This is a genomic window from Devosia sp. CAU 1758, from assembly GCF_054482695.1.
The window spans coordinates 115,344-172,117 of sequence record NZ_JBTLRJ010000002.1; the positions used below are offsets into that span (position 1 = coordinate 115,344).

Consider the following 56,774-nt stretch of genomic DNA (forward strand, 5'->3'; position numbering starts at 1 on the left):
TCCACTTCACCATGAGCGAAGGCAAAAAGCCGAGTCCGCAGAGTCAGTTCGACCGAATTGCTGCCATGGGCCTGTTCGACCTGCACGCTCTCCTGGCGGGCCAGGCGCGACTTGCGCAGGCTCATCGTGCCATAGACGCCGATGGGCATGAGGCAGATGCCCCAGTCCCAGCCGGCGTGGCAGGCCGCCTTGCGGATGAAGTTCATGTGGATGCCCTTCAACCCATTGGTCTGGTAATTGTAGGTGAAGGGGATCGGGAAAGGATGGGCCTCGGCGCGGGCCTTGGCGACGTTCGGAGCAATGCCAAAATCGATGCGCAGGCTATTTTCGCCTGCATGCACCTTGCCCGTGACGTCGATATCGTTGCGCACAAAGCTGTTGTCGGTGCGGGCCACTTCTTCGCCATTGAGGACAATCGTGGCAATGCAGTCGACCTCGGAGAGGGTCAGGGTCAGGTAACCATCTATGTCGGCGGCAGACGCATCGAACCGCCGCTCGACCGACCAAGCGGTCTCGTTGACCCACATCACCACCTTCTCGTTTTCGCCGAAATAGGGGTCTGGGATCAGGTTTGCGGCCAGAAGGGCGTGATGGACATCGCCCGGCAGGGCCATGGTCGTAGCGATGTCGCGCGCTGGCGCGGACAGACTGAATTTGCCGCCCAGATCGAGAGCAGAATTATGGGTGACGATGGCCATGAACATATCTCCGGGAACGGCATCGGCCGATGCAGGCAGGCCAATATCAGCACCTGCAATCGATTTCAATGCAACGTTACAACGCCGGTGCGGCGAGTGCAGCCGAGGCAGAACCCACTTTTGCACCAAAATGGGCGCCGTCAGGTGTTTTGCAATGAACACAAGGTGTTTGCGAGGACCTCTTTTCCAATAAATTAGTATTTGCGCGGATAGGTTTACTGGACGAGGGGCCGGTACCATGTCCGTTCTGCGGCGCATCGCTGAAAACTTTTCGGAGCCGCCCGACGCACCTGAACTTGCGCTTGCGCAATGGCGTGCACTTAGCCGCCAGGTTCCACTCCTATATGCGATGCTGGTGGCCAACTCGATCATCGTGGCATGGACCCACTATGACGTCGCACCGGTCGAGTTGACCGTCTATATACCAGCCGTTTTGACCCTGATCTGCCTTATCCGAACCACGATGTGGTGGCGCTCTCGCCACCGGATGGTGACAGTCGACAGGGCCAGGACCAGTCTGCGGGCTATCATATGGATGGGAGCTGCACTCGCCCTCGGATTCACGGCCTGGAGCTTTGCGCTCTTTCCCTATGGGGACCCCTTTCTGCAATCGCAGATCGCGTTCTACATGGGCATCACCACCATTGGCTGCATGTTCTGTCTCATGCATGTTCGGGCGGCGGCTCTGGCGGTCGGCATCTGCGTATTGGGCCCGTTCACCGCATTCTTTGCCGCGTCCGGCCAGGAAACACTGATCGCAATTGCCATCAACATGGTGCTTGCCGTTGCCGTGCTGCTGATTATCCTTTTGGGCAACAACCGGTCCTTTGCGGACCTGGTGGCATCGCGCAATGCGATGGCGCAGAGGCAGGCCGAGACCCAGCGACTGTTCGACGAAAACCATCGCCTCGCCAATATGGACAGCATGACCGGCCTGCCGAACCGGCGCAGCTTCGATCGGCGCCTGAACCAGGCCCTGCAGGAGGCGGAAGAAGCAGGCCGAACCATCGCTGTGGCACGGCTGGACCTGGACCGCTTCAAGTCGATCAATGAAATCTTCGGCCAACTGGCGGGGGATCGGGTACTGATCGAGGCGGCCCGCCGCATCGACGCCTTACGCCGGCCGGACACGTTCGTTGCGCGGCTGGAAAGCAATACATTCGGCTTGATCCTGCAAGGGCCGGTGGACGAGCAGACCATGGCTCATGCCGGCGACGTGCTGTGCGGCGCGATGCGCCTGTCATTCGACCAGCCCGAGGGGGTCATCCGCCTGTCCGCCTCGGCGGGCTTTGCCGCCTCCCGGTCCAACGACACGGCCGACAGCCTGTTCGACCGGGCAGACTATGCGACATCGGGCGCCAAGCGCGACGCACGTGGCAAGGCCGTGGTGTTTTCCGAGCAGCATGCGAGCGAAATCAGCCAGGTCCGCCGCATGGAACACTTGCTGCATACGGCCGATCTCGACAGTGAAGTCTACGTGCTGCTACAGCCCCAGTTCGATGTATCGATGGGCGAAACCACCGGTTTCGAAGTGCTGGCGCGCTGGTGCAGCCCGGTTCTGGGCGAAGTGTCGCCTGCCGATTTCATCCCGATGGCAGAGCGCACTGGGCAGATCAACAAGATCACCCAGATCGTGCTGCGCAAGGCTCTCGCGGCAAGCATCGAACTCCCTCGCGCCATTCGTCTGTCGGTCAATCTGTCGGCCAATGATATCGGCTCGACCACCGCCATCGAGCAGATCGTGGCCATCTTCGGGCACTGCCGGGGGCCCAGCCGGATCGATTTCGAGATCACCGAGACCGCAGTGATGCGCGATCTCAAGCAAGCCAACCAATCGCTGCTGATGCTGCTGGGGCTAGGCGCGCGCATCGCGCTGGATGACTTCGGGACGGGGCATTCGAGCCTTACCCATGTGCAGAAGCTGCCCCTGCACCGGATCAAGATCGATCGCAGCTTCGTGGCGGAAGTAACCAATGACCCGGCTAGCCGCGCCATCGTCAAGACGATGATCGACCTGTGCCGGAACCTGGGCATTTCCTGCGTGTTCGAGGGTATCGAGACTGAAGAGCAGCTCCAGGCGCTGGTGGCGCTGGGTGGCACGGTGATGCAGGGCTATCTTTTCGGCCGGCCCATGGCCCTCGACCAATTGCCCGATTATTTCAAGCGCGAACGTTCCTTGCGCCATATTGAGGGACGTGCCGCAGGCTAGGGGCGGAACCGCGGTCCCGCCCCTGCTCCAGCGTCAACTCGTCACGGCCCCATCGAGATCGAGGAACCCACCCGATTGCCGCCCCCAGAGCATGGCGTAGTGCCCGCCCGAGGCCAGAAGCTGGGCATGGGTGCCTTCCTCGACGATACGCCCCTGCTCCAGCACCACCAGCCGGTCCATGGCCGCGATGGTGGAGAGGCGATGGGCAATGGCGATCACCGTCTTGCCCGCCATCAGATGCGTCAGCTGCTCCTGGATGGCCGCCTCGACTTCGGAGTCCAGCGCCGAAGTGGCCTCGTCCAGCACCAGGATCGGCGCGTTCTTGAGCAGCACCCGGGCAATGGCGACGCGCTGGCGCTGCCCGCCCGAGAGCTTGACGCCGCGCTCGCCCACGTGAGCGTCATAGCCGGTACGTCCCTGCGGATCGGCCAGGCCCATGATGACATCATGGACATTGGCCTGTTCGGCGGCCCGGATCATGGCCTCGTCGGTCGCATCGTGGCGACCATATTTGAGGTTCTCGCGCACCGAGCGATGCAGCAGGGACGTGTCCTGGCTGACAAGGCCAATGGCGCCCCTGAGGCTTTCCTGAGTGACCGAGCGCACATCCTGCCCGTCGATGCGGATGGTCCCTTCCTGCACGTCGAACATGCGCAGGGCCAGGTTTACCAATGTCGACTTGCCGGACCCCGAGCGCCCGACCAAGCCGATCTTTTCGCCCGGCGCGACCTTGAGGCTGAACCCGTCGATCACCGAGCCCTGCTTGCCGCGCCAGTAGTTGAAGCTGACCTGATCATAGACCAGTTCCCCGGCCTTGACCTCGAGCGGCCTGGCCCCCGGGGCGTCAAGCATGGTCAGTGGCTGGGCGATTGTGTCCATCGAATCCCGCGTGGTGCCAACCTGTCGGAAGATGGTGGAGCCGATCTCGAGGATCCAGCCGCTCATGTTCATGATCTGAAGGGCAAAGGGGATCGCCGTCGCAACCGCGGCGGCGGTCAGCGTGCCATTGTTCCAGCCGGTCAGTGCCAGCCAGGTCACCGAAACTACGAGCCCTGCATTCAGCAAGAACAACACTGACCACATATAGGTGAAGACACGCATCAGTTTGCGGAACTCCACGGCATGATCCATCACGCTGTCGGAGACATAACGGTCCTCATAGTCGCCGGTGGCGAAGGTCTTGAGCGTCTGGATATTAGTGTAGCTGTCGACAATCCGACCAGTCATCACCGACTTGGCTTCCGAAAGCGTTTCGGAATAGCGGGCGATGAGCGGCATGGCGATGGTGAAGAGCACGGCGTATAGCAGCAGCCACACACCGATAGGCACCAGCAGCAACGGGTCGAGCTGGGCCAGAACGATAATAGCCACCACGACAAAGACCAGGGCATACCAGGCAGCATCGATGGTCAGGTTCACCCCAATTTCGATGGCCTCGCCGGCCTGAATGATCTTGTTGGCGATGCGCCCGGCAAAGTCGTTCTGGAAGAAGGTCCAGCTCTGCCGGATGACGTGCCAGTGGCTTTGCCAGCGAATGAGGTCGACCAGGTTCGGGACAATGCCGTGATTGCGGATCAGAGTGTCCAGAAGGAAGGTCAGGGGCCGCACCAGCACCACGACGAACACCATCCAGAGCAGGGTCTGACTGTGCAGGTCGAAGATTTCACCAGGATTGGTGGTGGCCAGCATGCCCACGACCAGCCCGACAAAGACCGGCATCAGCGCATCGGCCACCGAGCCGATGGAGACGAGGATGATGCGCAGGATGAAGGCCGTGCGGAACTGGGCGATGAAATAGCCAACGAAGGCATTGAAACCCATGGGCGGCTGGCGGTTCTCGGCCAGGGCTACGGGGGAATAGAGATTGTCGAAATAGGCGACGACGCGGTTGAACATTTGTTCTGCTCTTTATTGAGCCGCGCCTGACGGGGAGATTGGCTCGCGGTCAGGTTCGGTATCGGTCCGATTGCTTGGGTTTGCTGGTGCCAATGGCAGTGGGATTGGCGGTATTTCGGATCGTGATGATGTCACCCATCTTGGGTCTCCTTTGGTTTTGGTTCTGTCTTCACCGCTCCCTTGGGGGGGAGCGGTCGGTTCGCTCTTGCGAGCCGGTAAGGGCCTTCCAGAAGGCTAGGCCCCTTCACCCGACGCTTCGCGTCGAGCGCCTCGAAAGAGGAAGAGGTACGCAAGACTACTGCGCAGCGTCCTCGATGGCATCCACATCGATGAAACCACCGGACTGGCGCTGCCAGAGCTGGCTGTAGATGCCGCCGCTGTCGAGGAGTTGGGCGTGAGTGCCCTGCTCCACGATGCGCCCCTTGTCGAGCACCACCAGCCTGTCCATCATGGCAATGGTGGAGAGCCGGTGGGCAATGGCGATCACCGTCTTGCCTTGCATGAGCATCTGCAACTGGCTCTGGATGGCGGCTTCAACTTCCGAGTCCAGCGCCGAGGTGGCTTCGTCGAGCACCAGGATCGGCGCGTTCTTGAGCAGAACGCGCGCGATGGCGATGCGCTGGCGCTGGCCACCGGAGAGCTTGACGCCGCGCTCGCCCACATGGGCGTCGTAGCCCTTGCGGTTCTTGGGGTCGGTCAGACCTGGAATGAAGTCGGCGGCCTCGGCCTGCTCGGCGGCGGCGATCATCATCTCCTCGGTCGCGTCGGGGCGGCCGTAGAGAATGTTCTCGCGCACCGATCGGTGCAGGAGCGAAGTGTCCTGGGTGACGACACCGATATTGGCGCGCAGGCTATCCTGGGTCACCAGCGCAATGTCCTGCCCGTCGATGAGGATGCGGCCCTCCTGGCGGTCATAGAAGCGCAGCAGCAGGTTGACGATGGTCGACTTGCCCGCGCCGGAGCGTCCGACCAAGCCGATCTTCTCGCCAGGCTGGATATGGAGATTCAGGCCCCCGATGACGCCCTCGGACTTGCCATAGTGGAACGAGATGTTCTCGAACCTGATGTCGCCCTTGACCGGGCCGATCGGCTTTGCTCCCGGCTCATCGGCGACGACGCGCGGCAGCGAGATGGACGAGATGCCATCGCGCACGACACCGATATTCTCGAACAGCGCCGACATCTCCCACATGACCCATTGGCTCATGCCTTGGAAGCGCAGCACCAGGGCCGCGGCCACGGCAATAGCGCCGGGCGTCATATTGCCGTCCAGCCATTGCCAGATGCCGACGCCGAACACGGCGAACAGCAAGGTGCAGTTCATCACCGTGATCGAGACCTGCAGGAGCGTGACCAGGCGCATCTGCTTATAGACAGTGCCCAGGAACCCATCCATGGCCTCGCGGGCATAGCTCTCCTCACGTTTGGAATGGGAGAAGAGCTTGACCGTGGCTATGTTGGTGTAGCTATCGACAATGCGGCCGGTCATCAGCGAGCGGGCATCAGCCTGCGCCTCGGAAATCTTGCCCAGGCGCGGGATGAAATAGCGTAGCAGCCCGAGATAGAGCGCCAGCCAGACGATGAAGGGCAGTGCCAGCCAGGGGTCGCTCATGAAGGCGAGGACCACTGCGCCGGTGAAATAGACGATCACATAGACGGTGACATCGAGCACCTTCATGACCACTTCTCGGACGGCGAGCGCGGTCTGCATCAACTTGGCGCCGATGCGGCCGGCGAACTCGTCCTGGAAGTAGCTCATGGACTGGCGAATAAGGTAACGATGCGCCATCCAGCGGATGCGCTGGGGGAAATTGCCCAGAAGTCCTTGGTGGATGATCAGGGAGTCGGTCACCTGCAAGAGCGGAATGACCACCAGCAGCAAGAACCCCATGCCAGCGAGCTTCCAGCCCTCTTCGGCGAGGAACGTATCGGGATTGGCCGAACCCAGCCAGTCGACAATGGACCCCATGAACCCGAACAGCATGATTTCGAGCGCAGCGATGGCCGCGCCCAGAATGGTCATGGCGGCGAGCCAGCGCTTTGCGCCGTCGCTATAGTGCAGGCAAAAGGCCAGCAGGCCCTTGGGGGGCTCGACCGGTTCGGCCTGGGGATAGGGGTCGACGCGCTTCTCAAACCAACGCAACATTGTTCTGGACCATCTCGTTATCATTCACGGCATCAAGGCGATGGCCCACACCTTTGCGACCTCAAGCATAGTTGAGGTCAAGGCATATCTGGCCGACGGCAAGAATCCGTGCGGAAATTTCGGAACCGGCGCTCGTGGGACCAAGAGGCGCAGAGGAGCGACGTGCAGGCGGCTGCAGAGCGCCTCCTCCCCAATGCCGTCTCAATTGACGCCATAAGAGACATGCTATGCAGCCGAGAGCCGCATAGGATACACGAGAACGCAGAGTCGGCTGTCACCGGACGGCCACACCCATAGCCAGAACACCAAGACAATTGGACCGCTTCATGCGCACCGAAAGCGAACAGACCATCTACCTCAAGGACTATGCCCCGACCCCCTACCGGATCGTGTCAGTAGAGCTCGACTTCAAGATTGGCGAGGACAGCACAAGGGTGCGGGCGCAACTGACCATCGAGCCGCGCGAGCAGACCGCGCCGGGCACGCCACTGGTGCTGGATGGCGATGAACTCAAGCTCGACTCCATTGCCGTGGATGGTGCGCCGCTGGTACTGTCGGCCTATGCGAGCGACGCCAACAGCCTGACGCTGGTGGAGCCGCCGCATCGCCGCTTCGTGCTCGAAACCGAAGTCACGCTGAACCCGGCTTCCAATACCAAGCTGATGGGCCTCTACCGCTCCAGCGGCACTTGGTGCACCCAGTGTGAGCCGGAGGGCTTCCGTCGTATCACCTATTATCTCGACCGCCCCGATGTGCTGGCGCCGTTCAAGGTGCGCATGAGCGCGCCGCGCGCTGTGGCGCCGGTGCTGCTGGCCAATGGCAATCTCGTCGACCAGGGTGATGCAGGCGAGGGCATACACTACGCCGTATGGGAAGACCCGTTTCTCAAGCCCGCCTATCTCTTCGCGCTTGTGGCCGGCGACCTGGGCTCGATCACCGACAGCTTCACCACCATGAGCGGCCGCAAAGTGGACCTCGGCATCTATTGCACCCACGGCAAGGAGAGCGAATGCCTCTATGCCATGGACAGCCTCAAGCGCTCCATGGCCTGGGACGAGCGCCGCTTCGGCCGCGAATATGACCTGGACGTTTTCAATATCGTCGCCGTCTCCGATTTCAATTTCGGAGCGATGGAGAACAAGGGGCTCAACATCTTCAATGACCGACTGGTCTTCGCCAAGCCAGAGGCCGCGACCGATGCTAATTACCACGGCATCGAGCGGGTCATTGCCCACGAATATTTCCACAACTGGAGCGGCAATCGCGTCACCTGCCGCGACTGGTTCCAGCTCTGCCTCAAGGAAGGCCTGACCGTCTTCCGCGACCAGGAATTCACCTCGGACGAGCGCAGCCGCCCGGTGCAGCGTATCCATGACGTGCAGAATCTGAGGACCAGCCAGTTCCCCGAGGATGGCGGCCCGCTGGCTCATCCGCCCCGCCCGGACAGCTTCCGCGAGATCAACAATTTCTATACGACAACGGTCTATGAGAAGGGCGCCGAAATCGTGCGCATGCTGGCAACGCTTCTCGGCGAAGACGGATTCCGCAAGGCCATGGACCTCTATTTCGAGCGCCATGACGGTGACGCAACGACCATCGAGGCCTTCATCAAGGTGTTCGAGGATGCCAGCGGCCGCGACCTCAGCCAGTTCGCCACCTGGTATCTGCAGGCCGGCACGCCGCAGGTCAGCGTTTCCGATAGCTACGACGCCAAGAACCAGACCTATACGCTGACCTTGAGCCAGAAGGTCGACCCGACCCCGGGCGAAGCGACCAAGAAGCCGCTGCTGATCCCCGTCCGCTTCGGGCTGATTGGCCCCAATGGCAGCCCAATGGGCTGGAGCGGTGTTTCCGGTGGTACGATCAACGATGACCTGATCGTGCTCGACAGCGATAGCGTCACCCTGACCTTTACGGGTGTTGCCAACAAGCCGGTCCCGTCGCTATTCCGCGGTTTCTCGGCGCCGGTCAAGGTTTCGTCTGGCCTCGGGCAGGAGGACCTGCTGTTCCTCGCCCGCCATGACAGCGATCCGTTCAATCGCTGGGACGCCTTGCAGACGGCATCGACAACGCTGATCGCCAATGCGGCGCTAGGCACCAAATGGTCGGGCGACGAAGTCGACGCGCTGCGGCAGGCCCTGCTGGACGCGCTCGAAAATCCCGATCTCGACGATGCCTTCAAGGCCCAGGTCATCGATATTCCCGCCGACACGGTCGTTGGTCGCCATATCGGCCGGGATGTGAACCCCGATGCGGTCGCTGCCGCCCGCAAGGAATTGCTGACGGCGCTGGTGGCACCGGTGGCCGAAAAGCTGGCGGCCATCTACCAGTCCCTGGCGGTTTCCGAGCCTTATAGCCCCGACGCCGCCCAGTCCGGTAGCCGCTCGCTGCGGAATGGATTGCTGGGACTGCTCACGGCCGGCTCGGATCGCGGTGCGGCCCTCGCCGCCAGCCAATATAACAGCGCCACCAACATGACCGACCGCTATGCGGCCATGGCCATTTCGGCGCGCAACTGGACCGACGAGGCCCCTGCTCTGCTGGGTGACTTCCGCACCCGCTTTGCCGGCGATCCATTGGTGTTCGACAAGTGGCTCACCGCCTCGGCCCAGGCCAGTGACGAGGGCGTCATCGAGCGGATGCGCGCGACGCTAGCGGCGCCGGACTTCCCCAAGACCAACCCCAATCGTCTGCGCTCGCTATTGGGCAGCTTCGTCATGACCAACCCGGTGCAGTTCACCCGCACCGACGGGCTGGGCTTCCGCTTCATCACCGAGGCGGTGGCGGAAATCGATAAGGTGAACCCACAGGTGGCCTCGCGCATCCTGACCGGCTTCCGCATCCTGCCGACCTTGGAGGCCAGCCGCCGGGAGGTGGGCGTCAATGCGCTCCGGGCGCTCAAGGACCAGCACCGACTCAGCCGCAATGTCGGGGAAATCCTCGACCGGATCCTGGCCGGCTAAGGGTCTCAGGCTACGGGGTTCCGGGGGTGGCGACGGCCATTCCCGGGCCCTGTCCATAACGGACGCCGGGCTGCCAATTTTTGGAAGTTTTTTTCTTCACCGCTAAGTGATTCAGCCGACTCTGCTTTTTCCATTTCACCCGATTTTGCCCCTCAAGGCGCTCTGGACAAGGCGAGGCGACCTGATTCATACCTAGTTAAGGGCAAGTTCGGTCTGGGGCTAAACCCCTTCAATGGATGGAGAAATTCATGCGGTCGTCGGGGGCATCCGGCGCCGGCGCACTTGGATTCCGCGTCGGCACAGGAAAATCACAATCTCGCCTGAAGCCGCATAAATCCATCGCATCCTTCTGGTGCTTTTCGCGCACCAGTGCCGCCGTCGCAGCCACCGCTTTTCTCGCCGCCAGCCTCTTCGTGGCCTATGACGCCACCCACACCTTTACCGGGGTGCGCCGCGACCTCGCCGTAATTGGCGACATGCTGGCCGCCGACATCGCCACGCGCTCACCACTGGACGCGCAGGCCACAATCGAGCACTCCGAACACCTGTTTGACGGCGTCGCCCAGGCCAGCCTCACGGGCGCCAATGAGAGCCCTGACACACTGTTGTCGACGGTAGTCGCAGCGGGCCCGCACGGAGCGGTCACGGTGAGTGCAGGCCCGACCGGCACCCTGGCGGGCGTAGCCGGTCGCGGCGCGACAGCCTTCGCACTGGCAGCGCTGCTGACACTGGCATCGACACGCCGCCGCCGCCCGGGCATGCCGGACCGGTCGCAACGGGACAATTACAGCCAACTGGCCGCCGCGATCCCGATGGGCGTAGCCTGCTGGACCGACAAGGGCCAGTTGATCGTCTGCAATGACCAGTATCGCCGCCGCCTCGATCTCGACGACACCAAGCTCACCTATCACCAGGCCGTCAGCCGACTGATTTCAGGGGGCTATATGAAGCTGGTGCGGGACGACAGCAGCCACCGCCTGCTGGAATTGCACTGCGAAGACGGCACCTGCCTCCAGATCGACGAGCGACCCCTGGGTGACGGCGCCTTCATGACACTGGTGTCCGACATTACCGAAACCAAGCGCACCGATGCGCTGCTGCATGCCATCCGCGATGATCAGCGCCTCCTGGCGCGGCGCTATCATGAGGAAAAGCTCAAGGCTGAAGCCGCCAGCCGCGCCAAGACCAATTTTCTCGCCCATCTCAGCCACGATATCCGCACCCCGCTCAACCACATCATCGGCTTTGCCGACCTGATGCAGCACCAGACCTATGGCCCCCTGGGCGACCAGCGCTATTCGGAATATGTCGAGACCATCAAGTCCTCCGGGGAACAATTGCTGGCTTCCTTCGCCGCCATTCTCGATCTGGCAGAGCTGGAGAACGGCAGCAAGGCGCTTCGGCGGGACCCGGTCCTGCTCGACGAGGTTCTGGCGGCCGTGGCCCAGCGCTTCCGCGGCCAGGCACAGCGTGCCGGTATCACCCTCGACATCGGGGCCGGCACCGGTGCGGTGTTGCGCGGCGACCGGCTGGGACTGATCCGCATGGTGGGCAATATCATGGACAATGCCATGCGGTTCACCAGCGAGGGCGGACAGGTGACGCTGGCAAGCTTTGCCGCCGATGACGGCGTGGTCATCGAGGTCAGCGACACCGGAGTGGGCATGAATGAAGAGCGCCTCGCCAGCCTCAGCCAGCCGTTCGCTCTTGGCGATGCCAGCTTTGCCCGCAATGGGGTCGGCCCGGGCCTCGGCATCTCAATTGCGCGAGCGATAGCCGAGTTGAGCGGCGGGCACATGGCCATCGACTCCAGTCCATCATTGGGCACCACCGTCGCCATATCGCTGCCCATCGATCCGGCCGCAGCGGGCCTGATCGCGGCCTAAAGCGCTACAATCCCGCCGCCCGCGCGTACCAGTCGGCGACTGCGGCCTGTACCTCCACCTGCATCTGCGCGACATCCAGTTCCAACCGGCCGATATCCGGGTAATTAGACAGATGCGCCAGGAGGTCCTTGAATGCGGGCGTCCACGCCTCTTCCTTGAACGGGCTGACCAGCGCAGAACTCATCACCTGCAATACCGTCGAATAGACGGAATGGATTTCCGCCAGGCGCTGACCGGATGGTACCAGACCGATTTCACCAATTCGCGCCAGAACCCGTGCAGTCGGGGCCTGGGGCAAGGCAATGTGCGCCCCCGCTACCAATTGCGCCGACTGGGCAATGAATTCGAGATCGACCAGGCCACCATTGGCGAGCTTGAGGTCGAAGGCATGGCGGGGCTTGCGCTCCCTGGCCATTAACGCCCGCATGGAGACCACATCCTCGATGGTCTTGGCGACATCGCGGGGGCGGGACATGACCTCGGCGATTTCACCATCCACCTTGGCGCCGAGATTGCCGGTGGCGGCGATGACGCGGGCCCGGCTCAGCGCAAGGTGCTCCCAGGTCCAGGCATTGTCCTTGTGATAAGCGCGGAAACCGCCAAGGCTGGTAGCCAGCGGCCCGGAATTGCCGGAGGGGCGCAGTCGCATATCGGCCTCATAGAGCACACCCTCCGCGGTTGGCGCAGACACTGCGGCGACCAGGCGCTGGGTCAGGCGGGCGAAATAATGCGGCGTCGAGAGCTGGCGTTCGCCATCGGATTCGGTATCGGGCGCGTCATAGAGCAGGATGAAATCGAGATCGGATGTGAACGTCATTTCGCCGCTGGCCATCTTGCCGAAAGCGAGCAGCGCCACTTCTGCATCTCCGATGCGTCCGTGGCGGATGGCGAATTCTTCCTGCACCTGATCGAAGAGCCGATGCAGCAGGGTCTCGGCCAAGGCGGTAAACTGCTCCCCTGCCCCTTGCGCTGTCACCGTACCCGAGAGGAGACCGGCCGCGACGAGGAATTTCTGCTCCTGCCCGATGATGCGGGCGCGGTCGATCAGGTCTTCATAAGAGCGCGCATCAGCAAGGAAGGCGTCGACTTTGGCCACCAGCACATCGCGATGGGTAACATCATTGGCAAAGGCCGGATCGATGAGTCCGTCCATGACATGGGCACGGTGTATGACCGCCTCGGCCATGCGCGGTGCCGAGGCCATGAACTGAACGAGAAGCGTGCGCAACTGTTCGTGGTTGCGCAGCAATGCAAACAGCTGGACCCCTCCCGGGAGGCGCGAGAGGAAATCGTCGAAATGAGCCAGGGCCGCGTCGGCATTGCCGGCGCGCCCGAGGGTCAACAGCAAGGCCGGCAGCAATTCGGTCAGGTGGGCGCGAGCTGCCGAAGTGCGGGTAGCGGCATAGCTGCCATAGTGCCATTTGCGCACCGTCCCGATGGCCTTGTGCGCATCGGCAAAGCCCATCACCGTCAGGGTTTCCAGCGTCTCCGGATCGTCGTCGCTACCGGTAAAGACCAGGTTGCCCTCGCCCGAACCAAGGGTCTCGCCCTGGGTGAAGAGCTCGGCATAGTAGCGTGCCACCCGTTCCAGCGCGTCACGATATCTGCGCTCGAAGACGGCGCGATCCGGTTCTCCCATGAGCCTGCCGATTATGGCCACCTCCTCGGCGGTGTCGGGCATGATGTGGGTCTGCTCGTCACGCAGCATTTGCAATCGGTTCTCGACGGCGCGCAAAAACCAATAAGTTTCCGTCATCTCCTCGGCCGTTCGGGGGGCGATCCAGTCTGCCTGCGCCAGGGCTGCCAGCGCCTGCGCGGTGGGCCGGACGCGAAGGGTCTTGTCGCGCCCGCCTGCGATCAATTGCTGGGTCTGGGCAAAGAACTCGATCTCGCGGATGCCGCCGCGCCCCAGTTTGACGTTATGACCCTCGACCCGGATATCGCCGACTTTCTTGGAAACATTGATCTGGCGCTTCATCGCCTGGATATCGGCAATGGTGGCGAAATCGAGATGCTTGCGCCAGACATAGGGCGCCAGTTCGCGGATAAAGGCTTCGCCCACTGTCATGTCGCCGGCGCAGGGTCGCGCCTTGATCCAGGCGGCACGTTCCCAGTTCTGGCCGCGCACTTCGTAATAGGCCAGTGCCGCGTCAAAGGAGATGGCTACCGGGGTCGAGCCGGGGTCCGGCCGCAGGCGCAGATCGGTTCGAAAGACATAGCCGCCGACCTGCCGGTCCTCCATCAGGCCGACCAGTTTTTGTACCATGCGCGAGTAGATTTTCGTCGCCTCGGACGGATCGGCCAGAACCGGCTTTTGCGGATCGAAAAAGGCGACGATGTCGATATCGGAGGAATAGTTGAGTTCGCGCCCGCCATGCTTGCCGAGGGCGAAGATGGCGAGGCCCGAATTGGCGGCCGTGGCGCTCTCGGCGGACATGGCCAGTTGCCCCTTCTCAAAGGCCTGCCGCATCAGGAGGTCGAGCGCCGCTTCCAGCGCCGCATCGGCCAGGTCCGACAGGGCCTCGGTCGCCCGCGCGGTGCTCCAGGCGCCGCCGGTTTCAGCCACTGCCGCCAGCAGCGCGGTGCGTCCCTTGGCGGCACGCAACATGGTGGCGACGCTGACCTCGTCTTCCTGGCGCCCTGCATGGGCTACGGCTCCGAGCAGGGCCGCAAAGGCGGTGTCAGGACCAGTTTCGAGCGCCTCGACCAGCCAGTCGGCATGTTGCCGTGTCAGGTCGCGCAGATAGGGCGCCGCTTCCAGGAGGGGACCGAGGACCGGCGCTGCCGCTCGCAGGCCTGCGGCGCTGCTGTCCGGCAAGTCTGCCAGTGCTGTGTCGAATTGCGGGTGATCAATGGGTGGCAGGGGCGACAGGATGGTGCTCATTTTTGAGGCATACCCCGGCCCCACCGCCCTCGCAAGGCGTGGCGTCAGCTGTCCGGCAGCTCGATCACCGCCCGCACGCCGGGTCGATTGTCCTCGATGCGGAAATCGCCGCCATGCAGGCGTGCCACGGCATTGACCAGCGAAAGGCCGAGGCCGGAACCCGGCTCGGAACGGCTCTTTTCAAGGCGAGCGAAACGCTCCAGCACCCGCTTACGGTCTGTTTCGGGGATGCCGGGACCATTATCGGCGACCGCGATCCGCACCTGTCCGTCCTGGCGGCGCAGTTCGACGGCAATCCGCCCAGGGCTGCCGTCATCGGACCGGGCATATTTCACGGCGTTTTCGAGCAGGTTCACCATGGCCTGACCGACGAGTTCGCGATTGGCATTGAGGGTCACGCCCGGCTCGACGCTGGTTTCGACGGTGATGCCGGCATCTTCGGCCACCGGGCCATAGAGCTCGGCAACATCGGCGACGATTTCGCTGACATCGATCTCCGACAGGGCGCCAGACGGGGCGCCTGCTTCGGCGCGGGCGATCATCAGCAAGGCATTGAAGGTCTGGATCAGGCGGTCGCTCTCGGCAATGACCGTTTCCAGCGCCTTTTCCCGTGTCTCCTCGCTGGCCGTATCGCGCAGGGCGGCCTCTGCCTGGTTGCGCAGCCGGGTCAGCGGGGTCTTGAGATCGTGGGCGACATTGTCGGTGACTTCCTTGAGGCCCTGCAGCAATTGCTCGATGCGGTCAAGCATGGCGTTGAGATTGGTGGCCAGGGCATCGAATTCGTCATTGCGGCTGGTCACCGGCACGCGCTCGGACAAGTTGCCTGACATGATCTTGGTGGAGGTGTGCTGGATGGTATCGATGCGTCGCAGCACGCGCCGCGCGGTGATGCCGCCGGCAATTACCGAGAACAGGATGATCCCCAGCACGCCAAAGAGGAAGCTCTGGAGGATGATGGCGGAGTAGCCGCGGCGCTCGACCACGTCGCGGCCGACAACCAGCCGCATGCCGTTGCCCAGCTCGATAGAGCGGACAACCGCCACGCCCTGGCGCTGGCGGCCGGGCCTGTCCTCGAGGGTTTCCTCGCCCGACGCGTCCTCTCCCAGCGGATTGGGTCGTTCATAGTCAAAGCTGTAGACTCCGGGGGAGATGACCACCTCGGGCGGGACATCGGTGACATTGCCAAGTAGGTAGAGGCCGGAGGCGTCGCCCAGGAAATAGATGCCGGGGCCGGGCTGGGTGGAGAGGCGATTGACAGCAAAGGCCAGAGCGCGAATGCCCTGATTGGCCTCGATGCGCTGGAACAGGCGGATTTCGCGGTCGATATCGTCGGTCTGCTGGCGCTGGATCTGCACGCTGGACTGCCAACCGATAAAGGCCATGAGCAGGATCGCGAAGACCACGAATATGGCGATGAAGGTGGCGGTGAGGCGAACAGTGGAGGTACGCCAGACCTGGGCAAAGCGGCTCACGGCCTACTCCCGGATCATGTAGCCGGCGCCGCGCACCGTGTGCAGCAGCGGATTGGCGTGGCCCTTGTCGATCTTGGACCGGAGGCGCGACATGTGCACATCGATGACATTGGTTTGAGGATCGAAGTGGTAGTCCCAGACATTTTCGAGCAGCATGGTACGCGTCACCACCTTGCCGGCATTCTTCATCAGATATTCGAGCAGCCGGAACTCTCGCGGCTGCAGCAGGATGTTCTCGCCATCGCGCTCGACCTTGCGGCTAAGGCGATCGAGCGACAGCCCGCCGACCGAATAGCTGGTTGCGGCCTCGGCGGGGCTTGAGCGGCGGGCCAGTACTTCGACCCGCGCCAGCAGCTCGGTGAAGGCGTAGGGCTTGGTGAGATAATCATCGCCACCTGCGCGCAGGCCTGTCACGCGGTCATCGACCTCGCCCAGGGCAGAGAGAATGAGCACGGGAGTTTTGTCGTCTTCGGCGCGCAGGCTTTCGACGATGGAAAGGCCATCGCGGCGCGGCAGCATGCGGTCAACGATCAGTACATCATAGTCCATGCCCGAGGCCATGGCGTAGCCGGTTTCGCCATCCGCCGCATGGTGGGTCACATGGCCGGCCTCGTCGAGGGCCTGGATGAGGTAGCTCGCCGCCTCACGATCGTCTTCGATGAGCAAAATTTTCACGGCTGACGCTCCGCAGGATTGAAATGGCCCCGGAGCAATGCCCCGGGGCCGATACGCACTACTCGCTGATCGGCAAGCCGATGAAGCGGGACTCGCCGTCGCGGGCGACCTTGATGAGAACAGTGTTCAGCCCACGGTCGCGCACAGCCTCGAGAGCCGCATCGAAGTCAGCCGGTGCCGAAACCGGCTTGTTGTCGACCTCGAGAATGACGTCGCCGGTCGCCAGGCCGCGCGTGGCAGCCTCGCTATCGCCATCGACATTCTGGATCAGCAGGCCAGCCGAACCATCACCATTGGGCACCAGGGTCATGCCCAGGCTGGTGGCGGCTTCCGGCAGGGCTTCGGGCGGAGCCGGCTGTTCGGGCGTCTCGGCAACAGCGGTCTCATCAAGCTGCTGAAGCTGGACCGAAACCGAAGTCTCGGCGCCGTCCCGCCAGATGGTCAGCTCGACCGTGGAGTCGGGCGACTTGCTGGCAATGGTGCGGCTGAGATCAAGGGCGTCGTCGATCTGCTCGCCATCGACCTCTAGGATGATGTCACCGGACTGGACGCCGGCAGCACCGGCCGGACCGTCTTCGGTCGGCTCGCGCACGATGGCGCCGCGGGCATTGGACAGGCCGACGCTGTCGGCGATGTCCTTGGAGACATCCTGGATGGAAACGCCGAGATAGCCGCGGGTGACCGTGCCGTCATCGATCAACTGGTCGACGATCTGCTTGACCGTGCGGGCCGGAATGGCAAAGGCGATGCCGACATTGCCGCCATTGGGCGAATAGATGGCGGTATTGACGCCGACCACTTCACCCTCGGTATTGAAGGCCGGGCCACCGGAATTGCCGGTGTTCACCGCCGCGTCGATCTGCAGGAAGTCACCATAGTTCGAGCCGCCAATGTCGCGGCCGGCGCCGGAGATGACACCGACGGTCACAGTGCCGCCTAGACCGAAGGGATTGCCAACGGCAACCACCCAGTCGCCGACGCGGCTTGGCTCTTCGTCACTCTCGAAGGTAACGAAGGGCAGGTCCTCGCCCTCAATCTTAAGAACGGCCAGGTCGGTGCGTTCATCCGTGCCGACAATCTCGGCCACCTGTTCGGAGCCGTCCTCGAAGACGACGGTCACCTTGGTGGCATCGGAGACGACGTGGTTATTGGTGACCACATAACCGTCCTGGGAGATGATGAAGCCGGAGCCGGCAGCCATGAACTGGCGCGGACGGGCATCATCGCCCGGAACACGCGGGCCGGGAGCGCCGCCGAACTGGTCGAAAAAGTCACGGAAGGGGTGATCTTCGGGCAGGTCGGGGAAGTTGAACTCGAAATCGAAATCGCGGCCGCCGCGCTGGACGGTGCGGCCGGGCGCTTCGGCTTCGACAAGAATGGACACAACGGCGGGCTTCACCGCCTCGACCAGGTCGGCGAAGCCCTGCTGTACCGAGGTTTGCGGCACCACGATCTGCGCGGCATTCTGGAGCTGGGCATTTGCAGCCTGGCCGGTGAATACAAAGGCGGTGGACACACCGCCGGCACCAACCAGAAGGGCCAGGGCAGAGGCGCCTAGCCAACGACGGGTGCGCGAAAGAACAGTCGAACGCATGGGAACGTATCTCCTTCGTTAAGCTCTCAACAGCTTGTGGCGATACATATGGAACGGCGCGCCTTTCTATGAAGTTGCGCGAAGATTAAGCTTTGGCAATGTTGCAGGCGGGATTGTGGCGGCCTATGGCGCACCGGGGCTTCGTTCAAGCTCTGCGAGGGCCGCTTGCTCCTCCGGCGTCAGTCCGGGCGCCGGACTCGCGAGGTTGCGCCGCCGGGCGATGAACAAGGCGCCAAGCCCGATCAGCAGCAACAACGGCGCCGCGGCCCAGAGCAGGATCGTGTGCGCGCCCAAGCGCGGATTGAGCAGAACATATTCGCCATAGCGATCGACGACATATTGCTCGACCTCGGCATTGCTGTCGCCCGCCACCAGCCGTTCGCGCACCAGAACGCGCAGGTCGCGCGCCAGGTCGGCGTCGCTGTCGTCGATGGACTGATTCTGGCAGACCAGGCATCGCAATCCGGACGAGATCTCGCGGGCCCGTTGTTCCAGCAAGGGGTCGGGCAGGATCTCATCCGGTCCGACAGCCAGGACCGGCGACGCGATGGACAAGACCAGACAGAGGATCAGCGCGCGCACTCTCATTGGGCGGCCTCCGGCACTGCCTTGCGGGCCGGTTGGGGCGCGCCGAGCCGCAGGCGGCGATCGGTCAGCGACAGCGCTCCTGCCCCGGCCATGGCCAGCGCGCCGATCCAGATCAGCAGGATATAGGGCTTGTGCCAGACCCGGATGACGTGAGTGCCGTCGAGGGGCTCACCCAGTTGGATGTAGAGCTGCGACAGCCCGTAGGTTTGGATCGCGGCTTCGGTGGTGGGCATGCCGCTGGCGACGTAGGTCCGCCGCTCGGCATGAAGGGTCGCCGTGCCACCGCCCGGACCGGTTACGGTGAACGCGCCGGTATCAGCCAGATAATTGGCGCCGTGAACCTGCTCGAAACTGTCAAAGACGATGGCATAACCCGCGAGCTCGGCGGTCTCACCCGGATTGAGCGTGGTCACCAGTTCGGTTTCCCAGGCAGAGACAGCGACAATACCGAGCACGGTCAGGCCCATGCCCATATGGCCGATGGCAGTCGACCAGATGCTGCGCGGCAGGCCGGCCAGCCGCCTGAGACTGTCGCCCAGCGGAATACGACCCAGACGACTGCGCTCGATGAGTTCGGCGATAGCGCCAAATGTCACCCAGAAGCCGAGCAGGAGGCCAATTGGCACCATGGAGATGGACACCCCGCCCAGGGCCGAGATGAGGATGGCAAGGAATATCGACAAGGCGGCAAAGCCCATCAGCCGCTGCCCCGCCGCCACGAGGTCCGCCCGCTTCCACGCCAGTAACGGCCCGAAGGGCAGCACCAGCAGCAGCGGCGCCATCAGCGCCCCGAAGGTGAAATTGAAGAAAGGCGCGCCGACGGAGATGGTCGTGCCGGTAAGGGCATCGAGCAGGAGGGGATAAAGCGTGCCCACCAGCACCGCACCGACGGCAGTGGCCAGGAACAGATTGTTGAGGATCAGCGCACCTTCGCGGCTGATCGGGGCAAAGAGCCCGCCCTGCCGCAAGGAGGGCGAGCGGATGGCAAAGAGCAGGAAGGCGCCACCGATCAGCAGCGCCAGCATGGTGAGGATGACCAGTCCGCGCGTAGGATCGCTGGCAAAGGTATGGACCGAGGTGAGGATGCCCGAGCGCACGAGGAAGGTGCCCAGAAGCGAGAGCGAAAAGGTGATGATGGCAAGAAAGATGGTCCAGATCTTGAGCGCATTGCGCTTTTCCATCACCAGGGCCGAATGCAATAGCGCCGTGCCGGCCAGCCAGGGCATGAAGCTGGCATTTTCCACCGGGTCCCAGAACCACCACCCGCCCCAGCCCAACTCGTAATAGGCCCAATAGGACCCCATGGCGATACCAAGGGTCAGGAACGTCCAGCTCAGCATGGTCCAGGGGCGCACCCAGCGTGCCCAGGCCTGGTCAATGCGGCCAGAGACCAGCGCGGCAATGGCGAAGGAAAAGCAGATCGAGAAGCCGACATAGCCCGCATAGAGCAGGGGCGGATGAATGGCGAGACCAATGTCCTGGAGGACCGGGTTGAGGTCATTGCCCTCCAGCGGCGCCGGAGACAGCCGCGCGAAAGGGTTCGACGTAAAAAGCGTGAAGCCTGCAAAGGCGGCCGTCAGCAGGCTTTGCGTGCCCAGCACCAGGTTGCTGAGATCAGCCGGCAGACGCCGCCCGAAAGCCGCAACAAGCGCGCCGAACAGCACCAGGATCAGCACCCAGAGCAGCATCGAGCCTTCGTGATTGCCCCAGACCCCGGAGATCTTGAAGATCAGCGGCTTGAGCGAGTGGGAATGATTGGCCGCCAGCGCCAGGCTGAAATCCGAGGTGACGAAGGCCTGCACGACGGCCATGAACGCCAGCGCCACCAGCACGAATTGCAGGATCGACGCCTGTGCCAGCGCTGCCGCCAGCCGCTCGCCCCGTCGCCACAGAACCAGGCCGCCAATAGCCGAGACCAGCGCGATGGCGAAGGCGAGGATGAGCGCGAAATGTCCGAGTTCGATGGTCACTGGCCGCCCGTCTCCGGGCGCCACTCGCCTTGGGCCTTCAGCGCCTCTACGACTTCCTTGGGAATGTAGTTCTCGTCATGCTTGGCCAGCACATTGCTGGCCTCGAAACTTCCGTCCGAGCCCATGCTGCCCTCGGCCACCACGCCCTGCCCCTCGCGGAACAGATCGGGCAGGATGCCGGTATAATGCGCCACGATGTCCCTACCACCATCGGTGATGGTGAACATATTGTCCTGACCCTTGCGGACCCAGGTCCCCTCCTTGACCAGCCCGCCAAGCCGGATCGGCTGGCCCGGCGCGACCTCGCGAGCCACCACGTCGCTGGGCGAATAGAAGAAGACGATCTGGTCGCGCAGCGCCGTCAGAACCAGCGCCATGGCAATGGCCAGCACAACGGCCAGGCCGGCGATGACGGCGAGGCGCTTCTGCTTGCGGGTCATGCCCTTGCGGCGGGCGTTGGCCGGCATTGTCATTGCGAAACTCCCTTGAGCGTCAGGCCCGCGCCCAGCGCCAGCGTATCGAGGTCACCGCGGTCGAAAGCGGCCGGATAGGCGCTCACGGCTGCGTCGAAAGCCCGCTGGGCATTGTCGCGATCATTGAGCACCAGATAGGAGCGCACAAGCCGGGTCCATTCCTCGACGCTGCCGCCCTCGGCATAGAGGCGCTCGGCCAGCCCTCCGACCATGCCCTCGATCATCTCGGCCTGCTGCCTGGCCGTGGTATCGACACCATCATTGAGCGCCACGGCCAGCCCCTGCCGCGCCGCCTGCAGCCACGCTTCATCGCCCGATGAAAGATCGATGGCCTGCTGCCACCAGGTGGCCGCCGCGTCATAGTCGCCGGCCCGCATCAGTTCGGCAGCCAGATAGAGCCTTGAGCGGATGTGGTCGGCGTCACTCGCGGCAGCAGTCCGCAGCAGGGCCATGGCTTCCTCCGAACCCTGGCCACCAGCGGCGAGCAGCAGCGCTTCGGCGAGGTCGGCCTGAATATTAGCTGTCGGTTCGGAGAGGGCGATCACCCGCCGATAGGCATTGGCGGCGTCGGCATAGCGGCCGAGTTCGATATAGGCGGGGGCGATGACCTGCCAGCCGCGCAGATCGTCGGGCGCCTGTGCCAGTTGCGCCTCAATCCGGGCAATGGCATCGCCCAGGTCCATATTCCGCGCGACCAGTTCGGGCCGCTCGGCCAGGGGTTGCGCTGGAAGTTGCGGTTGCCCCAAAACAGCATAAAGGCCCAGCGCGATCACTTCGATTGCTGCCAGGCCAATCAGCAGAGGCGCTCGCCCCAGACCCGGTCCGGCACGACCCCGCGAATCGTCCTTACTGCGCAGGAGTTCACGCGCCAATTCGCCGCGTGCCGCCAGCGCCTGTTCGGCATCGAGCTTGCCTGCGCGTTCATCGGCCTCAATACCGGCCAAAAGCAGGTGAAAATGATCGTTGGGATCGGCTAAATCAGGGCCCGCTGCGTTGACCGTGCGACCTGCCGCCGCATAAAACAATGCGGCGCAGGCAATGGCGGTAACGGCTATGGCGATCGACCAGAAAATCATGGGCCCCAAACGCTTGTCTGCCAGACGCGGCAAGGCATGGTCCTCTATAAGCCGAATGCGGCGAAAAACCATCAAAACAGCGCGTGGAAACAGGGACGCATTGCCACAGGGTCTCGTGGTCGCGGGTGCAATCGCCGCATGAGCGAGGCCGAGTTCGACTTTGCTGTTTTCGGTGCCACGCCGCTTGCCCATCTGCTGGCGGGCGTGCTGGCCCACAGCCATGGCCGGAGAGTCCTGCTGGTGGGGGAAAGCCAGGCCAGATATCGACTGCCGCGCGGCATCGATCTATCAGTCGCGCCCATGACGCGACCGGAGAGCTGGGCCATGTTGGCGCAGGGCCTGCCCGAGGCAACGCGCCTCGTGGCACGAATTGCCGGGCGGCAGGCTCTGAGCCGCCATGACCCAATTTTCTTTGCCAGGGGCCCGCGTGACATAGAGGCGCTTTCCCATATCCGGCATATGGCCCAGGGGTTCGGCATCGCGGCCGAAGCGGTCGCGCCTTCGGTGCTCGGCGAGGGACGGAGCGGAACTGTGCTGCGCGACGCCGTCCGCATCAATCGCCCGGTTCTCGAAGCCGGGCTGAAGCGCTGGCTCGACCGCGGCGGCGTCCGGCGTATTGCCCCGCAAAAGGTCACGATCGAGACGGATGGAAGAACCGAAGTTCTTTCAGGCGGGACAGCCTATTCGGCCCACCAGGCGGTCCTGGCCGATGATGAGGCGGTGATGAATTGGCTGCCCTTGCGGCAATGGCCGCCCTTGCTGCGCCGCCTGCCCTTTGCCAGCATATTGACCACGCCGACACAGCCTCTGGCGGCCAGCGTCATGCTCGAGTTCAACTCCGGCACCTTCCTCATCCAGCAGGCGGAAGGCGGCATAGCGGCTTTCGGGCCGGGTGATCTTGCCGGATTTTCGGCGCATGTGCAGGCTTTGCTGGGCCGCGAGCGGCAGGTGGAACAGGCCGGTCAGACCGGGTTCCAGGCGCTGCTGACGCTTGATGGCGCGCCTGTGTTCGGGCGGGCAGCGGGCGTCGGGGCGGATGTGGTGGCGGGGCTGGGTTGTGCTGGCGCCTTCCTCGCGCCGGCCTTGGGCCGCTGGCTGACCGGAAAAGCGTCCGCTGGCGAAGCTGCCTGGTTCGAGGCGCGGCTGGTCAATCGTTCCGGCAAGTCCGCGCCGGTGGATGATTATGCGCCCGGTTCTGCGGGACTGCCGGCATGAGACCACAGATCAACCGCCTTCCCGATGGCACCGCCAAAGGCTTTGCAGGATCGGCAATCAATCGCGCCCACCCCCTCCGCTTCCGGCTGGACGGGCGCATCATCTCCGGATTTGCCGGAGACACCGTCCTCAGTGCCGCACTGGCATCGGGCATCGACACGCTGGGGCAATTCCGGTCCAGTCCGGTTGGCCTGGTGCCCCGGGCGACGCCGGCCATAAGCCATGCCAGCCTTGCAGGTGATCCCAGGCGCGCCCTGCCGATGGCCCGGACGTTGGCACAGGATGGCGCCGACTACGTGACCCTTGGCGTCAAGCGCCCAGGCCCGCTGGGGCGCCTGTTCCAGCCCGGCCGCACCCTTGGCTTACTGCTCGATGACATGCACGCGCTTGACCGGCCATGGCGAACGAGCGCAGGCGCCCAGGGCCCCAGTGCCGACTTGCTCGTCGTGGGGGGCGGTGTAGCGGGCCTTGCCGCAGCGCTGGCCGGAGCCAGGGCGGGGTTGACCGTGGTGCTGGTGGAAGCCTGTCCATATCTGGGCGGCAATTCGGGTCTCTTCGGCACGCAGGACGGAGAAGACGGTCCGGACGACAGCATGGCGCATCTGGCGGCAGATGTGGCCGCCAATCCGGCGATCACCGTTTTGACGGCGACACGGGTTTTCGCCATTCGGCCCGGCCTTGCCCGCGCACATCAGGTCGACATGTCGTCCCGCAATGCCCAAGGGAAGGTTGTCGACATTGAAGCGGCGCGCATCGTGCTTGCCACCGGCTCGCTGGAGCGCCTCCCGGTCTTTTCCGGCAATCGCCTGCCCGGCGTCATCGGCACGCTCGATGCCTATGAGCTGGCGACGCGCTACGGGGTCTGGCCGGGTCGGGCCGCGCTCGTCGCCACCTCCAGCAGCCCTGCCTATCGCCTGGCCATGCTGGCCAGCGACGCGGGGATCGCCATCGGGCGCATCCTCGACAATCGCCTCTCGCCGGCTTCCCGCTTCATCGAATTTTCCCGCGCTTATGGCATCGTGCAGTCTCCCGGCACCACACCGGCCTCGGTCGGCCTTGCAAGGGCGGGTGGCACATTGTCCCTGCACAGTGACGCCAAGGACGCGACGGTCATGGTCACCGAGCGGCTATTGGTCTGCGGCGGCTGGCAACCGGACTTGACCCTGTGGCATGTCGCGGGCGGCGCCAGCCAGTTGCATCATGGCCACGGGCGCCTGGAGGCCATCGGCAGGTGCGACGGCGTTGCGCTCGCCGGCAGCGCGGCAGGATATTTTACCCGTCGCGGCTGCATCCAGAGCGGCGCCGACGCCATTGACCAATTGCTGGGCCGCGACCGCCGGCCGGTGGATGATCCGGTCATCGATCCGCTCTATGAATCGCCCGATGCGCCGGCCAGCCTTTCCGAACAGGTTGCCGGGGCCGCTCCGGCTTATCTCGATGGCGGTCTGGGCATGTTGCAACGCCCGGCGCCGCAGCCGCGTCGATTGCCCCTGCCCTTCCGCCCCAGCCGCAAGACTGGTCTCCTGGTTCTTTCCGAAGCCCCCCAGTCCCTTGCCGTCTGCGATGTGGCAGCAGGCGTCGACTTGGGCCTGATCCCGCCGGCCGCAGCAGGCATCGTGGCGCAGGAACGTGTTGCACTGGTGCCCATCGCCGTGACGCCCGACCCGGCTTTCCCCCAATCACCCGACGTGACGGACGCCGAGGAGATACCGTCCTATCTACATGGCCGGTTCGGGCGCAGCGCGGCGCTTGTTCGCCTGGTTCCGGCCGAAGGGCGATGGTTCGAAGTGGGGGCGCTGATCTATCGCAGCTCGGACGCGCACCATCCGCTGGACGCAATTGGCGTCGTCCTGCGCCAGACCGAGAGGGGCGCACTGGCCCTGGTCACCGCGCAGGCGCTTTCGGCGGGGCTTCCGGTCATCATCCGGGACAAGGGCGCTGTGCTGGCCCGGATCGAGCCCAAGACGAACTGAGGTGTGCGCTCAGGTCCGGCGTTCGGCAGCCGCCCGGGCGCGCTTGAGCGTTTCCGCATATTCGGCGTTGAAGCGGATTTCCGCCATCTTGATGGCTGCATCGAGCCGGGCGCTGGTTGTCGCGTCACCCGGGTTCTGGCGCATCAGATCGAGGTTACGCTGGATATGCAGTTCTAGCGCCTGCCCCGTCTGGCTCCAGGCCTGGTCGAACACGGCATTGAGCGCCAGCGAATCGCGGCTATCCCGGACTGCCGATAGCAGGTAAACGCCGTTGATGGCGCCCAGCAGCCGGTCATTGTCGATGCGATCAACGCCTTCGCGCGGGCGGCGCATGGCCTGGTTGAGGTCGGTCACGACCTCCTTCAGGCGGGGTTCGACCCGGTCGGACACCATCTTGGTGATGGTGGCCAGAACCTGGGTTGTGCGGCTGCCACGGGCAAATTCGATATAGCCGCTCAGCGACCGGACCAGCCGATGAAAGCGGTCAAGGCTGCGGCAGACCAGGTCAGTATCGGCGAAGGGGCCGGTCAATTGCAGATGACGAAGCTGGTTCTGCGCCTGGCCCAGAATGGCATCGATCAGCGGTGAGAAACCGTTGCGGGCGATGGCCACTTCGCTGGCATTGCCCGAAAGCTTGACCACGGTCGAAACCAGCCGGCTGGGATTGGCAACCTGACCGACCGCCGACTGGAACAGCAGGGCCGCCAGTTGCGGGTCCTGCAGGGGCATGGCCTGCAGCGCCGTTCCGAGCGCCGCGTCATCGTTCATGGTATTGACGGCCTTACCGAAGCCCTGCGCCTTGGGCAGCAGGGCGCGCGCGCGCAACGCCGCCACGATGACGCCCAGTTCCTCGCGCGCATTTTCGCGTCCAAACTGGGCCCGCAGGCGGCGCAATGTCTCGGTATCGGCATCGACCTTTTCCAGGGCCGCCTTCATCCGCGCCAGTACATCGCTCATCAGCGGTTCAAGATCGGCAGCGCGGAAATTGCCATTGGCGACGCCATCGGAAGAAATCAAATTGGGGCAAAGGTCGCGCACGACCCACACCCAAGCCGCATTGGCGGCTTCGACACTGACCGATCCGGTGAGCGCAAATGGCACCGGTTCATTGACCAGAACGGGGTCAATCAGCCCGCAAAACGGCTTGCGAGCGGCGCTGCCGTTGCGGGCAGCGGCCCGTGCAGTCTGAGGCGCGGCAGCTTCTTTGCTTGGAGCGGGCTGGTTCATAAACTCTTCGGGCCAGGGGCGAATTCGATATCGACCCTATAGGCGCTTGGTAAACAATCCTTTTCCCGCGCTCGATCGTGATCGTTATGCAGTGCCCTGGACGACGTTCCAGACGCCGTTCTGCTCGCGGCAGGCGGTACCCTTCTTCACGTAATCGGTACCACCGATCTTGATCGTGTGGGTAAAATCGCGGCAATCGAGATTGTTGACCCTGACATAGGGGCCAACCGCGACCGAGCCGGTCGTGCCCTTGTCGCCGGCCCATTGGCGCGGCGCGCCGGGGCGGCCGAATTGCAGTGCATAGAACTGGGCGCTGTTGGCTTCGTTGGAATCCTTGGCAGTCATCAGCGCCAGTGCTGCCGGGTCGGCAAAACCATTGGCGATGCTGGTGGTCAACTTGGCCGTCTGTACATTCTGGGCCGATGTCGGCACCAGAGGCTGGGCAATAGCCGGTTGTTGAGTCACCATGGGCGCCTGGGCGACATAGCTCGTACCCGTGTTCGAACAGCCCGCAAGGGCCAGTGCGATGATCGGAAGGGCGGCGATCGAAAAGCGATTCATGAGCGTTTTGGCCTCTGCATGCAGTCAGTTGGTTCTTGTGGTCGTAATGCGGCGAAAGTGCGTCAGTTCGCCGGGGGCCGGACCAGCCCCCCGAGCCGCGCCGTTGGAAGCCGCAATTCCACCCGCAGTCCGCCGAGCTGCGAGCGCTTGAGCTCGAGGCTGCCGCCATAGACATCGACCAGTTCCTTGACAATATCCAGTCCCAGCCCGGTACCTGGCGTCTTCTCGTCCAACCTGACGCCCCGGCGCAACACTTTTTGCGCGTCCGCTTCGCTCAGGCCCGGACCATTGTCATCGATCCTGACCAGCAATTGCGTGCCCTTGTCGCTGCGTTCGCCCGAAAGCCGGACACCGACCTGGCCTTTGGACCATTTGCAGGCATTGTCGAGCAGGTTTCCGGCCATTTCCTCAAGGTCGGACTCATCGCCCCGGAACCAGGGCAGCGAGGCATCGGGCCGCTGGAAGGCGATTGTCACGTCGGGGTGGATCTTGCGCATCACGCGGGTCAACCTGAGCATGATCATGGTGGCATCGGCCTTCTTGCCCACCACCGAGGTCCGCGCCGCCAGCCGCGCCCTCTCGAGATAGGTCGTGACCATGTTGCTCATTTTCTCGGTCTCGGACGACACCACGTCGGCCAGGGCGCCCTTTTTGGCATGCGCCTCGTTACGCAGCACCGCGATAGGCGTCTTCAGTCCATGAGCCAGGTTTCCCACTTGGTTGCGGGCTCGTTCGATGATCTGGGTATTGGAGCGCAGCAGCTCGTTGACCTCCTCGGCCAAGGGCGCAATTTCGGTGGGATAGACACCGGAAACCTCGGCACTGTCGCCCTCGCGCACAGATTCGACGGCGCGACTGAGCCGCGCAATCGGCCTGAGCGCGATGCGCGCCACAAAGGCACTCATTGAGGCCAGCATCAGGCCCACCGCGCCCAGGACTATGAAGGTCTGGCCCCGGAAACCCGACACCAGTTCTAGGATTTCGGTCAGATTGCCGGCCACGGTAATGCGGTAGCTCTGTTCGTCCAAAGTCACATTGCGTTCCACGATGCGCAGTTGCGTGCCGAAGGGATCGTTGACGACTTCGGTGCTGCGACCGAAAAGGTCTGCCGCTGCCCCAACGCCCGGGAGGTCGATGCCGACCACCGAGGGCGACAGATTGACGAGCCCCCCCTCGCCATCCCGGATGATCCAGTACCAGCCGGAGCGCGGGCGTTCGAAGCGCGGATCGGCCAGGGCGATATCGGGATCCTCCGGATCACCGGTTTCCAGCAACGCCCCGACAAGGCTCTCGACATGAAAATCGAGCGTTTCAGTCAGCGTGCTGTCCAGCGCCCGCGAATAGAGGTCCGTGAGGAGAATGCCTGTCGTGACCAGCGCCAACACCAGCCAGCCGGCGGAAAGCCAGAACAAAGACGCAGCGATGGAGCCCTTGCGCAGCATGTCAGGGCCCGGTCATGTCAGCCATGGTCTGTCCCGGGAGTTCAGCCGCCAATGATCTGGTAACCCAGCCCGCGCACCGTCTGGATGCAGTCCTCCGGCAATTTTTTGCGCAGGCGCCCGACAAACACTTCGATTGTATTGCTGTCCCGGTCGAAGTCCTGGTCGTAGAGGTGCTCGGTCAGCTCGGTCCGGGAGATGACCTTGCCCTTGTGGTGCATGAGATAGCTCAGCAGACGCAATTCGTGGCTGGTGAGTTTGACCGATTGGCCATCTACCGTCACCTTGCCCGAGCGCGCATCGAGCCGTACCGCGCCACAGACGATTTCATTGCTGGCATGGCCCGCGGCGCGGCGTACCAGGGCCCGCACTCGCGCCAGAACTTCTTCCATGTGAAAGGGCTTGGCGACATAGTCGTCGGCCCCGGCGTCGATACCCTGGACCTTGTCGCTCCAGCGATCACGCGCCGTCAGCAGCAGCACCGGCGTGGTCTTGCCGGCGCGGCGCCATTCCTCCAATACGGAGAGCCCATCCATCTGCGGCAGGCCGATATCGAGAATGATGGTATCGTAGGGCTCGGTATCGCCGAGAAAGTGCCCCTCCTCGCCATCGAAGGCCACGTCGACCGCATAGCCCGCCTCGGTCAGCGCATCCTTGAGCTGCCGATTGAGATTGGTATCGTCTTCAACAACCAGAACTCGCATGTCTCGCCCCCCTTGGTCGCCACTGCTCTATTCTGCACTGACAGTCAGGTTTTGTGCAGTACCGTCAGCGCTCAATACGCCGATGATCCAGACATAACGACCACCATCCTCACACAATTGGTAATTGAGCACTTCGTCGGCACTATAGCCCGCGGTAGCGACCGCGTCGTACTGATTGGTTATAGTCCCTTCGCTGATCAGTTTCTGTATTTCTGCTGAATTATCTACACAGGCCTGCGCCTGGCTTGCGCCAGTGCTGGCCAGGGCAAGCGCGAGAGCCAGCGCAAGGGTGATGGAGGCCGAGGGTTTGGGGGTGTTCGTTTTCATGTCCGATCAATAGCGTTTGGAAACTGAATGGGACATGAATGCGGCAGGTCTTGCCCGGTTTCCACACAATTGCCCTCACGCCTTCCCTATATCGCCCTTCAGACCGCGCCGCAGAAACAGGATGGCCAACGATTCGAGCACCAGGCTGCCCGCCGAGCCGCTGTCGAGCGCCGGCAGTTCGACGCCGATCATCTGCGCAAGTCCGGCCAACAGCATGAAGGCGGCGACGATATAGGTCTTGTAGCCTGAAAGAATATCCATGGTCTTGTCTCCTGTAGAAGTTGAGGTGGATTGAGGGGCGACGGCCAGGGCCGCTGATCGAACGGAAGCGACGCGTCTGGTCCAGCCGCGTCCAAAGGTGGGAAAAGTCGAAAGCGCCTTGAGGAAACCCAGCCGCCGGTCGCAGATGGCATTGACGACAGCGGCCGCATTGCCACGCGCCGCCGCGCCGATAGTCAGCGGGCCAACCAGCCCATCGACCGCCACGCCCAGAACGGCCTGCAGTGTCCGAACCGCCCGGTCCGGACCGGAATTGACGGCGTAGTCGAACACCGCCAGGTCGATCCCCGGCGGCAGTTCCCCTGCCCGGCACAGGTTCCAGTAGCCGACGCGATAAATGCGGGACGCTTCGGTGCGGGTGAGGCTTTGAATCTCGGACTTGGGCAGGTCCCACCAGGGTGACACATTGCGCCAGCGCGCCAAGGTCTTGTGGGTGATGCCCATATTGGTGGCCCCGCCCGGGTCCGCCGGATGGTCCGCATAGCCGCCTTCATGCCGCAATATTTCGGACAGGCATTGCTGAAAGCGAGTTTCAATCATTGAATGCTCCCGTTGCGGAATGCCCTGCCCCCAGCGAGGCGCTGACCTGGCGCACGGAGAAGCTGAAATTGGTTGCCGGGCCGCCAAAATCGGCGGCCTGTTCGGCTGTACCGTATTTGATCGTGGCGACGCTCGTGTGCAGTAAACGGACCGGCGTGACGCCATCGAAGATCGTTATCTCCCAGGCCTCCGGCACGTGTTCGAGGACGGGCTCCGCCACCCCCCAGCCATCGCTATCGGCGCGGCTGCGCCTGGTCCAGCCCAGGTCTATCGAGCCATCGTCCTGTCGCACGCCGTCCAAGTGCACTGGCGCCAGCGGCCGTGCAGCCCCGAGCCCGAGGGAAACGGTTTCGAGCAGTCCCGGCGCTGCGCCATGGGCAAACCGCAGGTTTCGGCTTTCGCCGATCCATTGCGGCTCAACAGGCAGTGTCGCCACACGATCGTCGAGCACGATGACTCGCCGCCCCGCGGACAAGGGTCCGATTGCGGCGTCCGAGCCATCCAGCCCGCGCAGAAGTCGTGACAGGTGATATTGCCCCGGCGCCACCAGTTCGGCCTCGGCGAAACCGATGACTTCCCAGTCCTCGGCATCGGTCTCCACGGCGATGCGATTGCTCCCGGCCAGCGCGGTCAGGTCGTCAACATCGGCCAGATGCCCTGAAATCATCGCGATCTCCAGTATCTGCCCTCGATCCCAGCGTGACTGGGGGCCGGGAGCAAATGCCGTCAGCACCTCGCCCATGACGGCAGGCCGCACCAGGCTGGCCAATGCTGTGCCTGTGGATTCATCAGTGATCCGGACCAGTCCCGGCCAGGGACTGGCATAGGCGCCTACCACCAGCCGGCTACGCCCCGGGTCTGCTGGCAGCGGCGGCAGATGCGCGGTGATGATCAGCGGCGTCACCTCTGGCACACCCTGTCCAATGCCGCCCCGTGCCCGATCCACCCCCGCCGCCACCGCGTCGCCGCGAACCACCGCGCCCGCCGTCACCCGGCGCACCAGTCCGTCGCGGATCTCGGTGATTTCAAACGGCCCCTCCGCAACGCCCGGCAAGGCAATGCGGTCGCCCGGTTCCAGCGCCGCCCAGTTGGGCGGTAGTGCAAATTCAACGCGGTCACCGCTGGCTGCCCGCAGATCCAACAAGCGCTCCGCGGCGCGGCGCGCCGAGGCGCCATCGAGCACCAGAGGCAGGCTTTCCGACACCATAGGACCATTGCCTGGCCGCAACGCCGTCGCGGTTGCCGCAAGATAGTCGCGCTCCCGGTCCAAATGACCCAGGCCCAGCCTTCCCGGCCGTTCGGCCAAATCACCGCGTCGGCGTGAAAAGATCGGCGAATCGATTGCCGCCAGCATGTCCGGATCCAGCACCACAGCGTCGCACGGCCCCTGCGCCACACCGACAAGCGCACCTTCACGCGCCGCGAGGCGCTGCCCGGTCATTTCCAGGATGGGTTCGATCACCGCGCGCGCCGTGCATGGCCCCGAGACGGTCAGCCCCCCGATCAGCGGCGCTGCAGGAGACGCCTTCACCGCACAGCCATGCTCAGTGGCAATTGCGGTCGCCAGTTCGTCGCTGGCCAGCGCCCCGAGCCGCCCGGTCAGCCAATGGCCGGTCCGGTGGTTCTCGCCATCCGACCACACCTCGGCAAGCGCCGGAAAGGCAGGAAATGGCCGCGCATCCCAGGTCCAGCAATAGAGCCGGTCGATATCAACCATGCCGGGTGGATTGTTTGCGGGATCAGCCCAATAGCGATGATGCGCCCGCAATAGCTGGCGCTGGATCAACCCGTCCGGCAGCCCGCTCGAAAAATGGGGTCGGCCATCCTCGCCGCTCTTCTCGTCCCCGAAAATATTGGGCTGGTTGGCACCCTTGTCGACCGCGCCACAGCCGACCTCCGTCAGCCAGATTGGTTTCGAGCCCGGCACCCAGGCCGTCGGCGTCACACTGCGCACGCCGCCGGGCCGGTCGTGATGCTGCTGACTCCAGAACGCCGCGATATCCTTGACCCGCCAAACCCAGGGCTCGCCATGGGCGCCGTCGGTGATAGAGGTGCGCACTTGTCCGCGCCGGGCGGCATCGCTGGCATAATACCAGTCATACCCCTCGCCGCCGGCGATATTGCCTTTTAGATAGTCCAGCTCATACCCGGTTGTGGCCAGCGCCCCGTCGGCATGGCTTTCGCCATCGCGCCAGTCGGCCAGCGGAAAATAGCAGTCGATGCCGACCGCATCGATAGCGTCCGAGGCCCAGAGCGGATCGAGATGAAAGAACTTCCCGCCGTCCCGCTGACAGCCGGAATATTCGCTCCAGTCCGCCGCATAGGTGAGATTTGTCGACGGCCCCAATGCCGCCCGCATATCGGCCGCCAGTGTCACTAGCGCATCCACGAATGGAAAGCTGCTGCTCGCGCCGCGCACGCTGGTCAGCCCGACCATTTCCGAGCCGATCAGCAGGGCATCAACGCCACCCGCTGCGACAGCCAGGCCGGCATAGTGCAGCATCATGGCGCGGTAGTTGGGCACGACAGCCGCCACCTGCGCTGCCGCCGTTGCGGTCCCGTCGGGCGATCCAGGCTGGCCCGGCGCCGGATGGCAGGTCACCCGCCCACGCCAGGGATAGGCCGCCTGCTCGTCCCCACCATGCGGGTCGGGCAGCTCGTTGCCCTCCGGCACATCCATAAGCACGAACGGGTAGAGCGTCACCTTGAGCCCCCGCGCCTTGAGATCGGCAATTGCTGCCAGCACCGAGGCGTCGGAAGGGGTACCGCCATAGGCGGGGCCGCCATTGTGGTTCGACACTGCCTGCGCCGCGCCGCGCGTGATTCCCGCCACACTCCAGCTCGTGCCCTCGATTTCGCGCGTGGCCCCTTCGACGCGCGGCGTAATCGCACAATTGCCGCAACGCAGATCGTCGCCGAACCAGCTCACTACCAGCGCCACATGTTCGAGGTTCGGGCACAACGCCTGCAATTCGTCTATGGAGCACGTCCAGTCGCTGACCCCCGCGCTCAAATGCGCGTTCTCGCTGACGCCCGTCCCCGGCCCTAGTACCCGGACCCGCGGCGTCGGGTCATAGCCGAACTCGGTCGCGCCGGGGATCACCGTGACTGCCCTGATGGCCGGCTCCAGATCGCCAACAACCCGGCACAATTCCGCAGACAGGTGCGGAATGCGATTGCCAAAGCGCGACAGCGGCAGGTTCTCCACCAAGAGGTAGCAGATGCCGCGATAGGCCGGCGCATTGCCGCTCCCCTGGATCGCCTCGATCAGACTGTCGGGCAGTTGCTCCTCGTCACCATGATAGAAGCGGAGGTTAAGTCCGCGCGTGTCGAGCAATTGCCCATCGGCCCACAGCCGTCCCAGCCGCGCCACCTTCCCCTCGCAGAATGACACAGCGAAACTTGCCAGCACTTCCTCGGATCGATCGGGCTCGGGAAATCCCTTCGACCCCGCCGTTTCGCTGACATGGCGAACCAGTTCGCGTGCCCAGATGATATTGCCCGCCAGCCGCCCCCAGCCATAGAGCCGGGGCACCCCCAGTCCCTCGCTTGAGGATCCCAGCCGCACATCGAACAGCGGCGCCTCGGCCTGGTTGTCCTGCCCACCAAACAGAAAGCCATCCACAACGCTGCCCGCCAGCGCCCCCAGCGCGCGCCCGACGGTCGCGCCGAATGGACCCCCAACCAGTGCGCCGGCAAACTGCCCGGCGACGGAAAGTGCCAGAGTGGCCATGGATTTGTTCCTTGATGTTGAAGAGCCTCATGAGCGGCTGTCCGGAAACCGGTATTGCCCGCTCACCCGCTTCGCCCAGGCCGCGGTCAAGTTCGCCTCCACCACACCGAGATGCTCCTGCGCATGGATAAAGCGCGTTTCCGATACCAGAATCCCGCAATGGCGCGGCTCGATCCGACCGCCCAAGCGGAACAGCACCACCTGCCCCGCGGCCAACGGCCCTGCTTCGGCGACCAGAAAGCGTTCCGCCGCCTCGCGCAGCGCCGACACGCCTTCATGGTCTCGCAGGTCAGCCCGATAGGGCGGCACGGCCGTGGGTTCATCGCCATAAAGCGCCCTCCAGACGCCCCGAAGCAGACCCAGGCAGTCGCATCCCGCATTCAGTTTCGAGGCCTGATGCCGGTACGGCGTGCCAAGCCATCTCCGGGTGGCCGCCACCACCTCATCGGAGGTCATGGCACCAACGCCCTGCCATCCATGGCATCGCCGCTCCGGGGATGGCGCAGCACATAATCGCTGCCCGGAATATGCGGAAAGCCGCGGAAATTGTCCGCATTGCCGAACCGCGCCTTGCAGGTGGCAAAGCGCCGGTCGCAACCGACCGTCACCTCCAGCATGTCGCCCTCTGCGACCCACTCACCAACTCGCGCCGCAAATCCCAGCACATCCCCTTCGGGGTCCCGCCGATGCGTCAGCACCGGATCGCCCAGGCCCGCGCGGTTTCCCGCACTCCAGTGACCGACACCAAAGGCGAACCAGCCTTCCTCGAAGCCCGCGAGCCCGCTGACCCGCAGTTGGAAAGGATCGATGATGCCGGTGACGATGGCCGTGCCCTTGTGGGCCGGCAGGTCGAGGTTCACCCCGCAGCGTCCGTCGCCCACCTCGGCATCGCATTGCCCCTGATAGACCCGTCCCCGCGTCACGTTCAGCGCCTGCTGTGGCGAGCGCAGTTCGGCGCGGAACACGCCATCCTCCCGCACGACCTCGCCAATCGTATCCACCCGCAGCAGCAGGTGCTGCTCGGGCGCCGCCCAGTTCACCAGCCAGCTTTCCACTGCCGCGCCGTCATAGCGACCGAGCAGGATGTCATCCTCGCTGATCGCAGCGCTGTCGAGCACGCCGAGCACTTCGCCGGTTTCCACTTGCTGCCCGAGCCGTGCAGGCATCTCGCTGCCATCCAGCCCGAAGGTTGGCACACAGTCCGTACCCTCCACCTCCAGAACGCGGTCATGGTCGGTGAACCCCAGCACGACCCCATCCGCGCGCAGCACACGCCAACACCTGGCGGTCGTTGTCTCGCCCTGCGCCAGATGCGCGGCGAGCCCAGTGGACAGCGTCCTCATGGCAATATCTCCACCAGTGGAATGATGGGCGCCTCGGCGCCGTCAAAACCATTGAGCTCGATGTCGAGCCGGTCCGTGTCGAACCGCACCGGCACATCGAACAGAAACCCTGCGGTTACGGGCGCGCCATCTGCGGGAGCGGAATCGAAGCTGACCATTCCCGTGGTCACGTCCAGCGTCCAGCCGGTCACCATTTCCCCGCCGTCGACCGCCACGCGCACGCTGCCGGCGACCGGCCTGGCGATGATCCGCACATAGGGATCGAATGCGGCGCCGTAGGTTTTCACCAGTTGATACTGGGTGCGCACGCCATCGCCGGTCCCGAGCACCTGGTCGGTCGGCAAGGGCACTGCCCCACCAGAAGAATGGTCCAGCCCGTCGCGCCACAAAAACCCGTGCAGCCGCCCGCGCCGCTCCTCGAAAAAGGCCAGCACCGCCTGCATGTCAGCACGCGACTTGACGCCATAGCCGGCATTGTAGCGACGCCGCGAATGCGCCCAGCGTCCATTGCGTTGTTCCCCGCCGCCGGCCAGCGTCACGACATCGGTCCTGCGCTCCGGCCCGCCCCGTGCGCCCAGCGCGATATCGAGCGGAAAGCGAATGTGATGAAAGGTCATGAGATCCTCCGAGCCATCGGCTCCTACCCACCCTCCCCCTTGCGGGGAGGGAAGCGAGATAGGACTTAGCTCTTCGCTAAGTCCGCTGAATCGAGCAGGAAGGGGGAGCGACGGGCACAGTGCGCTTTGCCGCACCCTCATCCGGCGCTCCGCGCCACCTCCTCCCAGGGGGAAGAAGGATAGGGCTCAACTCCCCCTCGAACCCCTTCGAACCGCCCTTAGCAACATCGCACTGATCTCCGCCTCGCTGGCCGCAAAACTGCGCGCATCACTCGCCGTGACATTGAAGGTCACGTGCACTGCGCCGCCGCCGCCGGCGACACCCAGCCGCCCGTCTGGCCCGCGTTGCAGCGGCATGATCGCCTCCGGCCCGGCCTCGCCTGCCAGCCCCAATCCCTGCCCCAGCGGAAAATAGCTCGGAGACGCAATCACTCCACCCTTCGCAAACGGCGTCACCGCAGGATTGGTGGTCGTAAACAGGTTTTCCACCAGCCCGCCGACCAGCGTTCCCAGCGGCTTGAACGCGGCTTTCAGTGCAATGTCGGCAAAGGCACCGGCAATATCGCTCAGCACCGAGCGGAACGATTTGCCATCCGTCACCGCGCCGCGAAAGGCGCGACTGACCGAAGACGCCACGCCATCGGCCAGGTCCTCGATCCGCCGCAGCTCCACCGAAACGTCGCCCAATTCGTCATGAAGCTCTTCGCCAAACAGGTCACTTGCCATCGGGAAAACGCTCCATCAGGATTTCAAGGTCACGCCGCTCAAGCCGCCCGCTGCGGTCGCCCGCAATCGCGCCCCAGGCCGAGGCCAGTTCGCGCGGCGTCATGGTCCAGAAATCGCGGGGTGGCAGCCGCAACACGCCAAGGCCAAACCGCATCGCGTCTTTCCAGGGGAACGGCGTCATGTCGCTTCTCCAAATGTCGCCCTGAGCAGACGCACGACGATTTCGGCCGCACCGCGTATTCCGCCCTCGACGCTCATCCGCGCCAGGTCGTCATCGCTGATCGGATTGCCACCACCGCGCAGCCCGGCACCCATTATCGCCGTCAGGTCGCGCGCCGAGACCCGCCCCTCGCCAAACCGCTCGGCGAGGCCCGCAAGATCCCCCGCTCCCAGCCGCGCTTCCAGCTCCGCCAGCGCCCCCAACGTCAGGCAAAGCGTCCGCACCTCGCCACCGATCTCGGCCGCGATTTCACCACGATGAATATTGGTCATATGTCTTGCTCTTGAATCTTCGGATCCTGCGCCACCCTCCCCCTTGCGGGGAGGGAAGCGAGATAGGACTTGGCTTCAGCCAAGTCCGTTGAATCGAGCAGGGAGGGGGATTGGCGGGCACTGTGCCCGTGAGCACCCCCTCCCACCCTCCCCCGTCAAAGGGGGAGGTGCCGCATTCAGTGCGCCGCTCCCTAAACCGCCACGAACGTCACCTCGCCCGCGCTCTCCAGCGCCAGGTCGAACGTCACCTCCCCGGCATGGTCCGCCGAAAACTCCAGCGCCACGATCTGGAACGGTCCTTCCACCGTGCCGAAATGCGGCAGGATCAGCTGCCAGTCGCGGATGGTGCCCGCAAAGAACAGGCTTCGGATCGTCGCGTCAGAGGCCTGGTCCTTGAACACACCGGACCCCGACACCGACGCGCGCTTCACCCCGCCGCCGGCCAGCAATTCGCGCCAGCGTCCGGCGCTTTCCTGGTCGGTCGTGTCGACGCTGGCGGCATTGAAATTGAGACTGCGCGTGCGCAGCCCCGCCACCGTGAGAAAGCTCCCAGACCCCGTCTGGTCGAGCTTCAAAAGCATATCCTTGCCACTCTGGGCTGCCATTGTTTTATCCCCGCTCTCGATTCCCCCTCTCCCCTTGCGGGAGAGGGACAGATTTTCTGCGTTCAGCAGAAAATCAGGGTGAGGGGTTCTCTCCACGCACTCTGCTCTCGCGGTAAGACCGTGGACCCCTCATCCGGCCCTTCGGGCCACCTTCTCCCGCAAGGGGAGAAGGGCTACTCGCTGAAAAACCGCAGCATCACCGCTGCCCGTGCCTGACCGGTCGCCGTGTCGATGCTTGTTTCGGTCCGCGTATGCTCGGCATGGGTCACCAGCAGGTCCACCGGTGCCAGCGCCGCTGCCCCCACCGCTACCACCCGTTCGGCAATCTCCAGCGCTGCCTTGCGGCTGGGCTGGTTGCTCCAGCAATGCAGCAGCACGCGGTGTTCCTGCCCCGGCGTCGCGTCACCATCCCGCTGGCGCATATCGTGACGGTCGATCACCACATAGGGCGCCGGGCGGTCCCGCGGCGGCGCATCGAACACGCCCCCGGCACCGATCAGCGCGATCAGTGCCGCATCGGCTTCCAGCGCAGCAACCAATGCCGTCTGCAAACTCGCAATCGGGTGCATGGCCTACCCCGTGAAGCTGGTTTCGCTGCAGGCGCAGCTGAGAAAAGCGCGCCGGCCATTGAGGTCGGCCGTGCTGACCACATCGAGGTTCCGGCCCCGATAGACCACCCGGTCCCCTGGCGAAACGTCATTACGAAACCGCAGCACCACGCTGTGCGAGATCGCCACTGTGCGCCCGTCGGCATTGGTGCCCTGCCGCCCCGAAAGGATGCGCACCCGCGCCCAGAGACTGGTCATCGGCACATAGATACGCTCATGTCCGCCCCCGCCATCGCCGAGGCTTTCGCGCCGCAGCACCTGCACGCGGTCGGTCAGTGTGCCGACGGAAGGGATCTTCTCCCCGCTCACAGCCGCACCCGCTTGTAGCCAGCCACCACCCGGTCAAACCCTGATGGCACGATGGCGCCCGATCCGGCCACGATCACCGCGTCGCGATGCTCGTGCCAATGGGCCACCAGCCCCAGCAGCGCCTGCCGCAGGTCGGCGGGCACGTCTTCGGGCTCGGTGCCATAGCCGGCGACATATTCGATCTCGATGCCCTGACGCGGCTGCAGCATGGGCATGCCCACGACCACGCGCGGCACGATCAGCCGGTCCGGTTCGCTCAGGAACTGCGCCAGGGCGATTTCGTGGCTACCGCCATTGTCGTCGGTGGCAACAATGCCGGTCACCGAAATCAGCGGCGATACCGGGAGCTTGACCACGCCATTGTCCGGCCAGTCATCGAGCACCACCCGCCAGCTCTGGGCCAGCAATGCGCGGCCGGTCACGCCCTCGATATGCAGCCGCGCCGCGCCGATCAGCGTCGTGATCAGCCCGTCTTCGGCCGTGTCGTCGATCTTGAGAAAAGCCTTGGCCTCGGCAAGCGAAACCGGCTCCTCGGCGGGCCCCGCCAGGAGATAGGACGTCATGTTTGTTTCCTTGTTATGTCTGAAAAGGCCCCCTCACCCGCCGGCTGCGCCGTCGACCTCTCCCCCCAAGGGAGAGGTCGGCCGAAAGGCCGAGTGAGGGGGCCTTCAGATGGAACCGAGCCAAATGGCCAGGATCACGGCGATCAAGAGGTGCCGAATTTCAGCAGCTTGATCGCGTCATAATCCGCGATCCCGCCGCCGACGCGCTTGGTGGTGTAGAACAGCACATAGGGCTTGGAGCTGAATGGATCGCGCAGCACCGAGACGCCCTGGCGGTCGACGATTAGGTAGCCACGGCGGAAATCGCCAAAGGCAATCGAGAAGCTGTTGGCGCCCATATTGGGCATGTCCTCCGCCTCAACCAGCGGAAAGCCCATGAAGCTGGCCCGGCCATCGGCCGCTGCGGCCGGCTGCCAGAGATAATTGCCGTCGGCATCCTTGAGCTTCCTGAGCGCCCCTTGCGTCTTGCGGTTCATCACCCAGGTGGCGTTTTGGCGATAGCCGGCCTTGAGCGCATAGACCAGGTCGATCAGGATATCGCTGGCATTGCTGGCCGGCATGGCGCCCGAGACGCCCGTTGCCAGATAGCCGAGGTTACCCCAGCTCCAGCTGGCCTCGGCTGCCTTGGTGGCATTGAGGAAGCCATTGGGCTTGTTGGAGCCGTCGCCGGTGACAAAGGCCGTGGTCTCCTGCGCTGCAAATGCCGCATTGACCTCGTCGGCAATCCATTGGCCGACATCCACCGCCGCATCGTCGAGGAAGGCCGTGGTCGCCGCTGGCATGGCGTAGAGTTCGGTGGTCGGATAGCTCAGCTCGGCCAGGGTCTGGCTGTTGGTGGTCGGGCGGCTAGCCGTCTCCCCCACCCAGCCGGTCTGTGGCCCCGTCAGCGTGATGGGGCGCTTATAGACCGAGGCCGAAACCTGCCGCACGCCGGCAATGGCGCGGATCGGCGAAATATGGGTCATGCGTCGAATGATTTCGGTTTCGACTTCCGCCGGCACCACATAGCCGCCGTCACCGGCCACCCCAACCTGTAGCGCCTTTTCTTCGCCGCGCTTCACATAGGCGGAAAAGGCCTCCTTGTACTCGCCATCCGGCAGGCCACCGCCGCCCTTGCCTTCCAGCACCGGGCGCGCGCGTTCGGCACTGACGCGATCCAGCGCCGACTTATGCCCGTCGATAACGCGATTCAGCCGCTCCAGCTTGCTCTCAAGCAGGCCGTCGGCGCTGCCGCGCTTTTCAATCTCCTTCAGGCGCTGGTCGTTGGTGGCCTTGAACTCCTCGAATGCAGAGGAGAATTCGGCGAAGAGCGCGGCAATATCGCCCCCTGCGCCGGCCTTGGTCTCAAGGCCGTCGTCGATCCGATCCATGTCGGTTTCCTTCTATCGGTTGCGGATAGTCCTGGTGGCGGCGGCAATGGCCGCGCCGGCCGAGATGGGGGAGGCGATGCGCGCGTCCTCCATCATCGGAAAGGTAACGATCGAGACCTCGTAGAGGTCGATCTCATGCAGCAGGCGTTTGCCGTCGCGGCGGCTGGCCTTGACGGTACGGAAGCCGATGGACAGCCCGTCGAGCGCGCCATCGCCGATCAGCCGCCGCAGCGCATCCGAGCGCGGCACGCCCGGCACCAGCCGCCCGGTCACGAACAACCCGTGGCTGTCCTCGGCCATGCTCTCCCAGGTGCCGACCGGCTCCTTGGGGTCATGCTGGAACAGGAGGCGAATGCGTCCGCGCTTCTTCGCGAGGCTCTTGGCAAAAGCCCCCGGCAAGACGATATCGCCGCCGCTATCGAGCTTGTTGAACACGCTGGCATAGCCGGCAAACCGTCCGCCTTCGTCGATGGGAATAGCACTCATCCGCGCTTGCCCCCGCCCGAGCGAGGCTTTGGCGCACGCCGATCCTTGTCGGCCAGCGTCCCCGCCAGGTTCCAGGCAAATTGCCGGAACGTTTGCTGCGCAACCTCACGATTCTGCTTGTCTGCCATGGGCTTAGTCCTCCTTCCGGAAAAGCCGATTCAACTGTGCGATCTCCTGCACGAAGTCGTTGAAGTGTTGATTCACCTTGGCCATTTCGCGCAAAGCCCACACCAGCAGCGCACTCGCCCCGCTCGCCCACAGAAACAGCGCCAGATGGGCCAGATCCCCGCGCTCGATGACGGTTTTTGTCAGGTCGTCCATGGTGCTTCTCCACTTGCGAATTGCGGCGCTCAGCGCTTTGATTTGTTTTTCCAGTGCATGACGTGCTCCCCTTTTATAATTGCCTGGGCCTGCTCGCAGGGCACCGACGTCAGTCACGCGCTGCCTGACTCGCCCATCCCCACCAACTCCCTTTTCTCCGCATCGCTCAAAAACCCGGCAGCCCCGACCCGCGCCCAGAGCGCCGCGCGGTCCTCGGCCAGGGCCTCGACGCCCTCGAAGTCCGGCACGACCTCGGCGCCCTCAAATGCCGTCCCTAGCCATCCGCTCAGTTCCTGGCTCACCCGCACCACCAGCGGCACCAGCGTCTGGCGCCACAGCGCCCGATTGGCTTCGGCCAGGTTCGCATAGGTATTGTCGCCCGGAATGCCGAGCAGCATGGGCGGCACCCCGAAGGCCAGGGCAATGTCCCGTGCCGCCGCGTGCCGTGCCTCGATGAAGTCCATTTCGCGCGGGCTCATGGCGATGGCCTTCCAGTCCAGCCCCCCATCGAGCACCATGGGCCGTCCCGCATTGGCCGCTCCGGCGAAGTGCGTTTCCATCTCCTCCTTGAGCCGGTTGAACTGCTCTTCGGTCAGGCTCCCCGCCCCCGCCGAATAGACCAGCGCCCCGCTCGGTCGCGCCGCATTGTCGAGCAGCGCCTTGTTCCACTGAGCCGAGGCATTGTGGATATCGAGGCTGGTCTGGGCTGCCTCCAGCGGCCCCATGCCGTAATGGTCGTCGAGCGGATGGAACAGCGCCATATGCAGTACGCCCGGAACAGGCAGCGGCTCCTGTGATATCCGCGTGGCCCTGCCGCCGGCCTTGTAGTCATAGGCGACCGGCCAGCCATCGCGCCCGGCGACCACGCTCATCCGGTCGGGCCGCAGCACGAACAGCGTGCGCACCGCCCCATCGACGATCCCCGCCTGCAGATAAGCATTCCCCGCGGTCTGCAGATAGGCATAGACGGCCTCGAGCATTTCCGCGCCCGACTGCCGCCCATTGGGCTTCTCCAGCAGCGCCAGGAGCGGATGTTCGCTCACCACTTGGCCATCGACCTTGACCACCAGAGGCACCCGGTTCGCCGCTTCAGCGATCAGCCGCACGCAGCGATAGACCACCGGATTGCGCATGAATCCCTGATTGACCAGGCTCGCATAACCCCGCCCGCTCCATTGCGCCGGCCCCAACTGGCTCAGCGTCAGCATGGTATGGCCAGCAAAATCCTTGGTTTCGGCCGGCGTGTTCGTTCGACCGCCGAACGGGCGGTTCCAAAGGTTGGGCATTGCTTGTTCCTCGATTTTATCTCGTCCACCGGCTCCCCCTCGCCCTGGCGGGAGAGGGACAGCACATCCGCGTTCAGCGGATATTCAGGGTGAGGAGTTCTCTCAGCTTTCCGGGCATCAGCACGACGTCACAACTAGCCGCAGTTCCGCCCTCGGACTTGATCCGAGGGCCCCTCTCGAAGTGCACATGGCAATCGGTTCTCGGATCAAGCCCGAGGACGGCTCGGTGGCAATTGAACGTCAAAGCGCGCGCACCCTCGGCCTTGCTTCATTGAGCAACAATTCGGTCAGCGCCCAGACCAGCGCATCCACCCGGTCGGGCGAATGCCCGTCCGATTTGCCGTCCGGACCGAAAGCACAGAGCTCGTCTTCCAACGCCGTCAGCCCCGCTACGTGGCGCACCAGCCCGCGTGCATAAAGCGCCGCCGCGGGCTCGGCGCGGACCCATTTCCCACGGCTGGCCCGCACTGTGCGCACCGGTACCGAACCATCGATCTGGTTCAACACCTGCCTTACCAGGTCCCCGCCCTGGTTCACCTCGACCACGATGCAATCAGCCTCATGCGCCCGGAACGCCGCTATGGCGCGCGCTGCCCAGATATCGGGGCGCACGCCCTGGAGCGTGGCGTCCTCCAGCACCACGGCCCCTTCGCCTGCCCGCCCTGCAACGACAATGCCGCAGGCGTCGGAACGCTCGGTGCCGGTTACAGGCGGATCGACCGCCACGACGATCCGGCCATCCACGGCGCCCTCAGGCGCGCGAAACATGGACCGTTGCCAGAGCGCGTCCGGCATATCCTCGATCAGTTCGCCGTCCAGTTCCTGCCGCCCGAGCACCGTATCGCGATAACGCTCGACCACGGCCTTGAGGAAAGCATCGGCTAGGTGCGTGTTCACCTTGGACTTGGCGCGACTGATCACAGTCTGCTCGTCAGCCATCAGCCGCTTCATCAGCTTTGTAGCGCGCGGTGTTGTCGTGACCAGCTGCCGCGGTCGCGCGCCGAGGCGAAGTCCGAATTGCAGCATATCGAAGGCCGCCTCTGCCTTCTTCCACTTTGCTGTCTCATCGCACCAGGCGGCGGCAAATTGCGGTCCGCGAAAGCGTTCCGGGTCGGATGCAGGCAACACATGCGCCTCGACTCCGTTGGGCCAATAGAGGACATTCTCTCGCAGTCTTGGGCGCTCGCCGGGCGGACAGACCCGCAACACGCCGCTTTCGCCCAGCACCATCACCGCTTCGGCCTCTGTCATGGTTTCGCCCACCAGGGCGATGGGGCCGATCCCTTGTTCAGCCAGCCACCGAACCCATTCGGCGCCCGCCCTGGTCTTGCCGGCGCCACGGCCGCCCAACAGCAGCCAGGTGGTCCAGTCACCAGCCGGCGGCAATTGATGCGGCATGGCCCACACAGGCCAGTTGAAGGCGATGTCGCACAGTTCGCTGTCCTCGATATCTGCCGCCCAGTCCAGCAGGACAGACCGCGTCGTCACCATCGTTTCAAACCATTCCCTTGGTTATGGCATTGATGCGCTCTTCGAGCTTGCGACGCAGTTCGCTGGCCTCCCCTGGATTTCGCGGACTGCCGGCCGGCCGCGCCTCTGCCCGCTCCAGGGCGATCAGTTTATCGAGGTCGCGTACCAGATCGCTCAGCACCTTGCTTTCAGCGCGATTTCCCTTGTCCATTTCCGCCTCCACAATTTCCATCTGCCTCTCCAGAAGGCCCAGCAGCCGCGCAATCAGCAATTGCCGGTCAAGCGCCTCGCTGCTGCCCGGACGCACCCATTTACTGGCGCGAGCGCGTTGATCGAGCTGTCCGCGCCGCAATCTGTAGCGATGCGCGATGCCATTGCAGGTCAGGAGACCGGCCTCATAGTCTGAGCGCACCGAAGCCCAGGCCACGATGTTGCCATCGCGGTCCCGTTCGGGATCATATTCATCCATGTGGGAAATTCCGTTCGGGCCGCCTGAAGGCGTACTCTTCGACCCAATTCGTCGACTATGCCTGAACTATAGACCACCACCGTCACGCGGGGATAACTTAGTGGACGGCTCGCAAAGCCGACGCGTGGATCCGATGGAAAAACGCAAGGTGGGAAGGCCTGAGACCGTGGGTCGAATGGCACCGTGGCAGGCGCCGTGGTCAAATCTCGAGTGGACGGCAGACGACATTTTCCCAGCGCCGCTTCGCTCTATTCCAGCTTTGCCGCCGCCTTCAATACTGCTTTGTCGCTTTTGGCGCCCATTGCTGCCGCACCGCGCTCCGCTGCGTCCTTGATCATGCCGTGCGCCGCTGACTCAAGTTCCGGCCGGCAATTGGCGAGCGTTTTAAGTCCGGCAATCATACGCAGCATCACCTCAATGTTTCCGGCCCCATCGCGCGCAATGGGACGGAAGGCATCCGCCATAAGGTCATCGGGGTCGAGCGGCGCGACCAATAGGCGCTCGTATTTGAGTTCACTGTCTTCGACCGGTCGCTCCGTCAGGACGCGCACCAAGGTCCCCACAACGGCAATCGCCGTGCCCGGATCGTTGATCCCTGGTGACAGGGCCTTGCTTGCGATCTCAGCAAGCACGATCAACCCGAAGCGCGGATCGCTTTCGAAAGTCCGGGCCGTGCCGACGGTGAAGGCATTTGCCAATCGGTCCGCCAGATCTTCCTCCAGCGTACCGGCGACCAGCAGAAGTGGCCGGTCCGGGGCAGCATAGGCTCCCGATCGCGCCGTAATGGTTACGAGCAGATCGTTGTCCTCTGCCAATTCCTGCAAGCGTGAGAGATCGATGTGCTGCACATATCCCGTCTTGCGTGAGAAGACTGGTTCTCCAGATGGTTCCCCGTCCAGCGGTCGGCAACCCAGGAGACCTTCTCCGGGCACTGTCTTGAAGGCTTTCTCGGTGGCTGTGCCGACTTTGCTGACAGTCTCACCGACGCGACCGATGGAGGACATTTGGCCGATCCAACGTATCAGGGCGGCCACGACCAGTACGACTACGGCCAAGGTAACTGCAAAAAGCAGCAGGCGCCCGGCTTCACTGTAAATGTTGGCAGAGAGCCCGATAATGCCGACGATGGAAAAGAGAAAGGCGCCGATAAACACCGAAATCGAGGTCTGAGCGCTGCGGTCACCGACGATTAGGGGCACTGCCCTTGGCGTTGTGGACGCAGAAGCGCTGGAGAGAGCGCTGACAATAGTAGAGAGCGAAAAGACGGCCACGGTCAGCAGGCTCGAGGCCAGCACTGTGAGAATGGACTCCACAGCCTCGGACGATAACGTAAAAGGCAGTTTGTCCGGCACCAGACCGGACATTGCGAAGGCGATGACCACAGTCAACACAGCCACGAGCGAGAATGCCGCCGGCAGGAACCACATGCGCTGTGCAATCTGCCGGAATTTGAACGCGATCTGACTCATTGACTGTCTCCCCAATGGAGAAGCATTCTGGCCCAGAAAAGTTGCGCCGGGCCAGTGCATCCGTTTCAGTGGACGCGCCAGCAGCGATCAGGGTCCAAAAATGCGCCGGGCCTCCATACCCAGTCCCAGCCCCACGCTGCCCAGCACATCGGTGCGCACGACTTCGGCCTCCGGGAACATCGCCCTCAGCCGTCCCGATACAGCCGGAACCAGGGTGGAACCGCCGGTCAGGATGAGGCTGTCGACCGCAGCGGGCGCCACCCCGGCCAGCCGTGTTGTTTCCGCGATTGTCTGTTCCAGCCGTCCGATAGAGGCAGCAAGCGCGTCACCGAGCTGGGCAATCGTCATATTGGTCTTGATGACGCGCTCGCGCACGTTAAAGGCAAAGGCCAGATTATCCTCGTCGGACAAGGCGATCTTGGCCGCTTCGACTGCGCCGATCAGCCGGTGCCCGAGCCGGTCTTCGACCAGCATGGCGAAGGTTTCCACCTTCTCGATCTCCCTTGCCTCCCGCGCCGTGGACCGGAGGTCCCGCAGCGCCTTGGCATCATAGAGACGGTTGATCCGGTGCCAGGTGGACAGGTCGAAATAGGGCGCCACCGGCAAGTGCCGCTTGCCGTCCAGCGTGCGTGACCCCAGCCCCAGTTCCGGCATTACCCGGTTCATGGCCAGCAAGCGGTCGAAATCAGTGCCTCCGATATGAACACCCGCCGTTGCCAGGATGTCGTCGCTGCGATCGGCGCGCCCTGCCCGGTCCGGCGATACGCGCACCAGCGAAAAATCGGAAGTGCCGCCGCCAAGGTCGACGATCAGTGCCAGTTTCTCGCCCACTACCTGCCGCTCGTAGTCCAGCGCAGCAGCAATGGGTTCGAACTGGAAGGCAATTTCCTCAAAGCCCTGCGAGCGCACCGCGGCCTCCAATTGACCTTGCGCCTGTTTGTCGGCAATGGGATCGTCATCGACGAAATGCACCGGCCGACCCATCACCACCCGCGTCAGTTCTCCGCCCAGCGTTGCCTCGCCGCGCCGTTTGAGTTCACCCACATAGGTGGCGATGATTTGGCCAAAGCCGAGCCGTCGCGCCTTGACCCGTGTCGTATCGGCAAACAGGACGGTCCCCAGCACGCTCTTGAGTGACCGCATCAACCTGCCATCGGCGCCGGTGACATATTCGGCCACGGCGGCGCGGCCAAAATGCACGCGATCGTCTTCAAACCCGAAGAACAACACGCTGGGCATGGTCGCCTGGCCGTCCTCCAGCGCCAGCAAATGCGGTGTGCAATCGCCATCGACCCGGCCCAGGGTGGAATTGGACGTGCCGAAATCAATACCGCAGGAGAGGGTCATGGGGGCTGTCCGCAGTGGGAATGGCACGCCAGGGGCGCGGGGACGGCTCTATTAAGAGGTGTAGGCGATCAAGGCAACCGGCTTGTCAGGCGGCCTTGCGCTGCTTTTCGCTGCGTCCGCGGAGGTCGACCACTTCGAGCCTGGCCAAACCACGGCGCTGCGCCTTCTTGACAGCATTGCCGGCAGCATCGAGCACGGTGCGGCTCATCGCGCCCTGTGGATTGACCACGGCAATGCCGGTACTGAAGGTCAACTGGCCGGCATGGCTTTCGCGGTTGGCAATCCCCTGGTGCCGGACCGCAACCGCTATGCGGCTGGCCAGGTCACGCGCCATCAAGGCGGGCATGTCGGGCAGCACGATCACGAAGCCAGCCCGGCCGACGCGGAGGCAGCAATCGGTTTCGCGCGACAGCAAGGCCGAAATCGCGCCTTCGAGCGTCTCAAGGCTGTTTTCTACCGCCTCGCGGCCATAGGCGGCGAAATATTCGGCATAGCCATCCATCTCCAGCGCCAGCACGCAAAGCGAAACATGGCGCTCGGCGGCATAGGTCCAGCTGCGGCGCAGTTCCTCGTCGACGCGCTGGGCGAGCCGGGATTTCTTGTTCGGATTTTTCGCAATGGAGGCCTGGCCATAGGCAGGCATATGAGCGTCGGCACTCCGCCCCAGCGCCGCACGAATGCGCGCCCAGAGGCCATCATTGCCGCTCATAGTCACTTTGTTCATCAAGCCTGTCCTGGGCCACGTCCCGATCCGGGCATCAAGCCATGACTATGGTTAACAGGAGGTAAGCATTCAGCCCTAGAGCGTTTCAGGAGGCACCCATTCCGGCCAGTCGACGGCGTGTTCTTCCCAGTTATCCGGGTCCACTTCCGTCTCGAGGAATGTCCGCCCCTTCACCGAGACGCCGACATCAACCACCGTCTGCGGATCACCCGAAACCAGCGGATGCCACCATGCCAGCCCCTTCCCCTCGGCAAGCCGCCGATAGGCGCAAGTCACCGGAATCCAAGAGATTTCCTGCACGTTCTCAAGTGTCAGCTTGATGCAGTCGGGCACTTTTGTCTGGCGGTTGGGATAGTCGGTGCAGGCGCAGGTGTCACCGTCCAGCAGCTTGCAGCGCACATCGGAGGTGATGAGCGTGCCGCTATCCTCGTCCTCGAGCTTGATCAGGCAGCACCGGCCGCAACCGTCGCACAGCGCTTCCCATTCGGAGGCGGACATCTGCTCGAGCGTTTTTTCTTCCCAGAAGGCCATCTTTACCGTTTGCCATTCATGCTGTTGCCGGTTTGCGCTTGCAGGCGGACCATTGCAATCATATTCCAGCGATTGTGTTGCCTTGTCCGGATTTTGCGGACAAACCTGCTCCTTTCGGGGCGTCGGGGTTTACCGTGCAGGATCCGTTTTACACCAAGGAAAAAAAGCACCGGCCCCGGGGCAACATGCTGGCGGCCGACGCCTGGCTTGATTCCTCGCTCTATGAATTCTGGCAGGCAATGGGGCGTGGTTATACCCGCTATCAGGACTTCATGTCCCGGTTCCATGTTTCGGGCATAAAGCGCTTCTTTGTCGAAATCCTGTCCGACGCCCTCACCTTCGGGGCCATCGGCGCGGTGCTGATGACCGCCCTGGCCCTGCCCGCTTTCGACATCATCGACCGCGGCGCCTTCAACAAGGCCGAGGATTATTCGGTAATCTTCCTTGATCGCTTTGGTTCTGAAATCGGCCGGCGCGGTATCCGTTCGGATGACAGCGTGGCCCTGGACCAGATGCCGGACTATCTCCTCAAGGCGACGCTCGCCACCGAGGACCGACGCTTCTATGAACATTTCGGCATCGACGTGGTCGGCACGCTGCGCGCCCTTGCCAGCAACGCGCAAGGCGAGCGGGGCACGCAGGGCGGCTCCTCCATCACCCAGCAGCTCGCCAAGAACCTCTTCCTCTCTTCCGAGCGCACGATCGAGCGCAAGATCGTCGAGGCATTCCTCTCGGTTTGGCTCGAGTGGAATTATTCCAAGGATCAGATCCTAAAGCTCTATTTCGACCGCGCCTATATGGGCGGCGGCAATTACGGGGTGACCGCCGCGTCCGAGTTCTATTTCGGCAAGCGGGTGCAGGACATTAATCTGGCCGAGGCCGCCATGCTGGCCGGCATGTTCAAGGCGCCGGGCAATTATGCGCCCCATGTCGATCTCGCCGCCGCCCGCGGCCGCGCCAATCTGGTGCTGACCAATCTGGTCGCCGCAGGCTTCCTCACTGAGGGCCAGGTCACCGCCGCGCGGCGCCATCCGGCCTCTGCGATTGACCGCAGCAACGATATCAATTCCCCGAACCATTTCCTAGACTGGGCCTTCGAGGAAGCCAAGGCGGTCATCGAGACCAACAACGCCCCGGGCAATAACTTCATTGTCCGCACCACCATCGACACCACCCTGCAAGCCTATGCAGAGGAGGCCATTACCTCCGTCATTCGCGAACAGGGCGAGCAATATCGGGTCGACGAGGGCGCCATGGTGGTCACTGACACCCAGGGGGCCATTCGCGCCATGGTCGGCGGCACCGACTATGCCAAGAGCCAGTTCAACCGCGCCATTGTCTCGACGCGCCAGCCCGGCTCGTCCTACAAGCCCTTCGTCTATGCCGAAGCCTTCGAGCAATTGGGCCTGACGCCCAGCGACACCATCTCGGATCGCCCCGTCTGCATTGGCGACTGGTGCCCGCAGAACTATGGCCGCTCCTATCGTGGCCAGACGACGCTGCTGAGTGCGTTTGCAGCTTCGATCAACACCGTGCCCGTTACCCTCTCGATCAAGACCGGGCGCGACGCCATCGCGCAACTCAGCTATCGCATGGGCCTGCGCCAGGAATATCCCGTGACACGCTCCTTGGCGCTTGGCGTGGCCTCGGTCTCCGTGTTGGACATGACCAGTTCCTACGCGGTCTTTGCCAATCATGGCTACAAGACCCAGGCCTATGGCCTGACGCGCATGACCACCCTCAACGACCAGCTGGTCTGGGAAATCGACCCCGATGCCACTCGCGAGCGGGTGCTCAGCGAGCAGACCGTGGCCTATATGAACCAGATGATGCGCACCGTTGTCACCGGCGGCACCGGTCGTCGCGCCGCCATCGAGGGCGTGCCGACCCTGGGCAAGACGGGCACCACCACGTCTTATCGCGATGCGTGGTTCTGCGGCTTCACCGGCAATTACGTCGCGGCGGTCTGGTTCGGCAATGACGACTACCGGCCCACCAATGACCTGACCGGCGGCACCCTGCCCACCATTGCCTGGCAGAAATTCATGGCCTACGCCCATACCAATATCGAGGTGCAGCCGGTCTTCGGAATCGACTTCGAGCCGCCCCAGGCCATTATTGCCGATGCCGATCTCGAAAATATCGAAGAGATCATCGAACGACCGCCCAGCCTCAAGCCGGCTGCGGCCCGTAAGCTGCTCGACCTCGCGGCCCGCCTCCAATCGTCACAGGACAACGCCCCTTCACGCGCCACCGACACCGCCAGCGCGCCAGTCTCCGGCACCGCATCAAGCCTCTAGGCGGAGGCTAACCGGCACTACTCCCGTCTATATACCCCGTCGAACCGGACATTGTGCCCGCCACAAATGCCGTTATCCGACACGACGAGCTCGTGGCCAATCAGTTCAAGGTGCAGGATGCAGTCATATTCCGCCGCTTCATCGGCCGGTATGGCGCCGTCGGTGCCTATGGCAAATTCGAGAGCCTGGTCCACGATCCAGCGCCCGGGCACACTGACCGAGAATTCTCCGATATTGACCCCGCCGCGTTCGACTCGCTCGGGATCGGAGGCGCCCCAGGTAGCGAAACCTTCAATGAACAGGCTGCCCCCGGCCTCCCGCAGGATCGTGATGTCGTGTTCTGGTCCGGCGGTCCAATTGTCCACCCAGCCTCCTAGCACATCGCCCGGCTTGTCCTTGCCAAATGCCGTTCCGACGACCGGGACCAGCATAGAGGCAAGCAGCGTCACAATGATTCCGCCTATGGTGCGCATGGTCCCCCGCTTGTTCGGAAAGGGCAGAATCGCCTTCCGCCACGGCGTCCCCGTTGCTACAAGCCTAACCTATCCGCAACGCATCTGGCCAAGCCATCCAATGCCCCAAATGCAGAGAAGCTGACCGTGCGTTTCGTTCTGCGATTGTTGATGAGCATTGCTGTGGCCCTCAGCGTCGGGTTTGGCCTCAGCTATTACGCGCTTACCGATGGACGCTTGTTCGGCGCTGTGTCGTTGGGGCCATGGACCACCTGGCCCGATATCGGCTCGCCCAGTCCAAATCCTTATACTAGCGGTCACATTGCGCGCGCCGCGGCCCTGCAACTGGGTCGCAGCGAGGGGCTGCAATTTGTCGCCGCGACGGACAGCGATGGAGCGACACTCGACCTGGCCTGCACCTATCGCCTCGATGGTCATGTGCCGGTGTCGACATTCTGGACCCTGACTGCGGTGGACAGCGACTGGGTCAACCTCGCTGCGCCCGATACTGACGCGGCCCTCCGCTCCAGCGAAGTCATCCGCCAGCCCGATGGCGCGCTGCGCATTCATGTCGGCACGCAGCTGCGTCCGGGGACATGGCTCGAACTGGCGGGTAGCGGCCCGTTCAGCCTGGTGCTCACCCTTTATGATACGACAGCCCTGTCTAGCTTTGCCTCTTCGGACCTGACCATGCCCTCCATCACGCTGGAGGAGTGTCCATGATCCGCACCGTGCTCTGGTTCCTGGGTGGACTGCTTCTGGGCGGCATCATCCACATCGCCACCATCCTCGCCCTGCCATTGCTGGCCGAGGAAACAGCGTGGACGCGCATCGCCAAACTGGACGCGCAGAACCGCATCCTGGTCCTGCCCCCCATCGCGCCGGGCGAGCCCAATCCGCTCCAGCTTGATCCCGAGCTCAGCTATGGCATCTGCCAGCTCGATCTGTCCCAGGGCCCGGCCTATCTCAGTGGTGTACTGCCGGACGCCTTCTGGTCGGTGGCCCTGTTCAACGAGGCGGGTGTCGTCACCTATTCGACCACCAACCGCGACGGCATCGGCCAGACAGTGGAACTGGGCATTTTCAATGCCGCCCAGACCCGCCTTCTCGCCCAGCAGCAGATCGACATTGCCGAGGGCCTGCTGGTGGTCGAATCGAGGACCGACAAGCTTGCCGTGCTGGTCCGCCTCTCCGCCCCGCACGAGGCCATGCGCGCAAGGTTCGAAGCCGAGCTCTCCGAAATCAGCTGCGGGCCACGGGCGCGATGACCCCATGACCCCCGACGCTTTCGACGCCGCACTCGCGGCCATTGTCCAGCGCTACCGTGCCGAAGTCGCGGCCCCGGCCGAGCATCTCGCCCTCCTCCGCTGGCAGATTGACCAGGGTCACCGCCTCGACGTCCGCACCACATTTCCGGGCCATCTGACCACCAGCGCAGTGGTGCTCTCGCCCGATCATCGCCAGACCCTGCTGATCGACCACGTCACCATCGGCCGCTGGCTGCAACCAGGCGGACATTATGAGCCGGCCGATTTCTTCCACCTTTCCGCCATGCGCGAAGCCGTGGAGGAAACCGGCGTATCCGGCCTCGCGCTCCATCCCTGGCACGGGGGAAACGACCTGCCCTTCGTCATCGACAGCCACGACGTTCCGGGCAAGCCGTCGCGTCACGAGCCGGACCATATCCACCACGACCTGCAATATCTCTTCATCGCCGACCCGGCGCTGCCGCTCGTGGCGCAACTTGAAGAGGTCCACGCCGCACAATGGCAGGATGCAGGCATGCTGGCCGACTTCGCGCCCAAGGTGCTTGCTCGGTTGAGGGACGTTGTCCCGCCTGGCTAGTCTGCCTCCGGCTCCAGAAACGGCCGCATCGCTGATGCGTGCATACCGGCGAATTCCAGCCGCCTGATCCATTGCAGGGGATCGGCATCGCCGCTGTCTTCGTCCGCGCCGAATTCCTCTACTGTTCGATAGAACAGTGCATCGGATTGCGCATAGCCCAGCCGCAATCCCACGCGCCGGGCCAGCAGCGGCCATTCGACGTCATTGGCCAGCGTATCCACCCGGCTCTGGGAAACGATGAGGACGATCGCGGCCGGCGACAGCCGACGCACCGCGAACATCAAGTCCCAATAATCGCCGGTGAGCAGCGCATGGGTATGATTGACCAGGTGCTCGCTCTCGCGCAGGCGTCGCGGCTCTCTGGCCTGCGCAGCGTCCGAGCGCCCCACCACCAGCAGGTCCGTTTCCGGCTCAACGGCAAGGATGCGCAGCAGGTCATCCGCGCCAAACTCCACCCAGCGCAGCAGATGGTCGAAATCGGCATGGAGCACCATGCGCCCATCAGCGGCCAGCGCGATAGCATCGCGGCGGAAGCGCCCGATACCGCCCTCCCCGGCCGCATGCACCATGGTTTTGGCGCCCAGGCGCTCAGCCGCCGCGACCACCTCGGGGCGCGTTGCATCGGAGATATTGAGGGCAATGGCGGGAAAAATGTCCCGCATAGGCGTCGCCAGCCGGTCGATGGCCCCGGCCATTCGCCCCACCGGGTCATGCAACGTCGCGCCCAGCACCACTTCTCCTGCCGCCACGTCCAGCCCTCCGCCTCATCGCATTGGTAGGAATCTTAGCCACGCAGCGCCGCGATGCAATCGGCTTGCGCCTCAACGCTTCAGCGGCAGCAGGGCATCCACGAATCCGGGTTCGACAAAGGTCACGCTGCCATCGGGCAGGCCCAGTATGCGGTCGATGACGATCCCCTGCCAAATCAGTGCCCGCTCCAGTTCTGCATTGGCGCCGGCGCGGTCATCCAGGCTCTGGGCTTCGATGGCGCGCGCCACGGCATCGTGGGTCATCCCGCCAAGCCGCAGGATGGATTGGGCGGCGAGACTGGCGTCCGGCACATTGAAACTGCCGTCGAGACGGCCTTCCTCGATAATGGCTTGGAACAGGGGCAGGATGGTTTCGATATTGGCCCGGTTGATACGGTCATAAAGCATCAGGTTTTCTGGCCGCAGCAGCGTGGCGAAGGCCGCGATGATGCCGTCGGCCCTATCCTTCTTGAACCGCCCCATGGCTCGCAAGGCGCCATTCAGCCGCTCGAAGGCCGAGAGGCCTGGGCGCTGCATCACCTCTTCCATCATCGGCAAGGTGATCTGCGCGAGACGGACGCTCAGCGCTTCGAGCACGTCCTCCTTGGCCGCGAAGTGGTGGTAGAAGCCGCCCTTGGAAACACCGGCGGCCAGCATCAAGTCCTGTACCGTCGTCGCCTCATAGCCCTTTCCGAAGAACAGTGCCTGCGCACAATCCAGGATCTGCTCCCGTCGCTTTTCTGCATTGAGATAGGTTCGAGCCAAATTCGTTTCCTGTTGCAAACCGACCGTCGGTCTGTTTATGCTGCGGACCGCTGAACAAGTCAAGGAGCCGTTGATGACGGTGACAGCAGACAAGGGCGACATCATATCGGTGCGCGACCTGACCTATCGCTACAAGGGCCAGGCAAAGCCAGCAGTGGATGGCGTCAGCTTCTCGGTGCGCCGGGGCGAGATCTTCGGCCTTTTGGGCCCTTCTGGCGCCGGCAAGAGCACCACGCAGAAGGTGCTGACCCGGCAACAGCGCGGCTTCTCTGGTAGCGTCGCTATTCTCGGCAAGGATCTGGCCGCTTGGGGCCAGGACTATTTCGAGCGCATTGGCGTCGGCTTCGAACTCCCCAATCACTATCTCAAGTTCACTGCCCGCGAGAACCTGAGCTTTTTCGCCTCACTCTACACAAGGCCCAGCCGCGACCCGCGCGATCTGATGGCGCTGGTCGGACTTGAAGACTATGCCGATGAGAAGGTCGAGACCTTCTCCAAGGGCATGCGCATGCGTCTCAATTTCGTGCGGGCCATCCAGCACGATCCTGAGCTGATCTTTCTCGATGAGCCCACCGCTGGTCTCGATCCCGTCAATGCCGGCATCGTCAAGACGCTGATTGGCGACCTCGCTCGTGAGGGCAAGACGGTGGTGTTGACCACCCACAACATGAACGATGTCGACCAGCTCTGCGACCGTATCTCCTTCATGGTGGACGGACGCTTTGCAGCCCTCGATACGCCGCAGGCACTCAAGGCCACGCACGGCCGGCGCATGGTGGCAGTCACGCCCGAGCAGGGCCCCATGGAAGAGTTCGACCTCGATGGGCTTGGCGACAATGCCCGCTTCCTCGAGCTTCTGCGCGCTGGGCGGATCGACCGAATCCACTCCCAGGAAGCCAGTCTCGACAAGGTCTTTAGCGATGTCACCGGCCATCGGCTCGACCAGGCCGCTACCGAGGCTGCGTCATGAGCGCGATCCTCTGGCGCCTCGTCGGCTGGGATATCCAGCTCCAGGCCCGCGAAAGCATCTATGCCTTTACGGTCCTGACCACTTTGGGCTTTGCCATCTTCCTCTCGCTGCTGCCGCCCGATGCGCCGCCGACCGTGTTCACACTGGTGCTGTTCTTCGATCCCGCCATCATCGGCGCCAGCTTCGTGGGCTCCATCGTGCTGATGGAGCGCGGCCAGAACACACTCTCAGCCCTCTCGGTCTCACCCGCCTCGCCCCGCCAGTACATCATCGCCAAGATCATTACCCTGACCGCGCTTGCCATTGTGGGGAGCCTGTTCCTTGTCTTCGTCGCCTTCTGGGTGCCACCCTGGGACATGCTCGTCCGCTTCACCATTGCCCTTGTCTTCACCGGCGCGGTCGGCGTCCTCGGCGGCTTGCTGATCGTCG

The 56,774-nt window shown here is 63.7% G+C and carries 53 protein-coding genes (2 of these 53 cut by a window edge); 11 read left to right on the forward strand and 42 right to left on the reverse strand.

All coding sequences use genetic code 11. The features are described from left to right. On the reverse strand, nt 1-698 hold the beginning of the coding sequence (locus ACXYMS_RS06630; protein ID WP_458904793.1) for a beta-mannosidase. Its footprint begins 1,777 nt before the window's first position; only the first 698 of its 2,475 coding nucleotides appear in the window; it begins with the start codon at nt 696-698; its stop codon lies beyond the left edge, outside the window. A gap of 238 nt (nt 699-936) precedes the next feature. Here ACXYMS_RS06630 and ACXYMS_RS06635 point away from each other — a divergent pair, with 238 nt between their 5' ends. After that, nucleotides 937-2,907, forward strand: a complete 1,971-nt coding sequence (locus tag ACXYMS_RS06635; protein ID WP_458904795.1) for a putative bifunctional diguanylate cyclase/phosphodiesterase — start codon at nt 937-939, stop codon at nt 2,905-2,907. 33 nt (nt 2,908-2,940) lie between these two features. Here the strand turns inward: ACXYMS_RS06635 and ACXYMS_RS06640 are convergent, their stop codons facing one another. Together ACXYMS_RS06640 and ACXYMS_RS06645 are read right to left on the reverse strand one after the other, a co-directional pair. After that, the gene (locus tag ACXYMS_RS06640) at nt 2,941-4,803 is read right to left on the reverse strand and encodes an ABC transporter ATP-binding protein (protein WP_458904797.1); all 1,863 of its coding nucleotides are present in this window, start codon (nt 4,801-4,803) and stop codon (nt 2,941-2,943) included. Nucleotides 4,804-5,098: 295 nt separating this feature from the next. Then, nucleotides 5,099-6,949 (reverse strand): ABC transporter ATP-binding protein, encoded by a 1,851-nt coding sequence (locus ACXYMS_RS06645; protein ID WP_458904799.1) that lies wholly within the window; start codon nt 6,947-6,949, stop codon nt 5,099-5,101. Nucleotides 6,950-7,275: 326 nt separating this feature from the next. Between ACXYMS_RS06645 and pepN the strand changes: the two genes are divergently transcribed. Together pepN and ACXYMS_RS06655 are read left to right on the forward strand one after the other, a co-directional pair. Next, nucleotides 7,276-9,912: an aminopeptidase N gene (gene pepN / locus ACXYMS_RS06650; RefSeq protein ID WP_458904801.1), complete on the forward strand. Its 2,637-nt coding sequence runs from the start codon at nt 7,276-7,278 to the stop codon at nt 9,910-9,912. A 248-nt stretch (nt 9,913-10,160) separates the two neighbouring features. Further along, nucleotides 10,161-11,798 carry a sensor histidine kinase gene (locus ACXYMS_RS06655; protein ID WP_458904802.1) on the forward strand — a complete coding sequence of 546 codons (1,638 nt, stop codon included), beginning with the start codon at nt 10,161-10,163 and terminating at the stop codon, nt 11,796-11,798. 4 nt (nt 11,799-11,802) lie between these two features. On the opposite strand, the gene ACXYMS_RS06660 is transcribed toward ACXYMS_RS06655, so the two are convergent. The 8 genes from ACXYMS_RS06660 to ccmI all read right to left on the reverse strand — a co-directional run bounded on the left by ACXYMS_RS06660 (nt 11,803) and on the right by ccmI (nt 22,563). Beyond that, nucleotides 11,803-14,682, reverse strand: coding sequence for a bifunctional [glutamine synthetase] adenylyltransferase/[glutamine synthetase]-adenylyl-L-tyrosine phosphorylase (locus ACXYMS_RS06660; RefSeq protein WP_458904804.1), 2,880 nt, complete (start codon nt 14,680-14,682; stop codon nt 11,803-11,805). Between the two features lie 44 nt (nt 14,683-14,726). Next, complete coding sequence (locus ACXYMS_RS06665; RefSeq protein ID WP_458904806.1) at nt 14,727-16,154, reverse strand: sensor histidine kinase; 1,428 nt, start codon at nt 16,152-16,154, stop codon at nt 14,727-14,729. Nucleotides 16,155-16,157: 3 nt separating this feature from the next. Beyond that, nucleotides 16,158-16,829, reverse strand: coding sequence for a response regulator transcription factor (locus ACXYMS_RS06670; protein ID WP_458904808.1), 672 nt, complete (start codon nt 16,827-16,829; stop codon nt 16,158-16,160). A gap of 58 nt (nt 16,830-16,887) precedes the next feature. Continuing rightward, the gene (locus ACXYMS_RS06675) at nt 16,888-18,423 is read right to left on the reverse strand and encodes a Do family serine endopeptidase (RefSeq protein ID WP_458904809.1); all 1,536 of its coding nucleotides are present in this window, start codon (nt 18,421-18,423) and stop codon (nt 16,888-16,890) included. Between the two features lie 123 nt (nt 18,424-18,546). Continuing rightward, nucleotides 18,547-19,011, reverse strand: a complete 465-nt coding sequence (locus ACXYMS_RS06680) for a cytochrome c-type biogenesis protein (protein WP_458904811.1) — start codon at nt 19,009-19,011, stop codon at nt 18,547-18,549. Continuing rightward, on the reverse strand, nt 19,008-20,981 hold the full coding sequence (locus ACXYMS_RS06685) for a heme lyase CcmF/NrfE family subunit (protein WP_458904813.1): 1,974 nt from the start codon (nt 20,979-20,981) through the stop codon (nt 19,008-19,010). Before ACXYMS_RS06685 ends, ACXYMS_RS06680 begins: the two co-directional genes overlap by 4 nt. Continuing rightward, nucleotides 20,978-21,454 carry a cytochrome c maturation protein CcmE gene (gene ccmE / locus ACXYMS_RS06690; RefSeq protein WP_458904814.1) on the reverse strand — a complete coding sequence of 159 codons (477 nt, stop codon included), beginning with the start codon at nt 21,452-21,454 and terminating at the stop codon, nt 20,978-20,980. Before ccmE ends, ACXYMS_RS06685 begins: the two co-directional genes overlap by 4 nt. Beyond that, the gene (ccmI, locus tag ACXYMS_RS06695) at nt 21,451-22,563 is read right to left on the reverse strand and encodes a c-type cytochrome biogenesis protein CcmI (protein WP_458904816.1); all 1,113 of its coding nucleotides are present in this window, start codon (nt 22,561-22,563) and stop codon (nt 21,451-21,453) included. The genes ccmE and ccmI overlap by 4 nt, the downstream gene beginning before the upstream one ends. Nucleotides 22,564-22,668: 105 nt before the next feature. On the opposite strand from ccmI, the gene ACXYMS_RS06700 reads away from it, so the two are divergent. Together ACXYMS_RS06700 and ACXYMS_RS06705 are read left to right on the forward strand one after the other, a co-directional pair. After that, nucleotides 22,669-23,745: an FAD-binding oxidoreductase/lyase gene (locus ACXYMS_RS06700; protein WP_458904817.1), complete on the forward strand. Its 1,077-nt coding sequence runs from the start codon at nt 22,669-22,671 to the stop codon at nt 23,743-23,745. After that, nucleotides 23,742-25,718, forward strand: coding sequence for an FAD-dependent oxidoreductase (locus ACXYMS_RS06705; RefSeq protein WP_458904819.1), 1,977 nt, complete (start codon nt 23,742-23,744; stop codon nt 25,716-25,718). The genes ACXYMS_RS06700 and ACXYMS_RS06705 overlap by 4 nt, the downstream gene beginning before the upstream one ends. A gap of 9 nt (nt 25,719-25,727) precedes the next feature. Here the strand turns inward: ACXYMS_RS06705 and ACXYMS_RS06710 are convergent, their stop codons facing one another. The 28 genes from ACXYMS_RS06710 to ACXYMS_RS06845 form a co-directional block, all read right to left on the reverse strand. Then, a complete protein-coding gene (locus tag ACXYMS_RS06710; RefSeq protein WP_458904821.1) occupies nt 25,728-26,945 on the reverse strand; it encodes a hypothetical protein in 1,218 nt (405 codons plus the stop codon). A gap of 84 nt (nt 26,946-27,029) precedes the next feature. Continuing rightward, a complete protein-coding gene (locus ACXYMS_RS06715; RefSeq protein WP_458904822.1) occupies nt 27,030-27,506 on the reverse strand; it encodes a hypothetical protein in 477 nt (158 codons plus the stop codon). 62 nt (nt 27,507-27,568) lie between these two features. Next, on the reverse strand, nt 27,569-28,948 hold the full coding sequence (locus tag ACXYMS_RS06720) for a sensor histidine kinase (RefSeq protein WP_458904824.1): 1,380 nt from the start codon (nt 28,946-28,948) through the stop codon (nt 27,569-27,571). Between the two features lie 41 nt (nt 28,949-28,989). Beyond that, the gene (locus ACXYMS_RS06725) at nt 28,990-29,649 is read right to left on the reverse strand and encodes a response regulator transcription factor (RefSeq protein WP_458904826.1); all 660 of its coding nucleotides are present in this window, start codon (nt 29,647-29,649) and stop codon (nt 28,990-28,992) included. Between the two features lie 27 nt (nt 29,650-29,676). Continuing rightward, the gene (locus ACXYMS_RS06730) at nt 29,677-29,976 is read right to left on the reverse strand and encodes a hypothetical protein (RefSeq protein WP_458904828.1); all 300 of its coding nucleotides are present in this window, start codon (nt 29,974-29,976) and stop codon (nt 29,677-29,679) included. Nucleotides 29,977-30,051: 75 nt separating this feature from the next. Further along, entirely contained in the window at nt 30,052-30,795 is a 744-nt protein-coding gene (locus tag ACXYMS_RS06735; protein ID WP_458904830.1) for a glycoside hydrolase family 108 protein, read from the reverse strand. Then, the gene (locus ACXYMS_RS06740) at nt 30,788-34,528 is read right to left on the reverse strand and encodes a baseplate multidomain protein megatron (protein WP_458904831.1); all 3,741 of its coding nucleotides are present in this window, start codon (nt 34,526-34,528) and stop codon (nt 30,788-30,790) included. The genes ACXYMS_RS06735 and ACXYMS_RS06740 overlap by 8 nt, the downstream gene beginning before the upstream one ends. A 27-nt stretch (nt 34,529-34,555) precedes the next feature. Next, the gene (locus tag ACXYMS_RS06745) at nt 34,556-34,984 is read right to left on the reverse strand and encodes an NlpC/P60 family protein (protein ID WP_458904832.1); all 429 of its coding nucleotides are present in this window, start codon (nt 34,982-34,984) and stop codon (nt 34,556-34,558) included. After that, the gene (locus ACXYMS_RS06750; protein WP_458904834.1) at nt 34,981-35,871 is read right to left on the reverse strand and encodes a DUF2163 domain-containing protein; all 891 of its coding nucleotides are present in this window, start codon (nt 35,869-35,871) and stop codon (nt 34,981-34,983) included. Before ACXYMS_RS06750 ends, ACXYMS_RS06745 begins: the two co-directional genes overlap by 4 nt. Beyond that, nucleotides 35,868-36,488: a phage distal tail protein, Rcc01695 family gene (locus tag ACXYMS_RS06755; RefSeq protein WP_458904836.1), complete on the reverse strand. Its 621-nt coding sequence runs from the start codon at nt 36,486-36,488 to the stop codon at nt 35,868-35,870. The genes ACXYMS_RS06750 and ACXYMS_RS06755 overlap by 4 nt, the downstream gene beginning before the upstream one ends. A 186-nt stretch (nt 36,489-36,674) precedes the next feature. Then, on the reverse strand, nt 36,675-37,214 hold the full coding sequence (locus ACXYMS_RS06760; RefSeq protein WP_458904838.1) for a phage tail tape measure protein: 540 nt from the start codon (nt 37,212-37,214) through the stop codon (nt 36,675-36,677). Further along, nucleotides 37,204-37,395: a rcc01693 family protein gene (locus tag ACXYMS_RS06765; RefSeq protein ID WP_458904839.1), complete on the reverse strand. Its 192-nt coding sequence runs from the start codon at nt 37,393-37,395 to the stop codon at nt 37,204-37,206. The genes ACXYMS_RS06760 and ACXYMS_RS06765 overlap by 11 nt, the downstream gene beginning before the upstream one ends. Then, nucleotides 37,392-37,706: a gene transfer agent family protein gene (locus tag ACXYMS_RS06770; RefSeq protein WP_458904840.1), complete on the reverse strand. Its 315-nt coding sequence runs from the start codon at nt 37,704-37,706 to the stop codon at nt 37,392-37,394. Before ACXYMS_RS06770 ends, ACXYMS_RS06765 begins: the two co-directional genes overlap by 4 nt. A gap of 191 nt (nt 37,707-37,897) precedes the next feature. Beyond that, nucleotides 37,898-38,311 carry a phage major tail protein, TP901-1 family gene (locus ACXYMS_RS06775; RefSeq protein ID WP_458904842.1) on the reverse strand — a complete coding sequence of 138 codons (414 nt, stop codon included), beginning with the start codon at nt 38,309-38,311 and terminating at the stop codon, nt 37,898-37,900. 173 nt (nt 38,312-38,484) lie between these two features. Further along, a complete protein-coding gene (locus ACXYMS_RS06780; RefSeq protein WP_458904844.1) occupies nt 38,485-38,880 on the reverse strand; it encodes a DUF3168 domain-containing protein in 396 nt (131 codons plus the stop codon). 3 nt (nt 38,881-38,883) lie between these two features. Further along, nucleotides 38,884-39,228: a phage head closure protein gene (locus ACXYMS_RS06785; RefSeq protein WP_458904845.1), complete on the reverse strand. Its 345-nt coding sequence runs from the start codon at nt 39,226-39,228 to the stop codon at nt 38,884-38,886. Beyond that, nucleotides 39,225-39,791 (reverse strand): head-tail connector protein, encoded by a 567-nt coding sequence (locus ACXYMS_RS06790; RefSeq protein WP_458904847.1) that lies wholly within the window; start codon nt 39,789-39,791, stop codon nt 39,225-39,227. The genes ACXYMS_RS06785 and ACXYMS_RS06790 overlap by 4 nt, the downstream gene beginning before the upstream one ends. Before the next feature lie 143 nt (nt 39,792-39,934). After that, nucleotides 39,935-41,161, reverse strand: coding sequence for a phage major capsid protein (locus ACXYMS_RS06795; RefSeq protein WP_458904849.1), 1,227 nt, complete (start codon nt 41,159-41,161; stop codon nt 39,935-39,937). Nucleotides 41,162-41,173: 12 nt separating this feature from the next. Then, nucleotides 41,174-41,647 carry an HK97 family phage prohead protease gene (locus ACXYMS_RS06800; protein WP_458904851.1) on the reverse strand — a complete coding sequence of 158 codons (474 nt, stop codon included), beginning with the start codon at nt 41,645-41,647 and terminating at the stop codon, nt 41,174-41,176. Further along, nucleotides 41,644-41,775, reverse strand: a complete 132-nt coding sequence (locus ACXYMS_RS06805) for a hypothetical protein (protein ID WP_458904853.1) — start codon at nt 41,773-41,775, stop codon at nt 41,644-41,646. Before ACXYMS_RS06805 ends, ACXYMS_RS06800 begins: the two co-directional genes overlap by 4 nt. Before the next feature lie 4 nt (nt 41,776-41,779). Continuing rightward, on the reverse strand, nt 41,780-41,968 hold the full coding sequence (locus tag ACXYMS_RS06810) for a hypothetical protein (protein WP_458904855.1): 189 nt from the start codon (nt 41,966-41,968) through the stop codon (nt 41,780-41,782). Between the two features lie 113 nt (nt 41,969-42,081). Further along, on the reverse strand, nt 42,082-43,254 hold the full coding sequence (locus ACXYMS_RS06815; RefSeq protein WP_458904857.1) for a phage portal protein: 1,173 nt from the start codon (nt 43,252-43,254) through the stop codon (nt 42,082-42,084). A 240-nt stretch (nt 43,255-43,494) separates the two neighbouring features. Then, on the reverse strand, nt 43,495-44,745 hold the full coding sequence (locus tag ACXYMS_RS06820) for a DNA-packaging protein (protein ID WP_458904859.1): 1,251 nt from the start codon (nt 44,743-44,745) through the stop codon (nt 43,495-43,497). A 4-nt stretch (nt 44,746-44,749) separates the two neighbouring features. Further along, nucleotides 44,750-45,193: a hypothetical protein gene (locus tag ACXYMS_RS06825; protein ID WP_458904861.1), complete on the reverse strand. Its 444-nt coding sequence runs from the start codon at nt 45,191-45,193 to the stop codon at nt 44,750-44,752. 248 nt (nt 45,194-45,441) lie between these two features. Beyond that, a complete protein-coding gene (locus ACXYMS_RS06830; RefSeq protein WP_458904863.1) occupies nt 45,442-46,662 on the reverse strand; it encodes a DUF2254 domain-containing protein in 1,221 nt (406 codons plus the stop codon). Nucleotides 46,663-46,749: 87 nt separating this feature from the next. Then, nucleotides 46,750-48,009: an Hsp70 family protein gene (locus ACXYMS_RS06835; protein WP_458904865.1), complete on the reverse strand. Its 1,260-nt coding sequence runs from the start codon at nt 48,007-48,009 to the stop codon at nt 46,750-46,752. An 85-nt stretch (nt 48,010-48,094) separates the two neighbouring features. Next, complete coding sequence (locus ACXYMS_RS06840) at nt 48,095-48,733, reverse strand: diguanylate cyclase domain-containing protein (protein ID WP_458904867.1); 639 nt, start codon at nt 48,731-48,733, stop codon at nt 48,095-48,097. 75 nt (nt 48,734-48,808) lie between these two features. Then, complete coding sequence (locus tag ACXYMS_RS06845) at nt 48,809-49,264, reverse strand: YcgN family cysteine cluster protein (RefSeq protein WP_458904869.1); 456 nt, start codon at nt 49,262-49,264, stop codon at nt 48,809-48,811. Nucleotides 49,265-49,398: 134 nt separating this feature from the next. Here ACXYMS_RS06845 and ACXYMS_RS06850 point away from each other — a divergent pair, with 134 nt between their 5' ends. Beyond that, complete coding sequence (locus tag ACXYMS_RS06850; RefSeq protein ID WP_458904871.1) at nt 49,399-51,564, forward strand: transglycosylase domain-containing protein; 2,166 nt, start codon at nt 49,399-49,401, stop codon at nt 51,562-51,564. Between the two features lie 17 nt (nt 51,565-51,581). On the opposite strand, the gene ACXYMS_RS06855 is transcribed toward ACXYMS_RS06850, so the two are convergent. Next, nucleotides 51,582-52,013 (reverse strand): hypothetical protein, encoded by a 432-nt coding sequence (locus tag ACXYMS_RS06855; protein ID WP_458904873.1) that lies wholly within the window; start codon nt 52,011-52,013, stop codon nt 51,582-51,584. Between the two features lie 150 nt (nt 52,014-52,163). Here ACXYMS_RS06855 and ACXYMS_RS06860 point away from each other — a divergent pair, with 150 nt between their 5' ends. The 3 genes from ACXYMS_RS06860 to ACXYMS_RS06870 are packed head-to-tail and all read left to right on the forward strand — an operon-like array spanning nt 52,164 to nt 53,861. Continuing rightward, nucleotides 52,164-52,739, forward strand: a complete 576-nt coding sequence (locus ACXYMS_RS06860; RefSeq protein WP_458904875.1) for a DUF1214 domain-containing protein — start codon at nt 52,164-52,166, stop codon at nt 52,737-52,739. After that, the gene (locus tag ACXYMS_RS06865) at nt 52,736-53,284 is read left to right on the forward strand and encodes a DUF1254 domain-containing protein (protein ID WP_458904877.1); all 549 of its coding nucleotides are present in this window, start codon (nt 52,736-52,738) and stop codon (nt 53,282-53,284) included. Before ACXYMS_RS06860 ends, ACXYMS_RS06865 begins: the two co-directional genes overlap by 4 nt. A gap of 4 nt (nt 53,285-53,288) precedes the next feature. After that, nucleotides 53,289-53,861 carry an NUDIX hydrolase gene (locus ACXYMS_RS06870; protein WP_458904879.1) on the forward strand — a complete coding sequence of 191 codons (573 nt, stop codon included), beginning with the start codon at nt 53,289-53,291 and terminating at the stop codon, nt 53,859-53,861. Here the strand turns inward: ACXYMS_RS06870 and ACXYMS_RS06875 are convergent. Both ACXYMS_RS06875 and ACXYMS_RS06880 read right to left on the reverse strand, forming a co-directional pair. Next, nucleotides 53,858-54,610 carry a hypothetical protein gene (locus ACXYMS_RS06875; RefSeq protein ID WP_458904881.1) on the reverse strand — a complete coding sequence of 251 codons (753 nt, stop codon included), beginning with the start codon at nt 54,608-54,610 and terminating at the stop codon, nt 53,858-53,860. The two genes, ACXYMS_RS06870 and ACXYMS_RS06875, sit on opposite strands and share 4 nt — an antisense overlap. 72 nt (nt 54,611-54,682) lie before the next feature. Next, nucleotides 54,683-55,375, reverse strand: a complete 693-nt coding sequence (locus ACXYMS_RS06880) for a TetR/AcrR family transcriptional regulator (protein WP_458904883.1) — start codon at nt 55,373-55,375, stop codon at nt 54,683-54,685. Between the two features lie 73 nt (nt 55,376-55,448). Here ACXYMS_RS06880 and ACXYMS_RS06885 point away from each other — a divergent pair, with 73 nt between their 5' ends. Next, the gene (locus ACXYMS_RS06885) at nt 55,449-56,345 is read left to right on the forward strand and encodes an ABC transporter ATP-binding protein (RefSeq protein ID WP_458904885.1); all 897 of its coding nucleotides are present in this window, start codon (nt 55,449-55,451) and stop codon (nt 56,343-56,345) included. Further along, nucleotides 56,342-56,774, forward strand: the 5' portion of a protein-coding gene (locus ACXYMS_RS06890; protein ID WP_458904887.1) for a hypothetical protein. Its footprint extends 293 nt past the window's final position; the window shows 433 of its 726 coding nt (coding positions 1-433); its start codon is at nt 56,342-56,344; its stop codon lies beyond the right edge, outside the window. The genes ACXYMS_RS06885 and ACXYMS_RS06890 overlap by 4 nt, the downstream gene beginning before the upstream one ends.

What these genes read in the sequence shown, in the direction of transcription:
- ACXYMS_RS06810 (WP_458904855.1), bottom strand. Translation starts at nt 41,968, where the DNA reads ATGGACGACCTGACAAAAACCGTCATCGAGCGCGGGGATCTGGCCCAT.
- ACXYMS_RS06805 (WP_458904853.1), bottom strand. Translation starts at nt 41,775, where the DNA reads ATGGCAGACAAGCAGAATCGTGAGGTTGCGCAGCAAACGTTCCGGCAA.
- ACXYMS_RS06645 (WP_458904799.1), bottom strand. Translation starts at nt 6,949, where the DNA reads ATGTTGCGTTGGTTTGAGAAGCGCGTCGACCCCTATCCCCAGGCCGAA.
- ACXYMS_RS06865 (WP_458904877.1), top strand. Translation starts at nt 52,736, where the DNA reads ATGATCCGCACCGTGCTCTGGTTCCTGGGTGGACTGCTTCTGGGCGGC.
- ACXYMS_RS06835 (WP_458904865.1), bottom strand. Translation starts at nt 48,009, where the DNA reads ATGACCCTCTCCTGCGGTATTGATTTCGGCACGTCCAATTCCACCCTG.
- ACXYMS_RS06790 (WP_458904847.1), bottom strand. Translation starts at nt 39,791, where the DNA reads ATGACGTCCTATCTCCTGGCGGGGCCCGCCGAGGAGCCGGTTTCGCTT.
- ccmE (WP_458904814.1), bottom strand. Translation starts at nt 21,454, where the DNA reads ATGACAATGCCGGCCAACGCCCGCCGCAAGGGCATGACCCGCAAGCAG.
- ACXYMS_RS06815 (WP_458904857.1), bottom strand. Translation starts at nt 43,254, where the DNA reads ATGCCCAACCTTTGGAACCGCCCGTTCGGCGGTCGAACGAACACGCCG.
- ACXYMS_RS06700 (WP_458904817.1), top strand. Translation starts at nt 22,669, where the DNA reads ATGAGCGAGGCCGAGTTCGACTTTGCTGTTTTCGGTGCCACGCCGCTT.
- ACXYMS_RS06745 (WP_458904832.1), bottom strand. Translation starts at nt 34,984, where the DNA reads ATGACCTCCGATGAGGTGGTGGCGGCCACCCGGAGATGGCTTGGCACG.
- ACXYMS_RS06710 (WP_458904821.1), bottom strand. Translation starts at nt 26,945, where the DNA reads ATGAACCAGCCCGCTCCAAGCAAAGAAGCTGCCGCGCCTCAGACTGCA.
- ACXYMS_RS06715 (WP_458904822.1), bottom strand. Translation starts at nt 27,506, where the DNA reads ATGAATCGCTTTTCGATCGCCGCCCTTCCGATCATCGCACTGGCCCTT.
- ACXYMS_RS06760 (WP_458904838.1), bottom strand. Translation starts at nt 37,214, where the DNA reads ATGGCAAGTGACCTGTTTGGCGAAGAGCTTCATGACGAATTGGGCGAC.
- ACXYMS_RS06775 (WP_458904842.1), bottom strand. Translation starts at nt 38,311, where the DNA reads ATGGCAGCCCAGAGTGGCAAGGATATGCTTTTGAAGCTCGACCAGACG.
- ACXYMS_RS06725 (WP_458904826.1), bottom strand. Translation starts at nt 29,649, where the DNA reads ATGCGAGTTCTGGTTGTTGAAGACGATACCAATCTCAATCGGCAGCTC.
- ACXYMS_RS06705 (WP_458904819.1), top strand. Translation starts at nt 23,742, where the DNA reads ATGAGACCACAGATCAACCGCCTTCCCGATGGCACCGCCAAAGGCTTT.
- pepN (WP_458904801.1), top strand. Translation starts at nt 7,276, where the DNA reads ATGCGCACCGAAAGCGAACAGACCATCTACCTCAAGGACTATGCCCCG.
- ACXYMS_RS06820 (WP_458904859.1), bottom strand. Translation starts at nt 44,745, where the DNA reads ATGGTGACGACGCGGTCTGTCCTGCTGGACTGGGCGGCAGATATCGAG.
- ACXYMS_RS06675 (WP_458904809.1), bottom strand. Translation starts at nt 18,423, where the DNA reads ATGCGTTCGACTGTTCTTTCGCGCACCCGTCGTTGGCTAGGCGCCTCT.
- ACXYMS_RS06635 (WP_458904795.1), top strand. Translation starts at nt 937, where the DNA reads ATGTCCGTTCTGCGGCGCATCGCTGAAAACTTTTCGGAGCCGCCCGAC.
- ACXYMS_RS06770 (WP_458904840.1), bottom strand. Translation starts at nt 37,706, where the DNA reads ATGACCAATATTCATCGTGGTGAAATCGCGGCCGAGATCGGTGGCGAG.
- ACXYMS_RS06800 (WP_458904851.1), bottom strand. Translation starts at nt 41,647, where the DNA reads ATGAGTGCTATTCCCATCGACGAAGGCGGACGGTTTGCCGGCTATGCC.
- ACXYMS_RS06750 (WP_458904834.1), bottom strand. Translation starts at nt 35,871, where the DNA reads ATGAGGACGCTGTCCACTGGGCTCGCCGCGCATCTGGCGCAGGGCGAG.
- ACXYMS_RS06870 (WP_458904879.1), top strand. Translation starts at nt 53,289, where the DNA reads ATGACCCCCGACGCTTTCGACGCCGCACTCGCGGCCATTGTCCAGCGC.
- ACXYMS_RS06845 (WP_458904869.1), bottom strand. Translation starts at nt 49,264, where the DNA reads ATGGCCTTCTGGGAAGAAAAAACGCTCGAGCAGATGTCCGCCTCCGAA.
- ACXYMS_RS06735 (WP_458904830.1), bottom strand. Translation starts at nt 30,795, where the DNA reads ATGATTGAAACTCGCTTTCAGCAATGCCTGTCCGAAATATTGCGGCAT.
- ACXYMS_RS06720 (WP_458904824.1), bottom strand. Translation starts at nt 28,948, where the DNA reads ATGCTGCGCAAGGGCTCCATCGCTGCGTCTTTGTTCTGGCTTTCCGCC.
- ACXYMS_RS06730 (WP_458904828.1), bottom strand. Translation starts at nt 29,976, where the DNA reads ATGAAAACGAACACCCCCAAACCCTCGGCCTCCATCACCCTTGCGCTG.
- ACXYMS_RS06655 (WP_458904802.1), top strand. Translation starts at nt 10,161, where the DNA reads ATGCGGTCGTCGGGGGCATCCGGCGCCGGCGCACTTGGATTCCGCGTC.
- ACXYMS_RS06885 (WP_458904885.1), top strand. Translation starts at nt 55,449, where the DNA reads ATGACGGTGACAGCAGACAAGGGCGACATCATATCGGTGCGCGACCTG.
- ACXYMS_RS06795 (WP_458904849.1), bottom strand. Translation starts at nt 41,161, where the DNA reads ATGGATCGGATCGACGACGGCCTTGAGACCAAGGCCGGCGCAGGGGGC.
- ACXYMS_RS06840 (WP_458904867.1), bottom strand. Translation starts at nt 48,733, where the DNA reads ATGAACAAAGTGACTATGAGCGGCAATGATGGCCTCTGGGCGCGCATT.
- ACXYMS_RS06780 (WP_458904844.1), bottom strand. Translation starts at nt 38,880, where the DNA reads ATGCACCCGATTGCGAGTTTGCAGACGGCATTGGTTGCTGCGCTGGAA.
- ACXYMS_RS06765 (WP_458904839.1), bottom strand. Translation starts at nt 37,395, where the DNA reads ATGACGCCGTTCCCCTGGAAAGACGCGATGCGGTTTGGCCTTGGCGTG.
- ACXYMS_RS06825 (WP_458904861.1), bottom strand. Translation starts at nt 45,193, where the DNA reads ATGGATGAATATGATCCCGAACGGGACCGCGATGGCAACATCGTGGCC.
- ACXYMS_RS06680 (WP_458904811.1), bottom strand. Translation starts at nt 19,011, where the DNA reads ATGAGAGTGCGCGCGCTGATCCTCTGTCTGGTCTTGTCCATCGCGTCG.
- ACXYMS_RS06660 (WP_458904804.1), bottom strand. Translation starts at nt 14,682, where the DNA reads ATGAGCACCATCCTGTCGCCCCTGCCACCCATTGATCACCCGCAATTC.
- ACXYMS_RS06640 (WP_458904797.1), bottom strand. Translation starts at nt 4,803, where the DNA reads ATGTTCAACCGCGTCGTCGCCTATTTCGACAATCTCTATTCCCCCGTA.
- ACXYMS_RS06830 (WP_458904863.1), bottom strand. Translation starts at nt 46,662, where the DNA reads ATGAGTCAGATCGCGTTCAAATTCCGGCAGATTGCACAGCGCATGTGG.
- ACXYMS_RS06740 (WP_458904831.1), bottom strand. Translation starts at nt 34,528, where the DNA reads ATGGCCACTCTGGCACTTTCCGTCGCCGGGCAGTTTGCCGGCGCACTG.
- ACXYMS_RS06755 (WP_458904836.1), bottom strand. Translation starts at nt 36,488, where the DNA reads ATGACCTTTCATCACATTCGCTTTCCGCTCGATATCGCGCTGGGCGCA.